Annotated in this window: 44 protein-coding genes, 8 tRNA genes, 1 other RNA gene and 1 pseudogene (1 of these 54 running past the window's edge); 18 read left to right on the top strand and 36 right to left on the bottom strand. The window is 65.6% G+C overall.

Translation table 11 applies throughout. From position 1 onward, the window contains the following. Both C265_RS23425 and C265_RS23430 read right to left on the bottom strand, forming a co-directional pair. Positions 1 to 1,432 (bottom strand): DNA polymerase III subunit gamma/tau (locus C265_RS23425; protein ID WP_037025182.1); only part of this gene is annotated, 1,432 nt, incomplete at its 3' end. Between the two features lie 120 nt (positions 1,433 to 1,552). Beyond that, positions 1,553 to 4,036 carry an adenosylcobalamin-dependent ribonucleoside-diphosphate reductase gene (locus tag C265_RS23430; RefSeq protein WP_010814261.1) on the bottom strand — a complete coding sequence of 828 codons (2,484 nt, stop codon included), beginning with the start codon at positions 4,034 to 4,036 and terminating at the stop codon, positions 1,553 to 1,555. A 167-nt stretch (positions 4,037 to 4,203) separates the two neighbouring features. Here C265_RS23430 and ffs point away from each other — a divergent pair. After that, positions 4,204 to 4,302, top strand: an RNA gene (gene ffs / locus C265_RS31820) — signal recognition particle sRNA small type. A gap of 160 nt (positions 4,303 to 4,462) precedes the next feature. On the opposite strand, the gene C265_RS23435 is transcribed toward ffs, so the two are convergent. From C265_RS23435 to C265_RS23445, 3 genes are all read right to left on the bottom strand, one after another. Then, positions 4,463 to 8,071 (bottom strand): exodeoxyribonuclease V subunit beta, encoded by a 3,609-nt coding sequence (locus C265_RS23435; protein ID WP_010814262.1) that lies wholly within the window; start codon positions 8,069 to 8,071, stop codon positions 4,463 to 4,465. Further along, a complete protein-coding gene (locus C265_RS23440) occupies positions 8,068 to 10,935 on the bottom strand; it encodes a PD-(D/E)XK nuclease family protein (protein ID WP_010814263.1) in 2,868 nt (955 codons plus the stop codon). The genes C265_RS23435 and C265_RS23440 overlap by 4 nt, the downstream gene beginning before the upstream one ends. A 138-nt stretch (positions 10,936 to 11,073) precedes the next feature. Beyond that, positions 11,074 to 11,352 (bottom strand): hypothetical protein, encoded by a 279-nt coding sequence (locus C265_RS23445; RefSeq protein ID WP_010814264.1) that lies wholly within the window; start codon positions 11,350 to 11,352, stop codon positions 11,074 to 11,076. 443 nt (positions 11,353 to 11,795) lie between these two features. Here C265_RS23445 and trxA point away from each other — a divergent pair, with 443 nt between their 5' ends. The 6 genes from trxA (at position 11,796) to C265_RS23475 (ending at position 18,502) form a co-directional block, all read left to right on the top strand. Continuing rightward, positions 11,796 to 12,122, top strand: a complete 327-nt coding sequence (gene trxA / locus C265_RS23450; RefSeq protein ID WP_010814265.1) for a thioredoxin TrxA — start codon at positions 11,796 to 11,798, stop codon at positions 12,120 to 12,122. 179 nt (positions 12,123 to 12,301) lie between these two features. Further along, entirely contained in the window at positions 12,302 to 13,564 is a 1,263-nt protein-coding gene (gene rho, locus C265_RS23455; RefSeq protein ID WP_010814266.1) for a transcription termination factor Rho, read from the top strand. Positions 13,565 to 13,689: 125 nt separating this feature from the next. Then, entirely contained in the window at positions 13,690 to 14,541 is an 852-nt protein-coding gene (locus C265_RS23460) for a M90 family metallopeptidase (protein WP_010814267.1), read from the top strand. 201 nt (positions 14,542 to 14,742) lie between these two features. Continuing rightward, entirely contained in the window at positions 14,743 to 15,003 is a 261-nt protein-coding gene (locus C265_RS23465; protein ID WP_010814268.1) for a type B 50S ribosomal protein L31, read from the top strand. 246 nt (positions 15,004 to 15,249) lie between these two features. Next, the gene (locus C265_RS23470) at positions 15,250 to 17,037 is read left to right on the top strand and encodes a glycosyltransferase family 39 protein (RefSeq protein ID WP_010814269.1); all 1,788 of its coding nucleotides are present in this window, start codon (positions 15,250 to 15,252) and stop codon (positions 17,035 to 17,037) included. A gap of 112 nt (positions 17,038 to 17,149) precedes the next feature. Continuing rightward, entirely contained in the window at positions 17,150 to 18,502 is a 1,353-nt protein-coding gene (locus C265_RS23475) for an MATE family efflux transporter (protein WP_010814270.1), read from the top strand. Between the two features lie 230 nt (positions 18,503 to 18,732). Here C265_RS23475 and C265_RS23480 read toward each other — a convergent pair. The 7 genes from C265_RS23480 to gltX all read right to left on the bottom strand — a co-directional run bounded on the left by C265_RS23480 (position 18,733) and on the right by gltX (position 21,359). Beyond that, positions 18,733 to 18,809 (bottom strand) — tRNA-Asp (locus C265_RS23480). A gap of 63 nt (positions 18,810 to 18,872) precedes the next feature. After that, positions 18,873 to 18,948, bottom strand: a tRNA-Glu gene (locus C265_RS23485). Between the two features lie 105 nt (positions 18,949 to 19,053). Next, a tRNA-Ala gene (locus tag C265_RS23490) sits at positions 19,054 to 19,129 on the bottom strand. Between the two features lie 198 nt (positions 19,130 to 19,327). Further along, a tRNA-Asp gene (locus C265_RS23495) sits at positions 19,328 to 19,404 on the bottom strand. Between the two features lie 63 nt (positions 19,405 to 19,467). Then, a tRNA-Glu gene (locus C265_RS23500) sits at positions 19,468 to 19,543 on the bottom strand. Between the two features lie 66 nt (positions 19,544 to 19,609). Beyond that, a tRNA-Ala gene (locus C265_RS23505) sits at positions 19,610 to 19,685 on the bottom strand. Positions 19,686 to 19,958: 273 nt separating this feature from the next. Beyond that, positions 19,959 to 21,359, bottom strand: coding sequence for a glutamate--tRNA ligase (gene gltX / locus C265_RS23510; RefSeq protein WP_010814271.1), 1,401 nt, complete (start codon positions 21,357 to 21,359; stop codon positions 19,959 to 19,961). Between the two features lie 246 nt (positions 21,360 to 21,605). Between gltX and C265_RS23515 the strand changes: the two genes are divergently transcribed. Then, positions 21,606 to 22,529: a patatin-like phospholipase family protein gene (locus C265_RS23515; protein ID WP_010814272.1), complete on the top strand. Its 924-nt coding sequence runs from the start codon at positions 21,606 to 21,608 to the stop codon at positions 22,527 to 22,529. Positions 22,530 to 22,602: 73 nt separating this feature from the next. On the opposite strand, the gene C265_RS23520 is transcribed toward C265_RS23515, so the two are convergent. The 5 genes from C265_RS23520 to C265_RS23540 form a co-directional block, all read right to left on the bottom strand. Continuing rightward, a complete protein-coding gene (locus C265_RS23520) occupies positions 22,603 to 23,283 on the bottom strand; it encodes a C40 family peptidase (RefSeq protein ID WP_010814273.1) in 681 nt (226 codons plus the stop codon). A 390-nt stretch (positions 23,284 to 23,673) separates the two neighbouring features. Beyond that, on the bottom strand, positions 23,674 to 25,335 hold the full coding sequence (locus C265_RS23525; RefSeq protein ID WP_010814274.1) for an ABC transporter ATP-binding protein: 1,662 nt from the start codon (positions 25,333 to 25,335) through the stop codon (positions 23,674 to 23,676). Further along, positions 25,332 to 26,468, bottom strand: coding sequence for an ABC transporter permease (locus tag C265_RS23530; protein WP_010814275.1), 1,137 nt, complete (start codon positions 26,466 to 26,468; stop codon positions 25,332 to 25,334). Before C265_RS23530 ends, C265_RS23525 begins: the two co-directional genes overlap by 4 nt. Further along, a complete protein-coding gene (locus tag C265_RS23535; RefSeq protein WP_010814276.1) occupies positions 26,465 to 27,514 on the bottom strand; it encodes a microcin C ABC transporter permease YejB in 1,050 nt (349 codons plus the stop codon). Before C265_RS23535 ends, C265_RS23530 begins: the two co-directional genes overlap by 4 nt. Positions 27,515 to 27,553: 39 nt before the next feature. Next, complete coding sequence (locus C265_RS23540) at positions 27,554 to 29,455, bottom strand: extracellular solute-binding protein (RefSeq protein WP_011615643.1); 1,902 nt, start codon at positions 29,453 to 29,455, stop codon at positions 27,554 to 27,556. A gap of 210 nt (positions 29,456 to 29,665) precedes the next feature. Here C265_RS23540 and fabI point away from each other — a divergent pair, with 210 nt between their 5' ends. Further along, positions 29,666 to 30,454, top strand: a complete 789-nt coding sequence (gene fabI / locus C265_RS23545) for an enoyl-ACP reductase FabI (RefSeq protein ID WP_010814278.1) — start codon at positions 29,666 to 29,668, stop codon at positions 30,452 to 30,454. A 103-nt stretch (positions 30,455 to 30,557) separates the two neighbouring features. Here fabI and C265_RS23550 read toward each other — a convergent pair whose 3' ends face one another. The 3 genes from C265_RS23550 to C265_RS33100 all read right to left on the bottom strand — a co-directional run bounded on the left by C265_RS23550 (position 30,558) and on the right by C265_RS33100 (position 32,270). After that, a complete protein-coding gene (locus C265_RS23550) occupies positions 30,558 to 31,808 on the bottom strand; it encodes an MFS transporter (RefSeq protein ID WP_010814279.1) in 1,251 nt (416 codons plus the stop codon). A 160-nt stretch (positions 31,809 to 31,968) separates the two neighbouring features. After that, a complete protein-coding gene (locus tag C265_RS32600) occupies positions 31,969 to 32,139 on the bottom strand; it encodes a hypothetical protein (RefSeq protein WP_010814280.1) in 171 nt (56 codons plus the stop codon). Beyond that, positions 32,136 to 32,270, bottom strand: a complete 135-nt coding sequence (locus tag C265_RS33100) for a hypothetical protein (protein WP_013957262.1) — start codon at positions 32,268 to 32,270, stop codon at positions 32,136 to 32,138. The genes C265_RS32600 and C265_RS33100 overlap by 4 nt, the downstream gene beginning before the upstream one ends. Before the next feature lie 225 nt (positions 32,271 to 32,495). Between C265_RS33100 and C265_RS23555 the strand changes: the two genes are divergently transcribed. Next, positions 32,496 to 32,747: a DUF1488 domain-containing protein gene (locus tag C265_RS23555; protein ID WP_010814281.1), complete on the top strand. Its 252-nt coding sequence runs from the start codon at positions 32,496 to 32,498 to the stop codon at positions 32,745 to 32,747. A gap of 271 nt (positions 32,748 to 33,018) precedes the next feature. Here C265_RS23555 and C265_RS23560 read toward each other — a convergent pair whose 3' ends face one another. The 5 genes from C265_RS23560 to C265_RS23580 are packed head-to-tail and all read right to left on the bottom strand — an operon-like array spanning position 33,019 to position 38,333. Further along, positions 33,019 to 33,468: a potassium channel family protein gene (locus C265_RS23560; protein WP_010814282.1), complete on the bottom strand. Its 450-nt coding sequence runs from the start codon at positions 33,466 to 33,468 to the stop codon at positions 33,019 to 33,021. Between the two features lie 11 nt (positions 33,469 to 33,479). After that, positions 33,480 to 34,529: a DUF2955 domain-containing protein gene (locus C265_RS23565; protein WP_010814283.1), complete on the bottom strand. Its 1,050-nt coding sequence runs from the start codon at positions 34,527 to 34,529 to the stop codon at positions 33,480 to 33,482. After that, positions 34,519 to 35,646, bottom strand: coding sequence for an HlyD family secretion protein (locus tag C265_RS23570; protein ID WP_037025169.1), 1,128 nt, complete (start codon positions 35,644 to 35,646; stop codon positions 34,519 to 34,521). Before C265_RS23570 ends, C265_RS23565 begins: the two co-directional genes overlap by 11 nt. 20 nt (positions 35,647 to 35,666) lie before the next feature. Continuing rightward, positions 35,667 to 37,211 carry an efflux transporter outer membrane subunit gene (locus C265_RS23575; RefSeq protein WP_010814285.1) on the bottom strand — a complete coding sequence of 515 codons (1,545 nt, stop codon included), beginning with the start codon at positions 37,209 to 37,211 and terminating at the stop codon, positions 35,667 to 35,669. A gap of 18 nt (positions 37,212 to 37,229) precedes the next feature. Further along, positions 37,230 to 38,333 carry an AI-2E family transporter gene (locus tag C265_RS23580; RefSeq protein ID WP_010814286.1) on the bottom strand — a complete coding sequence of 368 codons (1,104 nt, stop codon included), beginning with the start codon at positions 38,331 to 38,333 and terminating at the stop codon, positions 37,230 to 37,232. Between the two features lie 263 nt (positions 38,334 to 38,596). Between C265_RS23580 and C265_RS33010 the strand changes: the two genes are divergently transcribed. Then, on the top strand, positions 38,597 to 38,917 hold the full coding sequence (locus C265_RS33010) for a hypothetical protein (RefSeq protein WP_246840246.1): 321 nt from the start codon (positions 38,597 to 38,599) through the stop codon (positions 38,915 to 38,917). Positions 38,918 to 39,109: 192 nt separating this feature from the next. Here the strand turns inward: C265_RS33010 and C265_RS31070 are convergent, their stop codons facing one another. Both C265_RS31070 and C265_RS23590 read right to left on the bottom strand, forming a co-directional pair. Next, positions 39,110 to 41,149, bottom strand: a complete 2,040-nt coding sequence (locus C265_RS31070; protein WP_011615647.1) for a 4-oxalomesaconate tautomerase — start codon at positions 41,147 to 41,149, stop codon at positions 39,110 to 39,112. A 1-nt stretch (position 41,150) separates the two neighbouring features. Further along, positions 41,151 to 42,122, bottom strand: coding sequence for a tripartite tricarboxylate transporter substrate binding protein (locus C265_RS23590; RefSeq protein ID WP_011615648.1), 972 nt, complete (start codon positions 42,120 to 42,122; stop codon positions 41,151 to 41,153). 144 nt (positions 42,123 to 42,266) lie between these two features. Between C265_RS23590 and C265_RS23595 the strand changes: the two genes are divergently transcribed. Next, complete coding sequence (locus C265_RS23595) at positions 42,267 to 43,196, top strand: LysR family transcriptional regulator (protein ID WP_010814292.1); 930 nt, start codon at positions 42,267 to 42,269, stop codon at positions 43,194 to 43,196. 75 nt (positions 43,197 to 43,271) lie between these two features. Here C265_RS23595 and C265_RS23600 read toward each other — a convergent pair whose 3' ends face one another. The 4 genes from C265_RS23600 to C265_RS23615 all read right to left on the bottom strand — a co-directional run bounded on the left by C265_RS23600 (position 43,272) and on the right by C265_RS23615 (position 47,950). Then, complete coding sequence (locus C265_RS23600) at positions 43,272 to 44,618, bottom strand: adenylosuccinate lyase family protein (RefSeq protein WP_010814293.1); 1,347 nt, start codon at positions 44,616 to 44,618, stop codon at positions 43,272 to 43,274. A 47-nt stretch (positions 44,619 to 44,665) separates the two neighbouring features. Continuing rightward, positions 44,666 to 45,856: a CaiB/BaiF CoA-transferase family protein gene (locus C265_RS23605; protein WP_010814294.1), complete on the bottom strand. Its 1,191-nt coding sequence runs from the start codon at positions 45,854 to 45,856 to the stop codon at positions 44,666 to 44,668. Positions 45,857 to 45,878: 22 nt separating this feature from the next. Continuing rightward, positions 45,879 to 46,739 (bottom strand): MaoC family dehydratase N-terminal domain-containing protein, encoded by an 861-nt coding sequence (locus C265_RS23610; RefSeq protein ID WP_037025170.1) that lies wholly within the window; start codon positions 46,737 to 46,739, stop codon positions 45,879 to 45,881. Positions 46,740 to 46,876: 137 nt separating this feature from the next. Beyond that, complete coding sequence (locus C265_RS23615) at positions 46,877 to 47,950, bottom strand: porin (protein WP_010814296.1); 1,074 nt, start codon at positions 47,948 to 47,950, stop codon at positions 46,877 to 46,879. Positions 47,951 to 48,367: 417 nt separating this feature from the next. Here C265_RS23615 and C265_RS23620 point away from each other — a divergent pair. Continuing rightward, a pseudogene (locus tag C265_RS23620) lies at positions 48,368 to 48,694 on the top strand (gamma-glutamyltransferase); the annotation flags it as partial. 160 nt (positions 48,695 to 48,854) lie between these two features. Here C265_RS23620 and C265_RS23625 read toward each other — a convergent pair. Both C265_RS23625 and C265_RS23630 read right to left on the bottom strand, forming a co-directional pair. Next, a tRNA-Arg gene (locus C265_RS23625) sits at positions 48,855 to 48,931 on the bottom strand. Between the two features lie 50 nt (positions 48,932 to 48,981). Next, a complete protein-coding gene (locus C265_RS23630; protein WP_037025188.1) occupies positions 48,982 to 50,241 on the bottom strand; it encodes a GGDEF domain-containing protein in 1,260 nt (419 codons plus the stop codon). 408 nt (positions 50,242 to 50,649) lie between these two features. Between C265_RS23630 and C265_RS23635 the strand changes: the two genes are divergently transcribed. After that, positions 50,650 to 50,726, top strand: a tRNA-Pro gene (locus C265_RS23635). Positions 50,727 to 50,819: 93 nt separating this feature from the next. On the opposite strand, the gene C265_RS23640 is transcribed toward C265_RS23635, so the two are convergent. Then, positions 50,820 to 51,563, bottom strand: a complete 744-nt coding sequence (locus C265_RS23640) for a DNA polymerase III subunit epsilon (protein ID WP_010814299.1) — start codon at positions 51,561 to 51,563, stop codon at positions 50,820 to 50,822. 177 nt (positions 51,564 to 51,740) lie between these two features. Next, positions 51,741 to 52,259, bottom strand: a complete 519-nt coding sequence (locus C265_RS23645) for a hypothetical protein (protein ID WP_010814300.1) — start codon at positions 52,257 to 52,259, stop codon at positions 51,741 to 51,743. 612 nt (positions 52,260 to 52,871) lie between these two features. On the opposite strand from C265_RS23645, the gene infA reads away from it, so the two are divergent. From infA to C265_RS23665, 3 genes are all read left to right on the top strand, one after another. Next, a complete protein-coding gene (gene infA, locus C265_RS23655; protein ID WP_008641674.1) occupies positions 52,872 to 53,093 on the top strand; it encodes a translation initiation factor IF-1 in 222 nt (73 codons plus the stop codon). Positions 53,094 to 53,337: 244 nt separating this feature from the next. Beyond that, complete coding sequence (locus C265_RS23660) at positions 53,338 to 53,814, top strand: histidine phosphatase family protein (protein ID WP_010814302.1); 477 nt, start codon at positions 53,338 to 53,340, stop codon at positions 53,812 to 53,814. Positions 53,815 to 54,161: 347 nt separating this feature from the next. Next, positions 54,162 to 55,004, top strand: coding sequence for a GNAT family N-acetyltransferase (locus C265_RS23665; RefSeq protein WP_011615654.1), 843 nt, complete (start codon positions 54,162 to 54,164; stop codon positions 55,002 to 55,004). A gap of 57 nt (positions 55,005 to 55,061) precedes the next feature. Here C265_RS23665 and ppx read toward each other — a convergent pair whose 3' ends face one another. Continuing rightward, a complete protein-coding gene (gene ppx / locus C265_RS23670; protein WP_010814304.1) occupies positions 55,062 to 56,594 on the bottom strand; it encodes an exopolyphosphatase in 1,533 nt (510 codons plus the stop codon). A 154-nt stretch (positions 56,595 to 56,748) separates the two neighbouring features. On the opposite strand from ppx, the gene ppk1 reads away from it, so the two are divergent. Then, positions 56,749 to 57,671, top strand: the 5' portion of a protein-coding gene (ppk1, locus tag C265_RS23675) for a polyphosphate kinase 1 (protein WP_081225790.1). Its footprint extends 1,204 nt past the window's final position; 923 of the gene's 2,127 nt are visible here — the first part of the coding sequence; the start codon lies at positions 56,749 to 56,751; its stop codon lies off the right edge, out of view.

Below are 57,671 nucleotides of genomic sequence, written 5' to 3' on the forward strand. Positions count from 1 at the left end.
GGGCAGCGGAAGCCTGGCGGGCGGCCGCCAGCGCGGCGGCGGCGGGCGACATGGCCCCGTTGCCGGCGCCAGCGGCCGGCCGTGCCGGCGCAGCTTCAGGGGATGCAGGGACAGCGGCAGGTGCGGCAGCGGGTTCAGCCACTGCCACGGGCTGGACCGCCCGTGCGGGCATAGGGGCAGGGACCGGGCCCGCCGCAGCACCGGCCTTGGCCTGTTCGGCGGCATTGGCCACAGCCGTCGCATGGCGGGTATCAACGGTTTGCGCGGCTTCGGCACCACGCTGGCGCGCAGGCGCGGCACCACCGCCCTGCCCTTGCGCCGTAGTGGGTTCAGACGACGGCCGGAACGCCAGCATGCGCAGCAGCGTCATGGTGAAGCCGGCGTACTCGTCCGGCGCGAGCGCCAGCTCGCTGCGGCCGAGGTTGGCGATCTGGTAGAACAGCTGCACTTCCTGCGCGTCGAACACCCCGGCCAGGCGCCGCACCTCATCGGCTTCGGGCCATTCGTCCTGCACCGAGGCCGGCACGGCCTGCGCCAGCGCCACCTTGTGCAGCAGCGAGCCCAGGTCCTGCAGCGCGCCGGCAAACGACAGGCTGCGGTCGGCCATGGCATCGGCAATCGCCAGCATGGCGGCGCCGTCCTCGGCGGCCAGCGCATCGAGCAACTGCACCAGGTAGCCCTGGTCGATCGCGCCCAGCATGCCGCGCACCGCGTCTTCCGAGACCTGGCCCGCGCTGTAGGCGATGGCCTGGTCGGTCAGCGACAGCGCATCGCGCATCGAGCCGTGCGCGGCCTGGGCCAGCAGGCGCAGCGCATTGCCGTCGTGGCCGATGCCTTCCTGCGCCAGAATATGGTCCAGGTGCGAGACGATATGCCCCGGCGGCATCTGCTTGAGGTTGAACTGCAGGCAGCGCGACAGCACCGTGACCGGAATCTTCTGCGGATCGGTGGTGGCGAGAATGAACTTGACGTGCCCGGGCGGCTCTTCCAGCGTCTTCAGCATGGCGTTGAAGGCGTGGTTGGTGAGCATATGCACTTCGTCGATCATGTAGACCTTGAAGCGCCCGGAGGTCGGGGCGTAGACCGCCTTGTCCAGCAGCTGCGCCATCTCGTCGACGCCGCGGTTGGAGGCGGCGTCCATCTCGATGTAGTCGACGAAGCGGCCGCTGTCGATCTCCTGGCAGGCCTTGCACTGTCCGCACGGCTGGGCGGTGATGCCGCCGTTGCCGTCAGGGCCGGTGCAGTTCAGGGCCTTGGCCAGGATCCGCGACAGCGTGGTCTTGCCGACCCCGCGCGTGCCGGTGAACAGGTAGGCATGGTGCAGCCGCTGCTGTTCCAGCGCGTGCGTGAGCGCGCGGACCACGTGCTCCTGGCCGACCAGCGTGGTGAAATCCCTGGGGCGCCATTTGCGCGCTAGAACTTGATAACTCATGGCGGCGATTGTAGCAAAATGCAGCCCCCCTCCGGCCGCCGCCGCCCCGACCTCGCGGTCTTTATTCGCCACGCGCCGCGCGGGCTGGCTCCGGTGGCCGCAACCAGCCCGCGGCGTGGCTCAGCCGCACTCGCCCACGTAGCCGCAATTAGCGCATTTGGCGCATCCGTCGACCTTGTGCAGGGCGTGCGCGCCACACTCCGGACACGGCTTGCCGGTGCCGACACCGGGGGTGCCGGGGGCTCGGACCGGGCTGGCGAGATCCGCCCCGGCATCCGGCGCCTGCCCCCCGCCTTCGCGCTGGGCCAGCCTGGCCGCCAGCGCGGCTACCGGCACCTGGCCGCCCTCGGCATCCAGGAAGCCGCGCTTGATCAGGATGCGCTGCAGCGCGTAGCTGAGCGCGGCCACTTCGGAGTCATGGAAGCGCGGCACCTCGGTACCGTCCTGGCGCAGCAGCGTACCGTAGCGCACCGTGCCCTTGTCCCACACCACGTTGCGCATATCCGCCAATGCCTTGGCCACCGAGCCGCCAGAGCGCGCCACCATCGACAACAGCCGCATGGTCGAGGTGATCCACTGCTGGCCCTCGCTGCGCTGCCCCGCCGGCATGAAGAACTCCACCGGGCGCTCGATCTCCACCGGCTTGCCGTCGGCCACGCCGGCGACGCGCATGAAGTTGACGGTCAGGTAGACGGTCTTGTGGCCTTCGTAGGTCAGGTATTCGACCTTGGACGTCACCCCCTCCAGGTCGCCCACCGGCCGGCTGCCGAAGGGGCGCACCAACGGATTATCGTCGGCCACGGCAGCGGGCGCCACCGCCGGCGCCTCTACTGACAGCACGGCCCCCAGCACCGAATTGGGGCGATAGGTCGCCAGCCCCTTCAGGCCGGCCTTCCACGCCTCCAGGTACAGGTTGCGGAAGGCTTCGTACGGATAATCCTCCGGCACGTTGACGGTCTTGCTGATGCTGGTGTCGATATACGGCTGCACCGCTTCCAGCATCCGCATATGGTCCAGCGCCGACATCTGCAGCGCGGTGACGAAGGCATCCGGCAACTGGGCCATGTCGGCCCCCATGTGACGGTAAAGCCGCCAGGCATGATCCGCCACCTCGAAGCTGCGGTAGCTGTTGTCCGGCATCCGCTTCTTGCGGTTATAGGTCCACGAGAAGGCGGGCTCGATGCCATTGGACGCATTGTCGGCAAAGGCCAGCGTGATGGTGCCGGTGGGTGCGATCGACAGCAGGTGCGAATTGCGCAGCCCGTTGCGCGCAATGGCATCGCGCAAGCGTTCCGGCAGCCGGCCGGCAAACCCGCTCTGCAGGTAGGCATTGGCATCGAACAAGGGGAAGGCGCCCTTCTCCACCGCCAGTTCGGTCGACGCCAGGTAGGCATCGTCGCGCATGCGTTCCGAGATCCGCGCCGCCAGCTGCCGCGCCGGCTCGGTGTCATAGCGCAGGCCCAGCATCACCAGCGCGCTGCCCAGCCCCAGGAAGCCCAGCCCGACGCGGCGCTTGGCGTGGGCCTCGGCCTGTTGTTCGGGCAACGGCCAGAAGGTCACGTCGAGCACGTTGTCGAGCATGCGCGTGGCCACGCGCACCACTTCGGCAAAGGCATCGAAATCGAATTCGGCCTGCGGCGAGAACGGCTGGCGCACGAAGCGCGTCAGGTTGATCGAGCCCAGGCAGCAGCAGCCATAGGACGGCAGCGGCTGCTCGGCGCACGGGTTGGTGGCCTCGATGCGCTCGCAGTAATAAAGGTTGTTGTCGGCGTTGATCTGCGACAGGAACAGGATGCCCGGCTCGGCATGGTCGTAGGTGGCCTGCATGACCTGGTCCCACAGGTTGCGCGCCGGCACGCGCCGGTACACCCACTGGCCGTCGTCGCGGCGATAGGCGCCCGCGGCGATCATGTCGGCACCCGGCTCGGCCTCATGCACCAGTTCGACCTCGCCGTCGGCCTGCACGGCCTGCATGAAGGCATCAGTGACGCCGATGGAGATATTGAAGTTGCTGAGGTCGCCCTTGTCCTTGGCGTGGATAAAGCTCTCGATATCCGGATGGTCGCAGCGCAGCACGCCCATCTGCGCGCCGCGGCGCGCGCCGGCGGATTCCACGGTGGCGCACGATGCGTCGAACACCTTCATGAACGACACCGGCCCCGAGGCGCGCGAATGCGTGGCCCGCACCAGCGCGCCGGCCGGTCGGATCGCCGAGAAGTCATAGCCCACGCCGCCGCCGCGGCGCATGGTTTCGGCGGCCTGCGCCACCGCCGTGTAGATGCTGGGGCGGCCTTCGCGCGGCTCCGACACCGAATCGCCCACCGGCTGCACGAAACAGTTGATCAGCGTGGCCTGGATGCCGGTGCCCGCCGCCGAGTTGATGCGTCCGGCCGGCACGAAGCCGTTTTCCTGCGCCCACAGGAAGCGCGCGCTCCAGGCCTCGCGCTGGTCCTCGGGTTCGGCCTGGGCCAGCGCGCGCGCCACGCGTTGCCTGACATCGGCAATGCTGCGCTCTTCGCCCTTGGCGTATTTCTCGATCAGGACTTCGGTGGAGATTTCCTGCGGCGCCAGGGCGCCGCGAATGATCTGGTCGTTTGCGTTCATGTATTGGCTCACCACGGTCTGGGTCGGTGAATGGTCGGGCCGCCGCGGCCCGCGTTACCTGCGCCAGATCAAGCCGACGCATTTGCCGCGGGCAATGACCCACCACTGCAAAGGGCATTCAACGCAATTTCTCCGCGGTATCGCGGTCTGGGGTACAATGCCGCTCGGACGGGCCTCCTCGCATGGTGGCGCGGTCAACCTGGTCAGGTCGGGAACGAAGCAGCCACAGCCGTTTTCCGCCAGTGCCGAGGGTCAGGCTCGTCCACCTCACACCCCCTGCTGCCGTACCCCTCCCGCTATCTCCGCACGCACGAGTCGTTTGCAGCGCAGTCCCTGTCACTTTAGTACAGCCGGGCCACGAGCGCGCGCGCCGCACATCCCATTTTGCGCCGATTCTGGCACCCTGTCCGGGTGCCACGCCAGCCGTCAGAACAGCGAGCCCTGCTGCGGCATCGGCGGCGCCAGACGCTCGGCGGGAATCCATTCGCCGTCCGCGGTGGCCACGCCGGCCTCGATACGCTTGCCCGGGAACATCGGCGCAAGCGCGGCCGCATAGCGGCCCAGCTGCGCGCGGTAGGCTTCATGCTCCTGCGGCAGGAGCCGCAGCTTGTAGTCGACGATCACCACGCGGTCGTCGAACTCCACCAGCCGGTCGATACGCAGCAGCCTGCCGCGCGCGTCATAGAGTTCGACTTCATTGCGCACGCTGCGGGCGTCCCCCGCCCCCAGCAACGGCGCCAGTGCCGGCGCGCGCAGCATCGCAGCCACCGCCTCCAGCGCTTGCGCCACCTGTTGCCGCCACGCCTGCCGTGCCGCCCCGGTGTGCGCGCCCGTCAGCGGGAACCAGCGCAATACGGTGTCGATCCCCGGCACGCCGGCAAAGGCTTCGGGATAGCGCGTCAGGCGTTCCAGCAAGGCATGCACCAGCTCGCCGTGGCGGGCGGCCGCAGCGTTGAAGACGATGCCGTCGGACTCGTCTTCGGCTTCGGCCTCGCCCTCTTCTTCAAACCCGATCCCCTGCCGCGCATCCACCGCATCGCGATAGCGCAGCCGGAAGTCGGTAAAGCGCACCGGCTCGCTCAGGCGCGCGGGCATCGGAGCCTGGTCCTGCGCATCGGCCAGCTCGCCCGGATAGGCCGGCACCATCTCGCCGACGCCTGCGGCCTGCAGCCGCACATACCAACTGCCGGCGATCTCGGCATTGCCCTCGCCCGAACCGCTGCGGCTGGCACGGCCCTTGACCCCGCTGACCAGCAGGCCCTGCTGCGCGCGCGTCATGGCCACGTACAGCAGGTTCCAGTTCTCGCGCTCGCCCAGCGCCGCCTCCGCCTCGAACAACGGCGCCCGCGCCAGCCCGCGCTCGCTGCGCTTGCCGTAGGCCGAGAAATGCCGAGGCACCGGCGACGACGGCGGCCAGTCGACCAGGATGCCGCCCCGGTCCGCGGCCGGCTCACTGTGGTTGGCATCGAGCAGCACCACGAACGGCGCCTCCAGGCCCTTGGCCGCATGCACGGTCAGGATATGGACCGCGTCGAGGCCGGCAAACGCCGGATCGTCCTCGGCCGGCTCCACGTCTTCGGCGCTCTCGCCCATGCCGCCTTCATCGGGGCTTTCGCCCTCGTCGCCGCGGCGGATTTCCTGCAGCTCGTCGATAAATTTCGGCAGGCTCGGATAGCGCCCGCCGTCGAGGTCAAGCGACAGCTTCAGGAAGGCGTCGAGGTTGGCCAGCACCTGTTCGCGGATATCCGGCGGCGCGGCCTCGGCATAACGGCGCCGCACTTCGCCGCCGTGGAAGATCTGGTCAATCAGGTCATGCACCGGCCGGTGCGGCGCGACGCGCAACCACTGGCGCAAGCGCTGCACGCCTTCGCGCAGCGCATCGGATACGTGTTCGGGCAGGCCGCCTGACTCGATGCGTGCCCACCAGCCGCCCTCGCCTTCGATCCGGGCCAGCGCCAGCAGGTCGTCGTCTGTCGCTCCCACCAGCGGGCTCTTCAGCACGTGCGCGAGATCCAGGTCCGATTCCGGCGTCATCAGGAACGCCAGCAACGCCGACAGGTCCAGCGCCTCGAGCGTGGCCAGCAGGCCGCCGCGGCGCGGGCTCAGGCACGGGATGCCGGCCTCGCGCAGCGCGCGCTCATAGTCAGCCAGATGGGTCTTGCGGCGCACCAGCAGATGCATGTCGCTCCAGCGCGCGGGGCGCTGTTCGCCGCCCTCATGGACCGGCACGGTGTCGCGCACCAGGCGCAGCCACGCGGCCACGCGCCGGCCCTCTTCCAGCCGCAGCGAATCGCCGGCCTGCCGGCGTGGCTGCAGCAGCGTGTCGCGATGGGCGGAGGCGGCTTCGGCGGACTTGTCCTCTGCACCATCGTCAACGGCGTCTTCGGCCTTGTCCTCGGGCTCCACCAGCGGCAGCAGCCAGACCGGCCCGTTGCCTCCGGCCAGTGCCGTGGTCTGGGTCGCGTACAGCGGATAGCGGCCCTCGGCGCGTGCGGTGTCGAACACGGCGTTGACCCAGTCCAGCACTTCGGCACGGTTGCGCCGGGTGCGGTTGGTGCGCAGCACGGTGGCGCCGAACGTATCGCGCAGCATCTCGCCGGCCGCGCCGAACAGCCGTGCATCGGCGCGCCGGAAGCGGTAGATCGACTGCTTGGGATCGCCCACCAGGAACACCGTCGGCCGCTCGCCCAGGCCCGCATAGCCGGCCAGCCAGCCCTGCAGGATGCGCCACTGCAGCGGGTTGGTGTCCTGGAACTCGTCGAGCAGCAGATGGCGGTAACGCGCGTCCAGCCGCACCTGCAGGTACGTGGCGGTCTCTTCGTCCGACATCAGGCGCGCGGCCTGCCATTCCAGGTCGGCGAAGTCCATCGCGCGCCGCTCGTCCTTGTGCCGCTGGTAGCGCGTCAGCAAGGCATCGCCGATGCAGAACAGCGCGCGGTTGATCGCCAGCACCGCGGCTTCGCAACAACGCGCGCTGATGTCGTCAAGCATGGCGCAGATCGAGGCATGCTCGTCCAGCAACGCATCGACCATGCCTTCGCCGCCGGCGGCCTTGACCAGCGCCGCGGTGCGCCGCAGCGAACGCGGGCCGCCGGTGGTGGTGAAGAACGCGGCGCGCAACTGCGCGAACGCCCGTTCGGCGGGCTTGCCGGGCGCCGCGCCCGCTTCGCGCCACGCGGTGATCGCCATCAGCGCATCGGTGATGCGGGCGGCGTGGGTCTGCTCGGTCTTGCCGGCCGCGCCCAGGCGCAGCGCCAGCGACTCGCAGGCATCGCGCCAGCCTTCGTCGGACAGCGCCTGCAGCAGCACGTCGCCCCGGGCGTCTTCGCCCAGGCAGTCGGACAGCGCCTGCAGCGGGTCGCCGCCCTCCTGCATCGCCCACCATTCGCTGCGGGCATGGAACATCGCGTCCAGCAGCGCGCGTGCCTGGAAGTCGCCCACGGCATCGACCAGCGTTTCCCACGCGGCGCGCAAGTCGGTGTATTGCTCCGTGGCCAGCGCGCGCCAGACCGGGGCCCAGGCTTCGCGTTTCATGCGCAGCGCATCTTCGCGCAGCGCCGCGCCCGGCACGATGCCCGAGGCCAGCGGCGCGCCACGCAGCAGCGTGCCGAACCAGCCGTGGAAGGTATCGATGGCCATGCGCCCGGGCGCGGCCAGCACCTGCGCATGCAGGCGCCGCGCACGCGGCAGCGCCTCGCGCGCGGCGTCATGCGTCAGGCCGCGCTGCACCAGCGCTGCGACCACGTCTTCATCGCTGTCGCGCGACATCTGTGCCAGCACCTCCAGCAGGCGGTCGCGCATTTCTTCGGCGGCCTTGCGCGTGAAGGTGATGGCCAGGATCTCGTGCGGCGCGGCGCCGGCCAGCAGCAGGCGCACCAGCCGCGCCACCAGCAGCCAGGTCTTGCCGCTGCCGGCACAGGCCTCTACCACCACCGAGCGCGCGGGATCGCAGGCGGCGCGCGTGAACTCGGCCTCGGAAACGGGCTCGCCGTCGCGCTGGTAAGGCTGGACGTGGTGCGGATCGTGGGGCGTCATGATGTCAGCGCCGGCACGGCGGTGGATTCCCAGAAGCCCTTGCGGCACAGGCCGCGGGCGGTGCAATACAGGCAGGCGGAGGCATCGCCGAAGGCCGGCAGCCTGGCACCCTGGCGCAGGCGCATGACGTCGTCGCGCATCTGCCGTTCCAGCCAGATGACGGCGGCTTCAAAATCGGGCAGGCCGACTTCGCGCTGCGCCGCCGCTGCGCCCTCGCGCGCGCCTTCGAGCGATACCCAGCTGCCCGCTGCCGCATCGGCGCGCAGCAGGCCGTAGAACGGCAGCTGGCAGTCTTCCTCGACCTCGGCCAGCTTGCGCTTGAGGCGGGTGGCGCTCTGCGTCTTGTAGTCGAGCACGGCATGCGCCCCGCCCGGGCCCTGGTCAAGCCGGTCGATGCGCCCGGTCAGGCGCAGCGGCTGGCCGTCGGGCATCGGCAGGTCGATGCCGGCGTCGAGCTCGCCGCCGCGCCAGAACCAGCCCTCGGCCTCGCGCGCGGATTGCCAGGCGACATACGACGGCATCACCTCGCGCCAGCGCCGGTAGTAGGCAATGGCATTGCCGTCCTCGGCCATCAGCGCGCCGAACACGGCTTCGGAAATCTCGGCCAGGCGGGCCAGGCGCCGGTCTTCCGCCAGCGTCTCGCCACGCTCGCGGCGCGCCTGCAGGTCCTTGTGGTAGCGCAGCAGCACGTGGTGCAGGTGTTCGCCGATCTCGCGTTTCTCCAGCTCGTCGCTGACTGTCTCCAACCCGGCCAGGCCCAGCATGCGGCCGGCGAAGAACTGGTAGGGGCAGCGGCGCAGCATGTTGTAGGCCTGCGCGCTCCAGCGCACCGGCACCAGCGCGGGCTCCGCCGCCGGCGCCGGCATGCCCTGCGGATCGGCAAAGGTCTCGTGCGCCTGTGCTGCGGCGGAAGCTTCGATGCTGACGCCCGCGCGCGCGCAGCACGCCGCCAGGCGCTCGATCCAGCCCGACACATGATGCGGCTCGCCGCGGCTGCCGTAGCGTTGCCAGGTCAGCACCACGTCGTCGTTGTTCAGCAGCACCTCGGCCAGGTCGCGCGCCTGTTGCGCAAAGCGGGCCTCGCGGTCTTCCAGGTCCAGCTCGCGCCGCATCTGGTTGGAGAAGAACATCAGCTCGGCGGCGCTGGACGGCAGTTGCGCGTCATCGCAGCCGACGATCACCACGCCCTCGAAGCGGCGCATGCGCGCGCCGTTCAGCGGCAGGATGGTGATGCGCGCCGGGCCGCTGGCCGAGGGCTCCTTGTAGGCGACCGATTCCAGCAGCGCCGACAGCATCGCGCGGAACTCGCCCTGCGACAGCGTGGCATGGCCGCCGGTCTCGTCCAGCGGCAACTCCTGCAGCCGCGCCAGCGCATCGAGCAGCTGGCTGCCGGCATCGTCCGCGGCCAGCGCTGCGCGCATGCCGAGGCCGTCGAGCATGCCGTCGAGCCGTTCCAGCCAGGTTGCCAGCGGATGCTGCGCGAGGCCGCGCGGCCAGCGCGCCGCTTCGTCGGCGAGCACGGCGATGAGCGCGTGCGCGGCGTGGCGCGGCGCTTCGGCGGCATCCTCGTCTTCCGTGGCAGCTTGTTGCGCCGCGGTCGGTGCGTGGCCGAACAGCTGGCGCAGGCGCGCCCAGCCGCCGGTGATGCCCTCGCGCCGCACCTGGCGCTCCAGCAGCGCGATGGCCGCGCCGCGCCCGGCAACCTCCGGCAGGCAGAACGGGCTCTTGAGCAGGTCCAGCAGCGCAGCGGTGTCGCCGTCGCGCACCAACAGGTCGAACCAGCGCATCAGCGCGGCGGCCGCGCGCGTGGTGGAAAGCTTCCAGCCGGTCTCGTCGCGCACCGGTGCGCCGGCGCGCGCCAGCAGGGCACGGGCGCGCCGCGCCACCACGCGGTCGTGCGCGACCAGCGCCACCTGGCGGCGGCCTTCATTGAGCCACTGCACCAGCTGCGCGGCTGCCGCGGCGGCTTCATCCTCGAAGCGCGCGCTGCCGACCACGCGGATCGACGGACGCTGCGGCGGCAGCGCAGGCATGGCCGGCGCGGGGGCGACGGCTTCGGCATCATCGACGATCCTTGCTTCCGGCCATAGCGCCAGCAGGGTCTGGTACCAGTCGGCATCGCTCTCGCCCTGCCCGGTCCAGTCATAGCCGACCTGCAGCACCGGCACCAACTCGGCGGCATCGCGCAGGAACGCGGCTTCAAGCGGCGTGGGCGGGGTCGGGGCAATCCAGATCACCGGGCCGCGCAGCTGCTGCGACAGCTCGCGCAAGGCGCGGCGCCGCGCCGGCAGCGGATCGTCCGGGCCGGACAGCGCCTGCCAGAATGCCAGCACGATGCGCGCCTCTTCGCCGAGGAAGCGCTCGGACAGATGCGAATAGGTCCGTTCCAGCGCGCCCTGCAGCAGGCCGGCGCGATCGTCGCCGTCGATCTCGTCATCGTCGCGGATGGCGGCGTCTTCGAGCCAGCGCGCGTTAAGCTCGTCGCAGATCGACAGCAGCGTCTGCGACAGGCCCCATGCGGCGGTCTCGTTCTGGGCGCCGAAGGCGCGGCGCAGCCAATCCTGCCCGCGCACCGCCTGCTGCACGGCCAGCAGGCGTGCGGCCGGGCTGCGCACCGGGGCGCCCTCGGGCGGCAGGTCGAGCAGCCAGTGGCCCAGCGTCAGCACGCGCGGCAGCAGCCGCGGGCTGCCCGACGCGCGCGCGGCGGCGTCCAGTGCCTGGCGCACGCCCGGGATCTGCGCCGCGGTGGGCACGACCACGTGCGCGCCCGCCTCCGGCGCGCCGCAGCGGTCGAGGAAATACCAGGCAGCCGTGGCCGCCTGGTCGAGGAAATCAGGGCCAGGGCGGAAACGTAGCGACGTCATGGGCGCGTGGGGCGCAGCCCGGAATGGCTGCGCGAACTGCGTCGGTCGGCGAAAGCGTCAGGATGCAACGGAAACAATACGGGCGCCGCCGGCCTGGGCGGCTGGCGGCAAGTGTGATGCAGGGCAGGCGGAACCGGCTCAGTCCGAACCGCCTTCCAGCCGGGCGCGGATTTCGCGCGCGGTCTCGAGCAGGCCCTCATAGCCGGAGCGCGCATGCTCGGGCAGGTCCGGGTCGCCCACCAGGGTACCGAGGGTCTCGATGATGCTGTAGACCAGGCCGCGTGCGGCACCGCTGGCGATGCTGTTGGTCTCCACGGCGCTGCTGATATGGTCCAGCGCATCGCTCAGGTGGTCCACGTCCGGCGCCTGGCCGGGCTCGGGCTCGGGCTGCGAAGGCTTGCGGGGATCGGTGTTCATGTCGATGACCTAGTCAGTGGCGCAGGATGCAAGATTGGTCCGCTGGCGCCGCCTGCGGACCGCTTTCTATTCTACGCGCACGCCACACTCAATCGGCACCGCGCGGCGCGCACAAGTGCATTCTATGACACACCCTCCCGCACGCCGCAAGCGATTACCCGAATCTCTCGGCGCCATAGAAAATAAGCATTTCAATGAATCCTCCGATTGCAGCAGAATCATTTCCGTGCCGGCGCGCTTTCGAGTGTTTGCCAGGCCGGTCTTGAAAATCGGCAAACTGGTAACATATCGGCAGCACCGGGCGCGGCAGCGGCCCCCACAGCCTGTTTGCGGGCTGCGGAGGCAGCCCGACGGGTCCGCGCAATCTCGTGTAAGGTAACGGTTCGGCCCTCCGAAGTCTCCAGCCTTCAACATAAACAGAGCGAAACCAGAGGTTTTCCGCCATGAGCGAACAAATCAAGTATGTGAGCGACGCCTCCTTCGATGCTGACGTCCTCCAGTCCGACAAACCCGTCCTGCTCGACTTCTGGGCGGAATGGTGCGGCCCCTGCAAGATGATCGCGCCGATCCTGGACGAAGTCGCCAAGGACTATGGCGACAAGCTGCAGATCGCCAAGATCAATGTCGATGAAAACCAGCAGGTGCCGGCCAAGTTCGGCATCCGCGGCATCCCGACGCTGATCCTGTTCAAGAACGGCGCGGTCGCGGCCCAGAAGGTCGGCGCGCTGTCCAAGTCGCAACTGACCGCCTTCCTCGACGGCAACCTGTAAGCTGCGCGCCGGGACCTGACCCACGGTCCCGGTTTTGTCACGATCCGACGTGCGTGCGCCACATCCTGGCGGCCCGGTCGGATTGTGCTAAGATGCCACCAACAACTCCCCGAGCGTTCGCTCATTTCCCCCCTTCCCTTTAGGTCTCGCCCGTCCGGGCCCATCTGTACCCCTCGTCTATGCACCTGACAGAACTCAAATCGCTTCACGTGTCTGCGCTTCTCGAAATGGCGGCTACGCTCGAGATCGACAACGCACAACGGATGCGCAAACAGGAACTGATGTTTGCGATCCTGAAGAAGCGCGCCAAGATGGGCGAAACCATCTTTGGAGACGGCACGCTGGAGGTGCTGCCCGACGGCTTCGGCTTCCTGCGCTCGCCCGAAACCTCGTATCTGGCCAGCACGGATGACATCTACATCAGTCCGTCCCAGATCCGCCGCTTCAACCTGCACACCGGCGATTCGATCGAGGGTGAAGTGCGTACGCCCAAGGACGGCGAACGCTACTTTGCACTGGTCAAGGTGGACAAGGTCAACGGGCAGCCGCCCGAAGCGGTCAAGAACCGCATCATGTTCGAGAACCTGACGCCGCTGCACCCGAACCGGCCGCTCACGCTCGAACGCGATATCAAGGCTGAAGAGAACATCACCGGCCGCATCATCGACATGATCGCGCCGATCGGCCGCGGCCAGCGTGCGCTGCTGGTGGCGTCGCCCAAGTCCGGCAAGACCGTGATGCTGCAGCACATCGCCCACGCGATTGCCAACAACCATCCGGAAGCGGACCTGTTCGTGCTGCTGATCGACGAGCGCCCGGAAGAAGTGACCGAGATGATGCGTTCGGTGCGCGGCGAAGTGGTTGCGTCGACCTTCGACGAACCGGCCATCCGCCACGTTCAGGTTGCCGAAATGGTGATCGAGAAGGCCAAGCGCCTGGTCGAACTGAAGCGCGACGTCGTGATCCTGCTGGACTCGATCACCCGTCTGGCGCGTGCCTACAACACCGTGGTGCCGGCCTCGGGCAAAGTGCTGACCGGTGGTGTGGACGCCAACGCGCTGCAGCGCCCGAAGCGCTTCTTCGGTGCCGCGCGCAACCTGGAAGAAGGCGGTTCGCTGACCATCATCGCCACCGCGCTGATCGAAACCGGCAGCCGCATGGACGACGTGATCTATGAAGAGTTCAAGGGCACCGGCAATATGGAAGTGCACCTGGAACGCCGCCTGGCCGAGAAGCGCGTCTACCCGTCGATCAACCTGAACAAGTCGGGCACGCGCCGCGAAGAGCTGCTGATCAAGCCGGAAATCCTGCAGAAGATCTGGATCCTGCGCAAGTTCATCTCCGACATGGATGAAGTGCAGGCGATGGAATTCATCATGGACAAGATGAAGGCCACGAAGAACAACGCCGAGTTTTTCGATATGATGCGCAGAGGCGGCTGAGCCCTCGCTGCAGCGTCAACGCAGCATCGCCGCAAGGCGGACAGGAAGGCGTGCCACGGCACGCCTTTTTTGTTGCCCGACCTTTTTTGTTGCCGGACCATTTCACAGCGCACCGCGCTACGCCCATGCTCGGCAAACTGACCTCATTCCTGCGCACCCGCTCGCGGGCCCGCAAGCTGGAGCACTACGCCATCCCCGATGCGCTGTGGGCACGCACGGTCGCCACGCTGCCGTTCGTGCAGCGCTACGGCAGCGAAGACCTGGCGGCACTGCGCGAACTGGCCACGCTGTTCATCGCCGACAAGGAATACTCCACCGCGCACGACCTGCCGCTGGCCGACGACATGGTGGCCAGCGTTGCCGTGCAGGCCTGCGTGCCGATCCTGAAGCTGGGGCTGCCTTGGTACCGGGGCTGGCACGGCATCGTGCTCTACCCGGGCGAGTTCATCATCCGCCGGACCGTGCAGGACGAGATCGGCCTGGTGCACGGCGTGGTCGAGGAAGCCAGCGGCGAGGCCTGGGAGCACGGGCCGGTGATCCTGTCCTGGCCCGACGTGCACACCCCCGGGGCCGGCATCGACAGCGACCACGAACTGCCGGCCGATACCTACAACGTGGTCATCCACGAGTTCGCCCACAAGCTGGACATGCTCGACGGCGAGCCCGACGGCGTGCCGCCCTTCTCGCGCGTGCTGCACCCGGACATCGACGCGGAAGCCTGGGCCGAGACCTTCCTGACCGAGTACGACCGCTTTGCCGAGTCCTGGGAGGCACGCGACGAGGCCGACTGGGAGCACCCGGAGCGGCTGCCGCCGGCGCTGCGCATCATCGACCCATATGGGACCGAGGCGCCGAGCGAGTTCTTTGCCGTGACGTCAGAGGCATTTTTTGTCGAGCCGACCGGGCTGGCGCGGCACTGGCCGGTTGTATACCAGTCGCTGGCCGCCTTCTATCGCCAGGACCCGGCCTCCATGTGATGCTGTTGCCATATTCATGCGCAACACTTTCTGTGCCGCGCGTGGCGCAGCCTCTTCCCCAAGTATTTGTTTTTCTGCCATAATCCCGGTTTGCCCGTTACCGGCAAGTGGTTCGTTCGTCGCCGCGCCATGCACGCTCTCGCCCTCGGCGGAGAACAGCGGATTGCAACGGACTGGCTACCCAACCAGAAAGGACTCATCATGAAAGAAGGCATTCACCCGAATTACCGCGAAGTCGTGTTCCAGGACATGTCCAGCGACTTCAGCTTCATCACCCGCTCGACCATCCAGACCAAGGACAAGATCGTGAAGGACGGCAAGGAATACCCGCTGGCCAAGATCGAAGTCTCGTCGGAATCGCACCCGTTCTACACCGGCACCCAGAAGATCATGGACACGGCCGGCCGCGTGGAAAAGTTCCGCCAGAAGTTCGGCAACAAGCTGGGCAAGGCTGCGAAGTAAATCGCTTTCAGCGAACCCCGCTTCGCAAGGCCTGCGGACAGATGCTCCGGGGCCTGTGCGAAACAGCAAAGAGGCAGCATCGGCTGCCTCTTTGCTTTTGTGCCGGACCACGACCGGTACCGCCGCATTCATTGGATTTACCCCACACCCCGTGAGGCTTCCACGCCATGCCACGGCCCGCGCGGCCGCCGCATGCGCGATACTGTGGCCTTCGCGCCATTGCGCCACGGCCCGACCTGAGCATCGATGCGTCAAGCCAATACCTCCCCCGTCCAGTTGACCGCTGCCGCGACCGGCGCCCTGCCGCGCGCGCTGCTGCTGGCGATCTGCATCATCTATGGCCTGGTCGGCCTGTTCGGCCGCGACCCGTGGAAGAACGAGGACGCCGCCGGCTTTGGCGTGATGTGGCAGCTGGCCACCGGCAACCTGCACGACTGGCTGATGCCGAATATCGTCGGCCGCCCGTACAGCGAGGACGGCCCGCTGGTGTTCTGGATCGGCGCGCTGATGATCCGCGGCTTCGGCAGCTGGCTGGGCGCGGCCGACGCCGCGCGGCTGGCCACGGCGCTGTTCTTCTTCGCGACCTGCGCCTGCATCTGGTACACCACCTACCTGCTGGGCCGGCGCGACGAGGTCCAGCCATTTGCCTATGCCTTCGGCGGCCAGCCCAACGCGCGCGATTACGGCCGCACGCTGGCCGACGGCGCGCTGCTGATCTTCCTGGCCTGCGTGGGCCTGGCCATGCGCGGGCACGAGACCACGCCGCAGGTCGGCCAGGTCGCCTTTATCGCACTGGCCCTGTACGGCATGGTGCGCAGCCTCGACAAGCCCATCCAGGGCAGCCTGGTCTATGGTGCCGCGCTGGGCGGGCTGGCGCTGGCCAGCGGGCCCCTGCTGCCGCTGGCGCTGCTGGGTGGCAGCGCGGTCTGCGCACTGGTGTGCAAGCCGCTGCCGTGGCGGCGCCTGGCCGCCATCGGCATTCCGCTGGCGCTGCTGATGGTGTCGGCGTGGCTGGCGGCCGCCTACTTCGGCGCGGCCGACCGCAACGAGGCGGTGACCTTCATCCGCGAATGGTCGCGCTATGACCGCCGCAGCTACGGCTCGCCCAATGCGGCGACCTTCGGCTTCAACGTGCGCAACCTGTTCCTGTACACGTGGCCGGTCTGGCCGATCGCGGGCTGGGCCTGGATCGCGTGGACCGGCATGCGCCGCGCCCCCCATGTGGCGGCGCCGCTGGCGCTGCTGCTGCCGGTGCTGGTGCTGCTGTTCCTGCAGCGCAGTGCCGGCGACGTGCAGTTCATCCTGCTGCTGCCGCCGATGGCCGTGCTGGCCGCATTCGCGCTGCCCACGCTGGCGCGCGGCGTGATCAACGCGATCGACTGGTTCGCGCTGCTGTTCTTCACCATCTTCGGTGGCACGGTCTGGTTCATGTGGATCGCCAAGACCACCGGCTGGCCGCCGCGCATCGCACGCAACGTCTTCCGCCAGCTGCCCGGCTACCAGCATGAGTTCACCATTGCCGCGGTGGTGTTCGCGCTGGCGGCCACGGTCGCGTGGGTGCTGATCGTGCGCTGGCGGCTGTCGCGCGCGCCCAAGCAGATCTGGCGCCCGGTGGTGATTTCCGCCGCCGGCACCACCCTGATGTGGGTCATGGCAATGACGCTGTGGCTGCCCTCGATCAACTACGGCAAGACCTACCGCGACGTGGCCCAGGCCGCGGCGATGGCGCTGCCGCCTGCCTACCAGTGCGTCCAGCCGATCCGCATGGGCGATGCGCAGCTGGCGTCGTTCGCCTATTTCGGCCATATCCGCTTTGGCGGCCCCAACGACGGCTGCGACGTGCTGCTGCGCCATGACGCGGTCGACTATGGCGAGCCGGGCAATATCTCGCATTTCGAGTGGCGGCTGATCTGGGAAGGCCGCCGCCCCGCGGACCGCGACGAGCGCTTCCGCATGTACCGGCTGGTCGATACCGCGCGCGCCGTCCATCCGCGCCCCGACCTGCCGCGGCGCCGCCTGCCGCGCCAGCCCTGAGCCCTTTCCGGCGTCACCACCACCGCAGCGCCTGTCGCGCCATCGAACCATTCCGGCCGCAGGCGGCTGCGGGGCTGACCATCCAGCCCTGACCAAGCCTGCCGAGCCCTGAATGACCCTGTTCCAAGACCTTCGCCGTATCGCCAGCCTGGCCGGCCCGGTGCTGGCCGGCCAGCTTGCCGTTATCGCCTTTGGCGTCATCGATACCGTGATGGCCGGGCGCGCCTCGGCGACCGACCTGGCCGCCGTGGGCCTGGGCGGCTCGATCTACGTCACCATCTATATCAGCCTGATGGGCGTATTGCAGGCGCTGTCGCCCATCGCCGGGCAGCTCTATGGCGCCGGCCGCATCGAGGCGATCGGCGCCGAGGTCCGGCAGGCCGCATGGCTGGGCGCCGCACTGGCGATTCCGGGCGTGCTGCTGCTGGCCTTCCCGGCCCCGCTGCTCGCTTTCGCCAAGGCGCCGCCCGAACTGGTCGAGAAAGCCACCGCCTACCTGCATTTCGGTGCCTTCGGGCTGCCGGCGGCGCTGGCATTCCGCATCTACTCGGCGCTGAACAATGCGCTGTCGCGCCCGATCATGGTGACGGTGCTGCAGATCGGCGGGCTGGCGCTGAAGGTGCCGCTCAATGCCTGGTTCATCCACGGCGGCCTGGGCGTGCCGGCGATGGGCGGCCCCGGCTGCGGCCTGGCCTCGACGCTGATCAGCTGGGCCTGGTGCATCGCCGGGCTGCTGATCCTGCGCTACGGCAGCGCCTATCACCCGCTGCGGATCTTCAGTATGTGGAGCTGGCCGGCTGCCGCCCCGCTGCGCGCGCTGCTGCGGCTGGGCGTGCCGATGGGCCTGACCTACCTGATCGAGATCACCTCGTTCACCCTGATGTCGATCTTCATCACGCGCCTGGGCACGGTCACGCTGGCCGGGCACCAGATCATCGCCAACCTGGGCGCGGTGGCCTACATGCTGCCGCTGTCGCTGGGGATTGCCACCTCGACGCTGGTGGCACAGCATCTCGGCGCGCGCGACCTGGCCGGCGCCAGCCGCCTTGCCTGGCGAGGTATCCGCATGGCGGTGACGCTGGCGGTGCTGACCGGTGCCCTGCTGTGGCTGCTGCGCAAGCCGGTGCTGCATGCCTACGCGAGCGATCCCGCGGTGGTCGCGGCAGCGCTGCCGCTGGTGCTGTTCGTGGCGTTCTACCAGGCCTTCGACGCGGTGCAGGTGATGACGGCGTTTATCCTGCGCGCGTACAAGATCGCGCTGATTCCGACGCTGATCTATGCCGGCTCGCTGTGGGGCATCGGACTGGGCGGGGGTTATGTGCTGGGCTTCGGGCTGATCGAGGGCATGCCCGACTTCACACGCGGCGCCAGCGGCTTCTGGCTGGCCAACAGCATCAGCCTGGCGATTGCAGGCGTGCTGCTGGTGCGGTATTTCAGCCGGGTCAGCAAGGATCCGGAAAACTGACTCTGGCACTGGCCGCTCGCAAGGGCGGCGGCCGCATCTTCAGTAACCGGAAAAGAAAAACGCCCGCTTGCGCGGGCGTTCTAATTTGGCGGAGTGGACGGGACTCGCCCACATGCCGCGGGCCGCGGCTGCGCTTGCAAGCGCAGCCCTTCGAGCCCCGCCGGAAGCCGCGCAGGCGGCTTCCTCCACTCCGGAAAAGAAAAACGCCCGCTTACGCGGGCGTTCTAATTTGGCGGAGTGGACGGGACTCGAACCCGCGACCCCCGGCGTGACAGGCCGGTATTCTAACCGACTGAACTACCACTCCTTAGTCGGCGTCTTCCGAAGCTTCGCTTCAGTCGACTGGGCGTCTGATTACGCCCTGTTGTTATGGCGTCCCCTAGGGGATTCGAACCCCTGTACTCACCGTGAAAGGGTGATGTCCTAGGCCTCTAGACGAAGGGGACAGAAACTTGTTTTACAACGCGCTTTCTGTCTTGCGCTGGAAAGTCCGCCATCATAGCAGGCTTTTTCGCGCCTGGGAAGCTTCTTTTCAGACGCATCCCAAATTCTGGTGGAGCTAAGCGGGATCGAACCGCTGACCTCTTGCATGCCATGCAAGCGCTCTCCCAGCTGAGCTATAGCCCCGTATCCGATACTGCTGGACGGTTACTGCTGGAACCACCTTCGCTGTCTGCCGCTTACCGCAGCATTTGCAGCGAAGACAGGATTATATAGCGAATTTCGCAACGAATGCAACATTTTTTATTGCGTTTGCGGCGATTAACGACATAATGCCTCACCCAAAGAAAAACCCGCATGGCGCAAACCATGCGGGTTCAGTTTTGGCGGAGTGGACGGGACTCGAACCCGCGACCCCCGGCGTGACAGGCCGGTATTCTAACCGACTGAACTACCACTCCTTAGTCGGCGTCTTCCGAAGCTTCGCTTCAGTCGACTGGGCGTCTGATTACGCCCTGTTGTTATGGCGTCCCCTAGGGGATTCGAACCCCTGTACTCACCGTGAAAGGGTGATGTCCTAGGCCTCTAGACGAAGGGGACAGAAACTTGTCTTTCAACACGTTCCGTCTGGCACCACCCTAAACAACCTGGATGACACCTAAATCTTGGTGGAGCTAAGCGGGATCGAACCGCTGACCTCTTGCATGCCATGCAAGCGCTCTCCCAGCTGAGCTATAGCCCCATGGTACTGCTCTTTACTGCAACTTGCTGCGTTTTCGCCTGAATTAACTACCGTTTCAAGCGAAGCCAAGATTATATATCAACCATTAATCTTTGCAAGCTCCCGTTTCAGCTTTTTTCGCTTTCCCGTCACTTCAAAAATCAGTTCGGAGATTGCGAAGATCCTTGCGGATCCGCCAGCCCGCTTGGTCAGGGACCGCGCCGCAGGGAGAAAGAGATTATGCGCAAGTCCGGCCCGGAGCGCAAGCCCCCGGCGCGGACTTTTTGCGACTTTTTATGCAGCTGCCGCCAGGCGGCGCAGCACCGTGTCGCGACCGAACAGTTCCAGCACCGCATCGATGCCTGGCGTCTGCAGCTGGCCGGCCACCATCAGGCGCACCGGCATGGCCAGCTTGGGCATCTTCAGGCCGAACTCGGCCAGCACGGCCTTGAAGGTGGCGCTGATGGCTTCGCGCTTCCATTCCGGCAGCGCGGCCAGCTGGTTGGCCAGCGCCGCCAGCGCGGGCTGGATTTCCGGGGTCAGGTGCTCGGCCTTGAGCGCGGCATCCGCCTGCGGCTCGCCACGATAGAACAGCAGCGCCGCCTGCGCGACCTCCTTCAGCGTATTGGCGCGGTCCTTCACCAGCGCCACCACGCCGGCCAGGTCCGCCCCTTCCACCTTGCCGCCGAGCGCCTCGATAAACGGCTGCGTCAGCGTGGCCAGGCGCTGGTTGTCGCCGACCTTGATGTAGTGGTTGTTCAGCCAGGCCAGCTTCTCGGGGTTGTACTGGGCGGGCGACTTGCCCAGGTGCTCCAGGTCGAACCATTCAACGAACTGCTCGCGCGAGAAGATCTCGGCGTCGCCGTGGGCCCAGCCCAGGCGCGCCAGGTAGTTCAGCACGGCTTCGGGCAGATAGCCCTCGTCGCGGTAGCCGGTCACGGCCATGGCGCCATGGCGCTTGCTCATCTTCTCGCCCTGCTCGTTGAGCACGGTCGGCAGGTGGGCGTAGACCGGCGGCGTGCCGCCCAGCGCGCGGATGATGTTGATCTGACGCGGGGTGTTGTTGACGTGGTCGTCGCCGCGAATCACGTGGGTGATCTTCATATCGAGGTCGTCCACCACCACGCAGAAGTTGTACGTGGGGGTGCCGTCCGGGCGCGCGATCACCAGGTCGTCGAGTTCGTCGTTGGAGATCTCGATGCGGCCCTTGACCGCGTCATCCCACACCACGCTGCCGCCGATCGGATTCTTGAAGCGGATCACCGGATCGACCCCTGCCGGCGGCTCGGGCAGGACCTTGCCCGGCTCGGGACGCCAGAAGCCGTTGTAGCGCGGCTTCTCGCCGCGCTCGCGCTGGGCTTCGCGCAGGGCATCCAGCTCTTCGGTGCTCATGTAGCAGCGGTAGGCCAGGCCGGACTCAACCATCTGCGCGACCACTTCACGATAGCGGTCCATGCGCTGCATCTGGTAGAACGGACCTTCGTCGATATCCATCTCCAGCCAGGCCATGCTCTCGAGAATCACGTCGACCGCTTCCTGCGACGAACGCTCGACGTCGGTGTCTTCGATGCGCAGGATAAAGTCGCCCTTCATGCGGCGGGCGAAGGCCCAGGGATAGAGCGCGGAGCGGATATTGCCGAGGTGGATAAAACCGGTCGGGCTCGGCGCAAAGCGGGTGCGGACGCGTTGGGTCATGGTCAGGGGCAAAAACAAGAAAGCCCGCGCGCAGCGGCGCGCAGGCTGGTGTATGTGCAGATCTTACATTATACCAACGCGCATCCCTCGCCCCGCCCGGCGTGCCAGCGCCGTGCGGAATCATTTATGCTTGCGCCGGTCTGAGGTGATGCCGCTGATCCAGGCAATTCGATGCCAGCCCCATTGAGGAGCGCCCGCATCACATCCCTGTATCCGCCGGTCCCACCTGGCTACTGATCTCGCTTCATGCAACGACGTCATTTCCTCGGTATCTCCGCGGCCGCCCTGCTGGCGGGCTGCTCGTTCGGCCCGCGTCCCGCGCCGCCGCTCCTCGCCACCACCCCGCCCGCGCCGCGGCCCGTCAAGATCGGCCTGGCGCTGGGCGGCGGCGCGGCGCGCGGCTTTGCCCATATCGGCGTGATCAAGGCGCTCGAAGCGCAAGGCATCCATGCCGACCTGGTCACCGGCACCAGCGCCGGCGCGGTCGTGGCGGCGCTTTACGCCAGCGGACTGAATGGCTTCCAGCTGAACAAGCTGGCGCTGACCATGGACGAGGCTGCCATCGCCGACTGGGCCCTGCCCTTCGGCACCCGCTTCGGCGGCTGGCTCAAGGGCGAGGCGCTGCAGAACTACATCAACCGGCTGGTGCAGAACCGGACCATCGAGGCCATGAAGCTGCCGCTGGGCATTGTCGCCACCGATCTCAAGAGCGGCGAGAAAATCCTGTTCCGCCGCGGCAACACAGGCCAGGCCGTGCGCGCGTCGAGCAGCGTGCCCGGGGTGTTCCAGCCGGTGTCGATCCAGGGTCACGACTATGTCGACGGCGGCCTGGTCGAGCCCGTGCCGGTGGATTCCGCGCGCGGCATGGGCGCGGACTTTGTCATCGCGGTCAACATCTCGGCCGACCCGTCGGCGCAGAAGAACGCGGGCCAGAGCGGCGTGCTGCTGCAGACCACCGCGATCATGGGCCAGTCGATCAACAAGATGGCACTGGCGCGCGCCGACGTGGTGATCCGCCCCGAGCTGCCCGATATGGGCGGCAGCGACTTCAACGCCCGCAACCGGGCCATACTGGCCGGCGAACAGGCCACCACGGCGGTGATGGCAACGCTGCGGCAGCGGCTGGAACAGGCCCGCCTGGCACCGGCCGGAACGGTCGCAGTGCAATAGCCCGGGGAGCACGCCCCGCCAAAGAAAAAAGGACTGCCGCAGCAGTCCTTTTTTCTTGTAGCGCGCCGGAAACTCAGCCGCCGTACATCGATGCGCGGACAACCTTGGGGTCATAGCGCTTGAGCGTCTCGACCATGTCGCCGAGGCCATCGGCGCCGCCCTCCTTGCCATCCTCGATGCGGCGGGCGCCGTTGTAGCGGGTCACCCAGTAAGACGCACGCATGTCGTCGACTCGGATCTTGCTGCCCGTGGACGGGGCATGCACGAACTTGTTGTCGCCGATATAGATGCCGACGTGCGAGAAGGTCTGGCGCATGGTGTTGAAGAACACCAGGTCGCCCGGACGCAGGTCGGTGGCCGCCACGGTGGTGCCGACACGGCTGATTTCGACAGAGCGGCGCGGCAGCATGAAGCCGAAGGTGTCCTGGAACACGTAGCGGACGAAGCCGCTGCAGTCCAGGCCGGATTCGGGGCTGTTGCCGCCGAAGCGGTAACGCACGCCAATCAGGCCCAGCGCATTCATGACCAGGTCGCCAGCCTTGCTGGCAACGTTGCTGGTGGAATTCACCACCGACGACAGCAAGCCGCGCTTGCCTTCCGCATGCGAATCCGCGGCGTGGGCCGTGGCATCGATACGGGCGTCGGCATCCTTGAATACCGTATCCGCCAGCACTCCATTCGACACAGTCGCACCGCAGACAATGGCAATTCCGACGGCGGCACGCGCCAGGGAATGAAGTACCGATCGCTGCATTGGTTCTCCCGTTGATCGTTCCAAAGCAAGCCCCGGCACGAGTCCGGGGCAGCTGGTTATATGTGAAATTCGCGTGAACTTCGCGAGAAATTCATGTGAACCTGCGGGGTGAACCCTATGCAACATCCGCACCAGGCTTTCCGGGCCTGTCTTGCACCGCAAACGTGCTATGCACGATCCAATGCGTCGGACGGACCACCCCCCAAAACTAGTTCTCGCGGGATGGTAAAGGGTTGTCATTCACATGTCAAAGTTCGTTACAAATTCGCCGGATTTGACTGGCGAATCAAGGATATAGGCGGGAATTCGCACCTTGTTTATCGGATTGATCCGAACAACCGGATGCTAGCCAGGCGGGGCCGCGGCGTTGCTGCGCCGCACACCTCCGGGTCAGCCAGCGCCGACCTGCGCCGCCGCCATCAGCTTGCGCGTATAGGGGTGCTGGGGTGCGCCCAGCACCGCTTCGGTGTCGCCGGCCTCGACCACCTCCCCTGCCTTCATCACGAAAACCCGATGCGCCATGGCCCGGATCACCGCCAGGTCATGGCTGATGAACAGGTAGGTGAGGTTGTACTTGTGCTGCAGCTGGGACAGCAGCGCCAGCACCTGCTGCTGGATCGACACGTCCAGCGCCGAGGTGGGCTCGTCCAGCACCAGGATCTGCGGCTTGAGGATCAGCACCCGGGCAATGGCGATGCGCTGCCGCTGCCCGCCCGAGAATTCATGCGGATAGCGGCCCAGCGCGGTGCGGTCCAGGCCGACCTCGCGCAGGGCTTCGATCACGCGCTGGCGCGTGCCCTCGTGCGACAGCCCGGGCTGGTGCAGCGCCAGGCCTTCGCCGACGATCTGCTCGATGGTCATGCGCGGCGCCAGCGAGCCGAACGGGTCCTGGAACACCACCTGCATGCGCGCGCGCAACTGGCGGCGATCGTCGCGCGTGGCGGTGTCGAAGCTGCGGCCGAGGAAATGGATGGTGCCGCCGCTCTTGCGCTGCAGCGCCAGCACGGTATGCGCCAGCGTGGTCTTGCCCGAACCGGACTCGCCGACGATGCCGACGGTCTCGCCCTCGCGCAGCTGGAAGTCCACGTCCTTGACCGCCGCAAACTGGTCCTTGCCGAACCAGCCGGCCAGCCCGCGGCGCTTGCGCGCGTAGTTGACGCTCAGCTTGCGCGCTTCCAGCAGCACCGGCGCCAGCGGCACCAGCGGCAGCACCTCGCGCCTGGGGCGGCTGTCGATCAGCTTGCGGGTGTAGGGGTGCTGGGGGGCGGCAAACACCTGCGCGGTCTCGCCGGTCTCGACCAGCACGCCCTTCTCCATCACGCCCACGCGCTGGGCAAAGGAACGCACCAGGTTGAGGTCATGGGTGATCAGCATCACCGCCATGCCGAACTCGGCCTGCAGGTCACGCAGCAGGTCCATGATCTGGGCGCGGATGGTCACGTCCAGCGCCGTGGTCGGCTCGTCGGCGAGCAGCAGCTTGGGGCGGCAGGCCAGCGCCATGGCGATCATGGCGCGCTGGCGCTGGCCGCCCGAGAGCTGGTGCGGGAAGCTGTCGAAGCGGTGCGCGGCGTCGCTAATGCCGGTGCGCTCCAGCAGCGCGATGGCGCGCTCGCGCGCGGCGCGGCGGTCCAGGCCCTCGTGCAGCGCCAGCGTCTCGACGATCTGGTTGCCGATGGTGTACAGCGGGTTGAGCGCCGTCATCGGCTCCTGGAAAATCATCGCGATCTCGGCGCCGCGGATGCCGCGCATCTCGCGGTCCGACACCTCCAGCAGGTTCTTGCCCTCGAAGCGGATCGCGCCGTCGTAGTAGGCGTCTTCCACCAGCCGCAGCATCGCCAGCGCGGTCACGGTCTTGCCCGAGCCCGACTCGCCCACCAGCGCGTAGCGCTCGCCCGCGCGCAGGTCGAAGCTGACTTCACGCACGGCACGGGTGGCATGCTCGCCGTGGCCGAAGGTGACGGAAAGTTTGTCGACGCACATCAGCGTGGAACCGGGCGCCGGCGCCGCGGCCGGCGCCACGGCCGGCTGGATCACGGGAGACACCGCGGTCATGGCGTGGCCTCCGGTGCCGCCCCGGTCGGCGCGCCGGCCGGGATCTTGGGTTCGACCCGGCCGCGCAGCGCCGCCAGGCCCAGGCGGGTATCGAAGGCATCGCGCAGCGCGTCGCCCATGAAGGTCAGCAGCAGCAGCGTGACCACCAGCACCGCGAAGGTCGACAGCGAAATCCACCACGCATCCAGGTTGGCCTTGCCCTGCGCCAGCAGCTCGCCCAGGCTGGGCGTGGTCGGCGGCACGCCCATGCCGAGGAAGTCCAGGCTGGTCAGCGCCAGGATCGCGGCGCTCATGCGGAACGGCAGGAAGGTGATCACCGGGGTCAGGCTGTTGGGCAGGATATGGCGCCACATGATCTGCACGTTGGACAGGCCCAGCGCGCGCGCGGCCTTGACGTAGTCGAGCGAGCGGTTGCGGTAGAACTCGGCGCGCACGTAGTCGGACAGGCCCATCCAGCCGAACAGCGACAGCAGGATGATCAGCAGCGCCAGGCTGGGCTCGAAGATCGAGGCAAAGATGATCAGCAGGTACAGCTCCGGCATCGAGCTCCAGATCTCGATGGCACGCTGCGAGAACAGGTCGAAGCGCCCGCCGAAGAAGCCCATCAGCGCCCCGGTCAGCGTGCCCACCAGCACCCCGATCACGGTCAGCGCCAGGCTGAACAGCACCGACACGCGGAAGCCGTACAGCAGCCGGGCCAGGATGTCGCGGCCGCGGTCGTCGGTGCCCAGCCAGTTCTCTGCCGACGGCGGCGCCGGGTTGGGCTCCTTGGCAAAGTAGTTGAGCGAGTCGTACGAATAATGGTTCAGCGGGAACACCGCGAAGTTGCCGTTGGTGGTGATGCGGTCGCGGATATACGGATCGAGGTAGTCCGCGGGCGTGGCGAAATCGCCGTCGAAGGTGGTTTCCGGGTAGACCTTGACGATGGGGAAATACCATTCGCCCTTGTAGTGCACCACCAGCGGCCGGTTGCTGGACAGCAGCTCGGCGCCCAGGCTCAGCACGAAGATGACCACGAAGATCACCAGGCTCCAGTAGCCGCGCCGGTTGCGGCGAAAGCGCTGCCAGGCGCGCTGGCGCGGCGAAGGCGAATGCGGCAGCCCGTTGGGGGCCGCGTGCGTGAACAGTTTCATCGGTGCAAGCCCTCGAAATGGATGCGCGGGTCCACCAGCACGTAGCAGACATCGGAGATCAGGCGCGTGACCAGCCCGATCAGCGTGAACAGGTAGAGCGTGCCCAGCACCACCGGATAGTCGCGCCGCAGCACCGCCTCATAGGACAGCAGGCCCAGCCCGTCGAGCGAGAACAGCGTCTCGATCAGCAGCGAGCCGGTGAAGAAGGCGCCGATGAACGCGGCCGGGAATCCCGTCACCAGCGGGATCAGCGCGTTGCGGAACACGTGCTTCCACAGCACGCGGCGCTCGCCCAGGCCCTTGGCGCGCGCGGTCAGCACGTATTGCTTGCGGATTTCCTCAAGGAAGGCATTCTTGGTCAGCATGGTGACCACCGCGAAGCTGCCCACCACCGATGCCGTGATCGGCAGCACCAGGTGCCACAGGTAGTCCATCACCTTGCCCATCAGCGAGAGCTGCTCCCAGTTGTCGGAGGTCAGCCCGCGCAGCGGGAACCACTGCACGAAGGTGCCGCCGCCGAACAGCACCAGCAGCAGCACGCCCAGCACGAAGCCGGGGATGGCATAGCCCACCAGCACGATGATGCTGGTCACCACGTCAAAGCGGCTGCCCGCGCGGATGGCCTTGGAAATGCCCAGCGGCACCGATATCAGGTAGGTCAGGAAGAAGGTCCACAAACCCAGGCTGACCGACACCGGCAGCTTGGACTTGACCAGCTCCCACACGCTGCGGTGCTGGAAATAGCTCTGGCCCAGGTCGAACTGGGCAAAGCGCTTGAGCATCAGGAAGTAGCGCTCCAGCGGCGGTTTGTCAAAGCCATACAGGGCCTGGATCTCCTTGATCTTCTCGGGGTCGACGCCGCGCCGCCCGCGGTATTCGGCGCCACCGCCGCTGGCTTCGCCGGCACCGCCCCGCCCTTTCAGTTCCATCATCATCTGCTCGACCGGGCCACCCGGCACGAACTGGATCACCACGAAGGTCAGCGTGATGACCCCGATCAACGTCGGGATCATCAGCAGAATGCGCTTGAGCAGGTAGGCAAGCATCGGCCGGTCCTCTTCCTTGTCTTGTTCGCAGCGGGCGCGTCAGCGTGCCTGCGGCTGCAGGTCCGTGCGCCACCATTGGCTCAGGATCCAGCCTTCGGCCGTGTAGTAATAGGGAAGGCGCTCCGGGTAGGCCAGCGTCTTGCGGTAGGACACGCGGTGCGATGCGCTGTACCAGTTCGGCACGATGTAGTAGCCATGCATCAGCACCCGGTCCAGCGCCCGCCCGGCGGTGACCAGTTCCTGCCGGGTATGGGCGTGCAAGACGTTATCCACCAGCTTGTCGACCACGGGCGACTTCAGCCCGAACAGGTTGTCCGAGCCCGGCGTGCCGGCCGCCTCGCTGGAAAAGCGGTCGCGCAGCTCGTTGCCGGGGCTTTGCGAGTCGGGAAAGCGGATCGACACCATGTCGAAGTCGAAATCCTCCAGCCGCTTCTGGTACAGCGCAAAGTCCGTGGTGCGCTGGTTCACCTGGATACCAAGCTTCTCCAGGTTGCGCACATAGGTGGTGATGACGCGGCTCATGGCGCCGCCGTCGTCGAGGAACTCGAACACCAGCGTCTCGCCCTTGGCGTTGCGCAGCGCGCCATCCGTATAGGTCCAGCCGGCCTGGGCCAGCAGGCGCCGTGCCTGGCGCAGGTTGTCGCGCAGCGAACGCGGCGCCGCAGTGCTGGGCTGGACCACGTCCGGGCCGAACACCTCCGGCGGCAATTCCGCACGCAGCGGCTCAAGCAACGCCAGCTCGCCCGGGCTGGGCCGGCCATCGAAGGTGGCGCTGGCGGCCAGCTCGCTGTTGGAGAACCAGCTGTCCAGCCGCCTGTAGGCGCCGTAGAACAACTGCCGGTTCAGCCATTCGAAGTCCAGCGCAAGGATCAGGGCCTGGCGCACGCGCACGTCCTGGAACACCGGCTTGCGCATATTCATCACGAAGCCCTGCATGCCGGCACCGTTGCGGTGCGGGAACTCGGTCTTCAGCAGCTCGCCGTTGCGAAAGCGGGTGCCCTGGTAGCTCTTGGCCCAGTTCTTGGCCTTGTATTCGACGATGGCGTCGAACTCCCCTGCCTTGAATGCCTCGAGCTTGGCGGTCTCGTCCTTGTACAGGCGGTAGGCCACGCGCGCGAAATTGAAGGTGCCGCGGCGCACCGCGAGATCCTTGCCCCAGTACTTCGGGTCGCGCTGGAAGATGATGCCGCGGCCGGCGTCATAGCGCTCGATCAGGTAGGGGCCACTGGTGACCGGCGGCTCGAAGGTCAGCTTCTCGAACGGAACCTTGGCCGTCCATTTCTTCGAGAACACCGGCAGCGAGCCTACGATCAGCGGCAGCTCGCGGTTGCGCTGCTTGAATTCAAAGCGCACCGTGCGCTCGCCGGCGACGATCACCGCCTTCACATCGGTACACATGCTGCGATAGCCCGGGCTCGAGGCCTTGCTCATCAGCATGTCATAAGAATATTTGACATCCGACGCCAGCACCGGGTCGCCATTGGAGAAGCGCGCCTGGGGCCGGATGGTGAACGTGACCGACAGCTCGTCCGGCGCCACCGTGACATCCTCGGCGAGCAAGCCATAGGCGCTCGCGCTCTCGTCGGCGCTGCTGATCAGCAGCGACTCGAACATCAGCGCGTTCAGGCCGGGCGCCGACGTGCCCTTCAGCGTGAACGGATTGAACTTGTCGAAACTGGTGCGCCGGTCCGGATTGGCGAGTGTCAGCGTGCCGCCGGCGGGTGCATTGGGATTGGCATAGTCGAAATGCCGGAAATCCGCCTGGTACTTCAGGTCCCCGTGCAGCGCGAAGCCATGCGCCGCCAGCGCCGGATTTGAAAAGAGAGAGACCCCCGCCGCCAGCGCCATCGCCAGCCCGCTTGCGACCCAACCGCGCAGTACTGCATCCCGCCGGAAGCACTGCCATGCCGCCTGAAGCGGCCAACGTGCTTGAATAGGCATCCCGTTGGATTCCTCCACTATGACCTGTGGGGCCCGGCATTCTGCGGCCGGGCCAAGTATGAGACAATTTTACATGCGTCGGGGGTGGCGCCAGCCATCCGGACATTCCCTCTGCGCGGCGCAATAAAAACGGCCGCAAGACAGCAAAGCACGCGCACGGCCGCACGGCGGACGCACGAAGCGTGCCTGATACACCACCTTGGAGAACTTATGGGATTTCTGGCAGGTAAGCGGATCCTGATCACCGGCTTGCTCTCTAACCGGTCGATCGCCTATGGCATCGCGTCGGCGTGCAAACGCGAAGGCGCCGAACTGGCCTTCACCTATGTCGGCGAACGGTTCAAGGACCGGATCAGCGACTTTGCCAAGGAATTCGGCAGCGACCTGGTGTTCGAATGCGACGTCGGCAGCGACGAGCAGATCGCCGCGACCTTCGCCGCGCTGGGCCAGCGCTGGGATAAGTTCGACGGCCTGGTGCACTCGATCGGCTTCGCGCCGCGCGAGGCGATCGCCGGCGACTTCCTGGAAGGCCTGTCGCGCGAAGGTTTCCGCATCGCCCATGACATCTCCGCCTACAGCTTCCCGGCGCTGGCCAAGGCCGCGCTGCCGCTGCTGTCGGACAAGGCCTCGCTGCTGACGCTGACCTACCTGGGCGCAGAGCGCGTGGTTCCCAACTACAACACCATGGGCCTGGCCAAGGCCTCGCTGGAAGCCAGCGTGCGCTACCTGGCCTCGTCGGTCGGTCCGCGTGGCATCCGCGCCAACGGCATCTCCGCCGGCCCGATCAAGACCCTGGCCGCCTCGGGCATCAAGGGCTTCGGCAAGCTGCTCGGCCACTTCGAGCAGGCCGCGCCGCTGCGCCGCAACGTCACCATCGAAGAAGTCGGCAACGTGGCCGCCTTCCTGCTGTCCGACCTGGCCAGCGGCGTGACCGGTGAGATCACCTATGTCGACGGCGGCTTCAACGTGGTCGGCGCCAGCGTCGCGGACGCAGAGTAAGCCCGTCCCGCCAGCGGACCGCGGATGAAAAAGGGGTGCCCGATGAGGCACCCCTTTTTTGTTCCTTGCAGACCTGTGCGCGCACCCACCAGGTCCGCCTGCATCACGCCTGCGCCGCGACTGGCGCGCCCTGCCGGCCCATGCTCAGCATCGACCACGCATAGACCACCAGGCCGCCCAGCGCCAGCAGCAGGCCGACCCAGCCGGTGGACTCCCAGCCGTAGCCGGCGGCAATGGTCACCCCGCCCAGCCACGCGCCGAGCGCGTTGGCCATGTTGAAGGCCGAGTGGTTGAGGGCCGCGGCCAGCGTCTGCGCGTCGCCGGAGACATCCATCAGCCGGATCTGCAAGGCCGGGCCCAGTGCCACCGTGGTGCCCACCAGCAGCACATTGATGGCAGCCAGCCAGGGATGCGACGCGGTCAAGGCGAAGGCGCCCAGCACCAGCGCCGCCCACACCAGCACGCCGCCGATGGTCGGCATCAATGCCTTGTCGGCCAGCTTCGCGCCGGCAAGGTTGCCCGCCACCGTGCCGATGCCGAACAAGGCCAGCACCACCGGGATACCCGCCGCCGGCATATGCGCCAGCTCGAGCATGGTCGGCTTGATATAGCTGAACACCGAGAACATGCCGCCGAAGCCGATCGCACCGATACCGAGCGTCAGCCAGACCTGCTTGCGCTTGAGCGCCGACAGCTCGCGCAGCGGGCTGGCACGCCGGTCGGCCGGCACGAACGGGACCCACCGCCACACCAGCAGCGCCGTCAGTGCACCGAGGGCACCGACAATCACGAAGGCCGAGCGCCAGCCCAGCCAGGTGCCGACCGTGGCGGCGATCGGCACGCCCACCAGCGTGGCAGTGGTCAGGCCCAGCATCACCAGCCCCACCGCCTGCGCGCGCCGTTCGCGCGGGACCAGGCTGGCGGCCACCAGCGCCGCCACGCCAAAGTACGTGCCATGCGGAAAACCCGTGAGCAGGCGCGCCACCATCATCGACAGATAGGAAGGCGCCAGCGCGCTGGCGATATTGCCGGCGGCAAACACCGCCATCAGCGCGATCAGCAGGTTGCGCCGCGGCCAGCGCGCGCCCAGCACCGCCAGCAGCGGCGCGCCGATGACCACGCCCAGCGCATAGGCGCTGATCAGGTGGCCGGCTTGCGGGATGGAGATGGCGAGGTCGCTGGCGGCATCGGGCAGCAGGCCCATGATGACGAATTCGCCGGTGCCGATGCCGAAGCTGCCGACCCCGAGCGCCAGCAGCGGCAGGCGGCCGGATGGATTGCTATCGCGGAAAGAAACGGAAGTGTCTGCGCCGCGGACGGGATCCGCGGCGGAATGTGCATGTGGGGCGGCCATGTACAGGATTGCAGGATGTTCAACAAAATGCCGCCCGCTGACGGGCGAGGTCAGTGCCCTCGCCTCTGATCGATCCAGCGTGCTCCTGTGCGGCGCGCAGGCTGTATTGTGCGGCAAAACCGCAAATCTTGCCCGCGCCGGCCTGACTGGCCGGCGTTGCTTACTTGGTCACGTGGACCAGCCGGTGCCACCAGTACCGAAGCGAGTGCTTCGCTATGCCGAACACCGGCTTGTGGTGGATGCCCACCCGGATGATGTAGCCGTAGACCCCGACCAACGCGGCCAGGAACACAAGGGACCAGACGACCCCTGCACTGTCGGTCTCAGTCATTTCTTCTTCTTGGCGACCTCATCGTGCCCGCGAAACTGGACCGTGCTGAAGGGTGAGGCCGGCACGGATGGCTTTTTCGGTTGCTTGGGTTTCTTGGCTTCGCGGCTGCTGCGTAGTTGACTCTTGGCCATGATGGGCTCCTGAATGGCTTGCCTGGAGATAATGGCAATCCCAGCATACGCGCTAAATCGCCGGCGAAGGAAATATCTTTCGCGAAGAACGCGCCATGCGCTCCAGCAGGCCGCAGGGACACATGCCCAGCTTGCGGGAAACAGGCGCATACTGGGGGCGGCAGCACCGGCTGGCGCCAGCAAGCCCAACACGCACGGCGTACCGTGTCCGGACAGGAGTCTGCAATGGCACTGAATTTTCCCAATCCCAGCCGCAGCTACGATGCGGCGCGGCACTGCGTTTGCTTCTGGGGCTACGACAACGCGCGCGAAGTGGCCTTTCAGGTCACTGACGAAATCCTTCTGCGCCTGAGCCACCAGGGTGCCGCGGAAGAATCCGCCCTTCTCGCCACCTTCGACCATCATCGGGACCAGATCCTGCAACTGGCCAGGGACCTCTACAACCCCGGGGAACGTACCACCTACACGATTTCCTGACCGGGAAAACGCAGCGCGGCGGTGGGGCCAGGCCTGTGCCTGGCCCCACCGCCGCGCTGCTTTGTGGCGCCCGCTATGCTTGCTCGCCGTGCAATCATCAGAGTTTCCCTGGATCGTTGAATGGCGAGTGCAGCCGGCCGAAGAGTCGCCCGCGGCGGGCCAGCTTTCGCAGAGATCGGGATGCATCGATTGCCCGACCCCGCCCGCGATTCGGCATCCGATATTAGAACCGTCCCAGTCCCGGCCCGGACTGCGCCCGACGCCCCCATCCCTATGGCCCCTCGTCCTGCCGCAGCCTGGCCGGGTTGCGCTTGATCACGTCCAGCACCGCCGCGGTCATCACTGCGGTGGAGACGCCGAACATCAGGATGCCGTTGGCCGCCTCGAGCGGCCCCAGCAAGCGCCGGGCTTCGGACATGACGATATCGCCGTAGCCCAGCGTGGCGAAGTTCACGCCCGAGTGATAGAGCGCGGTGGCGAAATCGCCGAACTCGCCCAACAGCATGAACAAGACGGCCCAGATCGCCATCTGCACGAAGTTGCCGAGCAACATCAGCACCATCACGACCGACAACAGCAGGATGTCCTGCCCGAGCGATTCGCGGCCTTGCCGGACATGCTTGAAGCGCACGTAGTAGCGCAGGCAGATAGCCACGAAGACCGCCTGCAGCAGTAGGCAGAGCAGCATTACGGGAAGGCCGATCAGCAGGTTGCTCAGCATGACCGGCCTCTTCAGCGGGCATGCCGTCGTGCGCCGCGCGGCTGGTCGAGCAGCTCGATCATCAGCCAGGCATACAGCGTGACGCCGACAAACAGGCCCATGCGCACGGCGAAGGCGGTATAGACATCCTTCCCGGCCGCGCTGTCCTGCACGGACTGGCCCAGCAGGATGATCAGCGTCACGAGAGTGTTCACCCAGAAGCCTGGCGGGTACCGCGACGGGCTGAGGCCATACAGCTTGCGCGCCGCCAGCAGGCCAAACAGCAGCATCCACAGGAAGTACATCCACAAATGCACGAACAGGCTGAGTGCGCACCAGAACAGGATGGCCAGCACGCCACCGAACAAGGTCGAGCCAAGCAGTTCGCGCCCGGCGCCGCGTGCCGTGGTGGTGCAGCTTTGCCGGCCGAGGCTGACCGCTTTCATGATGATCGGGATGTACGCGGCCGGGTCGTTCAGCGCCAGCAGGAAGGCCGGCATCACCACCAGCGCCGCACGCAGCGCAATCCAGGCGGCCTGGTCATCCGGCAAGGCCTTGGCCGCAGGCCGCGCCTGCGCACCGGCCGGTTCGGGAAAGAGCCAGTGGCAAAGTGCCAGCACCACGACCGCGACGAGCAGCCCCTTGACCAGGGCACCGATGACCATGACCGCCAGCCCGAAATCGAAGGTGCCCGCCGCCGAGATCATGGTCAGGCCGATCACCAGGAAGGTGGAGACCAGGTTGTTGCCGCCGCGCAGTCCGTAGCGAAAGGCCAGGAACAGGCACAGGCCGATCATCAGCACGCCGCTGACGGGGTAGTAGCGCAGCATGGGGATCAGCAGCAGGCCAGTGCCGGTGGTCAGCATCACGACCAGCACCAGGCCCAGCCCGGCCTTGGGCGACACCGGCTGGTTGACGCTGGCCAGCAGGAACACGCCGAGCACCGGCGCGAGCATGGGGATCGGCAGGCCCAGGCCGAAGCTGGCCGCCAGGCACAGCGCGGTGCCGCTCGCCACGCGCAGCGAACGCTGGGCGCGTGGATCGCGCGCGGGCATCGGCAGCACCGGGCTGTCAGTAGACATAGGAAAGCCAGCTCATCAGGTACAGGAATACACGGCCGAGCGGATTGAGCGGGTTGCCCTGGGTGGGAAACGCCATGACCTCGGCCTGCCCGCCCACGCGAATGCCGCGCATCGAGGCGAGTTCGCCCTGGACAATCTCGACCACCACCGGGAAGCGTTGCGCCGGACGCAGCCAGTCTCGGCTGTTCTGCACCGTCGGCAAGCTGCCCGGCGGCGTGCTCGGGCCGACGGTGACGCCATAGCCGACACTGCGCACCCGGCCCTCAAAGATCCTGCCCGGCAGCGCATCCAGCACGATGGCAACCGGCGTGCCGGGCTCGACACGGCCCAGGTTGTTCTCGGTCATCTCCGCGCTGATCCACAGATCGTGGATCGCGATCAGCGTCATGACCGGATTGCCGGCCGCGGCAAACTGGCCGGCATCGGTGCGCAGGTCGGTGACCAGCCCGGCGGCGCGCGCCCGCACCTGCGTATTGGCGAGATCCAGTTCGGCCTTTTCCAGGGCAGTGGCGGCGCTGCGCAGCTTGGCGTTCTCTTCCTCGCTGCCCCCCTGCTGTTCGCGCGCACGCTGGACCTCGGCCTTGGCGGCGGCGACCTGGCTGACGGCCTGCTCGAGGCTGGCGCGCGCCACCTCCAGACGGCGCAGGGAAATGGTGCCGGGATCATCGCTGTACAGGCGCTCCAGGCGGTCCCTGTCCTGGCGCGCCTTGAGCTCGTTGGCGCGTGCTGCGCGCAGCGATGCCTGCGCCGATTCGATGCCCGCGGTGCTGGCGCCGATCTGCCGGCGTGTCGACTCCAGATCGGCGCGGGCGCGGTCCACGGCAATCTTGTAGTGCTGGGGATCCACCTCGAACAGGACAGTGCCTGCCGCGACGTCCTGGTTGTTGCGCACATGCACCTTGGTCACACGCCCGGACACTTCCGCCGCAACCGGCACCACGAAAGCCTGTACCCGCGCCTGCTGCGTGTACGGGGTCAACCGGTCGGCAAACAGGTACCAGGTCAGGCTGATGACGATCAGCAAGAGCACCCAGCGCACGCCCTTCCTTGCCGGGTCGGCGGCGGGCGGCGGTGCGCTGGGCGCTGGGGCTGCGGTGGGTTGCGGGGCATCGCTCATCGGCACTCGCTCAGGGAGATCTACCTCTGCTTCACTGGGAGGCTGGCACCGGCGGACGGCGGGCCCGGTTCATCCAGCAGGTTCCCCCAGTCGGTGCGTTGCTGCATCTGCTGACGGGTGGCCGGGTCCACCAGTGGCTGCTCGCTGTGCCAGCTGCCGCCGAGGGCCTTGTACAAGGCGATCAGGTTGCTGACGGCATTGCTGCGGTTGACCAGGTAGGCGTCCTGCTGGGTGGCCAGCGCACGCTGAGCATCCAGCACGCGCTGGAAGTCCGAGTAGCCTTCGCGGTAGAGCGCGTTGGCCAGCGTCAGCGAACGCCTGGCGGCCAGCGCGCTGTCGCGCAGGATCTGCTCGCGATCCAGCGCCTTGATCAGGGCACTGGCGGCATCGTCGGCCTCGCGCGCCGCCTGCCGCACGGCATCCTGGTAGGCGACGATCAGCTGCTGCAGGCGGGCGTCCTGCACGCGCACGGTGTTCTTGATGCGGCCGTAGTCGAACACGCTCCAGCGCAGGCTGGGGCCACCGATCAGGGCCAGGCTGTTGGGCGTGCCGGCCAGCGTGCTGGCGGACCAGACAATGCTGCCCAGCAACGTCAGCGACGGATAGAGATCGGCTTCGGCCACGCCGATCAGCGCCGATTGCGCGGCAATCTGCAGCTCGGCGGCGCGAATATCCGGACGACGCAACAACAGGCTGGCAGGCACATCCTGCAGTACTGCGCGATCGATCAGTGGAATCACCCCTTCCTTGCCCACCAGTTCCGGCAGCTCCGGCAACGGGCCTGGCGGGCGGCCCATCAGCACCGCCAGGGCATTGCGGGTGCGCATGATCTGGCTTTCAAATTCAGGAATGCTGCTCAGGGTGCCCAGGTACTGCGTCTTCGCTTGCTGCAGGTCGAGCTCGTCGGTCTCGCCACTCTTGAACAGCCGCTCGGTGATCTCAAGGCTGCGCTTTTGCAGCGCTGCGTTGTCGCGGGCGATGCGCAGCCGTGCCTCGGCCGTGCGCAGCGCAAAGTAGGTCTCAGCCACCTGGGCGCGCAGCAACACCAGCACATCGTCGCGGTTGGCTCGGGCGGCAAAATAGACAGCATCGGCAGATTCGATGGCGCGGCTGAAGCGGCCCCAGAAATCGAGTTCCCAGCCGATGTCGAAGCCCGCGCTGTATTGCCAGAAGCGGCTGTTCTGCGGGTTCAGGCCGCCGGCCTGCCGGCGGTCCGTGTACAGGGCATCGGCACTGGCCTGCTGCAGTTGCGGGAAGCGCCCGCTCTGGGCAATGCCCAGTTGGGCGCGCGCTTCCATCACGCGCAGGCCGGCAATCCGCAGGCTGGCATTGTGCGCGTCGGCTTCGGCGACCAGGCGTTCGAGCGTCGGGTCGGCAAAGACCTGCCACCACTCGCGGATGTCGGGCTGGGCCCGCTGCTCGGTCGCCTGCTCAAGCGCCGGGCTGTGCCACTGCTGCGTCCAGGGCGCATGCTGCGGCTGGAAATCCGGCCCCAGGCGCGCGCAGCCGCCAAGGCAACAGGCGCAGGCCAGCAATGCGCGCAGCGGATGATTCCAGCGCGACATGCGTGACCCCGGACCACTTCAGGTCTGTTGCTGGTTGCCGGGATCCGCTTGCGGCGGCGGGTCTTCCACCCATTGCCAGAACAGCTGATACCCGACCGCAAGCACCACCGGACCGATAAACAGGCCGATCACGCCGCCTGTCACCATGCCGCCCAGGGCACCGATCAATACCACCGGCATCGGCACATCGACGCCGCGCCCGAGCAGCAGTGGCTTGAGCACGTTGTCGGCCAGTCCCGCCACGAAGACATAGATGGCGAAGACGATAGTGGCAACGCTGGCACCTTCCGTGGCAAAGACATAGATGATCACCGGCACCGTGATCAGCGTTGCCGGCAACTGCGCGATGCCCAGCAGCAGCACGGCCATGGCCAGCACGCCCGCGGCAGGAACCCCCTTGATCACAAAACCTATGCCGATCAGCAGCATCTGGATGAAGGCGATGCCGACCACGCCCTGCGCCACAGCGCGGATGGTCGCGGTGCATAGCGTGGCGATGCGCTGGCCCCGCTCCAGGCCGAAAATGCGCGAGGCAATCTGCACGGTGCTGCGGTTGCCGGCCTCGCCGTAGGCCATGAAGATGCCCCCGATAATCAGCGCGAAGACGAAGATCAGCAGCCCCTTGCCGATGCCGGCGGCTGCGGCCAGCACGGCCAGGCTGATTTCCTTGATCTGAGGCGCCAGCGTCTGCACCACGCTGGCCAGGTCCGAGGCGGCTTGCAGCCAGAGGTCATACAGGCGCTGGCCAACCAGCGGCCAGCTGGCGACCGACTCATGCGGTGGCGGAATATGAATGCCTTCGCTCTTGACGATGGCGATCGCATTCTCCATCGAGTCGATCATGGCGGCGCCCAGCAGGTAGGCTGGCAGCGCAATGATGGCGATGGCGGCCAGCACGATCAGCGTGGCGGCGCGGCCGTCCTTGTTGCCCAGCCTGCGCCTGAGCCTGACCTGGAGCGGGTAGATGGTCACCGCCAGGATCACGGACCAGACAATGAGATCGAGGAAGGGGCGGAATATCCGGAAGCAGAAGATTGCCAGCACCGCGATCAGCCCGGCACGGATCAGCACATCGAGTAGTCCGCGGGACAGCGCTCTCTCTGAAGTGGGCGTGGGCAACATCGCTTGTCTCCCTGCAGATCACCGCAAAGGTACCGGATCGGCGGCCTCACCGCCGCGCATTCGCCAAGCCAGGTTAAGTACCGGTCTCTTGGGCAGGTGAAATCCAGTCTAGACGAGTGGCCGCGCCGGGACAACCTCAAAACGTATGCCAATCGCTACATTGGCCGACTAGTATTGGGGGAGTTGCAGCACGCCGACCCGCCCGGTCCGGTTCGTCCTGCAGTCGCCGCGGGGGACCTATTGCCAGATCGCCGACCTCAGCCTTGGCCGTCATTTCGATGCTGCTTCTGCTTGCCGCCTGCGCCTCCCGGCCAGTCAATCCGACGAGCGCGCACGCGGACCAGGGTGCCGGCTATCGCTTCTTCACGCGCCCCCAGTATTCGGCGGACAACGAAAACCTGGTCATCCTCGCCTTCTCAGGGGGCGGTACGCGCGCGGCGGCATTGCCCATATTGCGACGATCGAGTCAGTGCAAGGCCCCGCCACGTAATGCGGGGAGCCTGGCCGGAAATCCCTTCATCAACTCTTGCAGGTCTGCCGAAATCATTGCCGACTTCCTTCGAGCCGACACGGAACCCGGCTGATATGCAGTTGCAAGACTGTAGGCAGTCCTTGGCCGGCTCATCACAGCGATGGTCGAGCATGGCGGCCGTCCATAACCGGTTCTGTTGTCCCAAAGTATCTCCGTTTTCGCAGGCAGGCGAACCCCAACAATCGAGCGTGCGCCGGTTGCAGGCACCACATCGGTTACCGACCGCTACCTCTTACGAGGTAATTTAGCAGGGCTCCAGAAACTGTTGCACCGGGTCACCGTCGATCGACGACGGCGCAAGACCTGACACCCTAACAATGCGCTGCCAGCGCTCTAGTTCAGTCTCCACCCGTCTTGCGAGAAGTTCGGAACCGCCCGGCTCGGGGGCTGCGCCGTAGCTCTCGAAGCCCTCTTTGACCTCTGGATCCCGTAGGACTGCAGCCAAGGCGCCATTGAGCTGCTCCACCATCGTGGCAGCAGTTCCCGCCGGGGCAAACAGACCATACCACTGAGTCAATTCCATGCCCCTCACGCCCAACTCCGCAAGCGTCGGTACTTCTGGCAGCACTGGCAGACGTTTGGGTCCGGCGACTGCCAGCGCTCGCAACTGACCGGCACCCACCGGCCGATACGCTGTCAGCAGGCTCGCGAACATAACCTGTGTCCGTCCATCAATGGTCGACGCGATGGCAGGCGCTGCGCCCTCGAAGGTAGTACTGCGCATCGAAGTGCCAGTGGCCAGTTGGAAAAGCTCTGCGGCAAAGTGCGGCGGTGTACCGTCCCCTGCGGACGCGTAGCGAAACCTTCCAGGCTCGCGCTTCATGTGGGCGACCAGCGTACCCAGGTCAAGCGGCGTCTGCATTGGATTCGCCACCAACAATATCGGTGACGATCCTATAAGCCCGACCGGAGAAAAAGACGAAACCGGATCATACCCAACAGGTTGCAGGGCCGGATTCATTGAATGAGTTCCAATATAGCCGAGCAAGAGCGTCTGACCATCGGGTACTGCCCGCGCCACGTACTCGCAGGCGATGCCGCCGTTGGCACCGGGACGGTTATCGATGATGACGTCATGCCCCAGCAGTCGCCCAAGCCTGGGACCAATAAGATGCGCCACAAGATCGTTGCCGCCTCCGGCACGGGTTGGTACGATGATCCGCAATGAATGCCGAGCCGAGGCCTGCTTTACTCGGCTGCCTTCCGGCCGCGAGAAGACATATTCGGGCAGATGGAGCTGACCTTCTATGATCTTGCGTGCCGTTCGAACGAGAGCCGCTCTTGTTACAGTAGCCGCATCGCCCTCCCCCTCCAATTCCACCTCCACTTCGATCCGTCCCGCTGGGTGCAAGACGACAAGTGCGTGGCGGCCGGGCAATCGGGTCAATTGGCTAGCAACCGTCCCAGGTAAGGCGAATGCGCTGGCAACGCCGATGGCGCCGGTGACTGCATGCGACGCATGACATTTGCGGGGCGTAAAGTAGCGCGACGTAATGCTTTCCGGCGAATCGCCGGGGCTGACCAGGACTGGCTTTGGAATAACGCTGTCCGAGACGTCGCCCAGCCCCATCAACTGCCCAGCCTGCAAGCGCAGCGCTTCCAGACGCGCAAGCAGTATCGGATCATTGTCGAGCGTGGCCGGCGCCTCGCGTCCACTGACACCGAGGTCGCGTGCCCGGACGAGCATCAATGGCATCGCCGCATCGATACAAGTCACTTCGATGCCGTCAATCAGGTCAACGCGGTTGCCCGTCGGAAAGACCTTTCCGGTCACTGCGCCCCACGCATCGACGAAATCGAGCAAGATTGGTGACCCAGTGCCCGCAACGCCATCGATTCGAGTGTCGCCGTCATAGGTGACCCGCCCATTAGGCGTGCGGACCGTCACATCGATTCGCGACCCTGTATTGACGTTGTGAACGCGCACGCGGGTTGAGCCGAGTTGGGCTGCAACCAGGCCTTGCTCGATCGCAAAGGGTGCGACTCCGGAAAGCATATTGCCGCAGTTGGGCCGGGTGTCCACCGAGGAGTTACCCACTCCTACCTGTACGAACAGGTAGTCAAGGTCACAGCCGGGTTGCGTGGATCGCGAAACAATCGCCACCTTGCTGTTCAGCGTGCTACCGCCGCCCACCCCGTCCAGTTGAAGCGGGTCGGAGGCACCGATGGCACCGATCAACGCCTGGTCGCGAGCCTCTACGCTTTCGGGCAGCCACTCCCGCAGAAAGAACGGCCCGCGCGAGGTGCCGGCTCGCATCAGCACGCAAGGTATTGTCTTGCTCATCTCAGTCCGCCTTCAGTTTTGCCGCCTGAACTACTTTCTTCCACTTGACCTGTTCCTCCTGAATAAATGTTCGCATCTGGGCCGTGGACATGGTCGTAACCTCTGCGCCTTGTCCCTCCAAACGCTGGACAACGGCTTTATCCTTCAACGCCTGGTTTAATGCCTTGTTCAATGCTTCTACAACGGGGGCTGGTGTGTTCGCGGGGGCGAAGATGGCATACCACTGGGAAACATCAACGTCGTCGATCCCTTGTTCCTTCAGCGTGGGCAACTCTGGCATCAGCGAAGAGCGCTTGCTGCCTGCAATCCCGACCGCCTTCAGCTTGCCGTTCTTCAACTGGGGCATGGCGGTGAAAAGGCTCGGAAACATCACTTGTGTCTGCCCGGCAACTGTGTCGTTAATCGCCGGAGCTGACCCCTTATACGGCACATGAAGCATCTCGGTGCCGGTCGAGAGTTTGAACATCTCCGCGGCAAAATGCGGAGCGGTTCCATTGCCCGCCGACGCGTAACTGATCTTTCCTGGTGTTGCTTTGAGTAGCGTCACGACTCCCTTGGCATCGTTGGCCTTCAGGTTTGGATTGACGACCATCACGGTTGCCGAAGAACCCACCATGCCGACGGGCACAAAATCCTTAACGGGATCGTACCGAAGCTTCTGCAGCGCAGGGTTCATGGCATGTGTCGCCACGTAGCCGAGTAGCAACGTGTAGCCGTCCGGTGGGGCACGCATGACAAACTCACTGGCAATCGCGCCGTTCGCCCCCGCTTTGTTGTCGACCACGATTGTCTGATTGAGAATGGTCGACATTGCCTGGCCAACTACCCGCGCCATGGCGTCATTAGCGCCTCCCGCTGCGGTGGGCACTACCAGCGAAATTCTCTTGTCAGGGAACGCACCAAAGGCGCTGACGCTGCCAAGTGATACCGCGATCGCAATGCTGCAAAGTAAAAGTCGCTTCGATGATTGCATCTGTCTGCTCCGTATGATGTGGTTTTTTGGTCGGCCTACTGGAACCGTCTGGTCATGTTCGTGGTTTCCCTTCTTTTAGTGAATTGAATTTTTAGGATCAATTGATGCACAATGCGCATCAGTGATGACGCTCGGGAAAGTGCAATGACCATCAACTTCAACCTCAATGATTTGCAGGCGTTTCGTGCCGTTGCCGAACTGAATAGCTTCCGCAAGGCGGCTACCTCCCTGAACGTCTCACAGCCGGCCTTTAGCCGTCGCATAGACAAGCTTGAAGAGGCCTTGGGAGTGCGCTTACTCGACCGCACCACCCGCCGGGTTAGCCTTACGACCGTCGGCCGGGATTTCGACCGAAAGGTAAAGGAGATACTTGACGAACTGGATCAGGCACTGCTGGGCATACGCGGAGTGACAACGACGCGGATGGGGGAAGTGACTATTGCTTGCGTACCGTCGACGGTTTATTACTTCTTGCCGCAAGTCATCTCGCGTTACCACGCGCAGTATCCGAAGATTCGGGTAAAGATTCTGGATGCCAGCGCAAACGAGGTACTGTCAGCGGTGTCGCGCAGTGAAGCAGATTTCGGGATCGATTTCGTGGGAGGCCAAGAGCCAGACATTGAATTCAGGCCCTTGCTGGAGGAACGGTTCGTTGCGGCCTGCCGTCGCGATCATCCACTCGCGGAGCGACGGCAAGTGACCTGGGCAGACCTCGCCGAATATGACTACATCTCGGTCAGCAAAGCTTCCGGCAACCGGCTGCTCCTCGATCAGGCGCTTTCGAACGTGTCACGATTGCCGCAGAGTATCTACGAGACGCAGCACGTCACCACGACCTTGGGCTTGGTCGAAGCCGGGCTTGGCATCGCAGCGGTGCCATCCATCGCCATGCCAGGTCCAGATCATCCGCTTCTAGTTAGTGTCCCACTAACCGACCCGGTCGTGACGCGCAAAATTGGGTTAATACGCCGCAAGAGCCGATCCTTAACACCTGCCGCGCAGCAGCTCTATGACTTTCTTTGCGAAACACGACCAAGACGTGGCGCGCCCGCCGGCAAACGGCGTGGCAAATAATCGCCCCGCGGACCGACCTTGGCGCGCCGACGGCTCACGGACGGCAGGCCGGCATGCTCTTCTTGGCAGTGCGTCTTAGCGCCGGCTAGCCAGTACCCTGTCGACCATTACGCCGGCTTGGCCAAGATTGTTGCGTGGATCGCACATGGCCTCGAGTTGTGCGCGTGACACGTGGCTGCTTACTTCCGGATGTGCCGCGAGGATGTCGATCAAGGGTCGGTTGTTGGCAATGGCCTCGCGGCAAAGGTCATAGACCAGATCGTGCGCATACTCGCGCCCAATATATGGACCCAGGCCCATCATCACCGCCTCAGACATAACTAGCCCGTTTGTCATGTCGATATTCGCGCGCATGCGAGCCGCGTCCACTTCCAAGCCCTGCAACACGAACTTCGCCTGCTTCAGGGCACCGGAAATCAGGCAAAAGATCTCCGGTAGGGATACCCATTCGATCTCCCACGGGCCTGTTGAACGCTCGTGATCAGCCACCATCGCATCCATCAGGGCCGCCGCGTGCTGCCGTGCAACCGAGATGTTGGCGTGGATGTACAGGCACGAAATCGGGTTGCGCTTCTGCGGCATGGTCGATGAAGAGCCGCGCCCCGGCGCAAAGGGTTCGAACACCTCGGCAACTTCGGTCTGCATCATGAGCTTCACGTCCATGGCGATCTTGCCGAGCGAGCCGCCGACGAGTCCGAGAAACGCGCCCACTTCGGCAATCGTATCGCGCACCGTGTGCCAGGAGATCAGTGGCTGCGCCAGCCCAAGTTCCTTCATCAACGCAGCCTGTGTTTCCATGGCTCCCGTCTGCAACGAGGAAAGCGTACCGGATGCGCCGCCGAACTCACCCATTAGCACTCGCGGCTTCAACTGCCGCAGCCGCTCGCGGTGGCGCTCGATGCCGGCAAGGATGCTGGCCATCTTGTAGCCGAACGTAATAGGGGTGGCTTGCTGCAGGTTGGACCGACCGATCACCGGCGTGTCGCGGTACTGCTTCGCCAGCGTCGCAAGCGCGTCAGCGATGTCCTCGAGATCCGACTCGATCAGTGCCAGGCCCTCGCGCATCTGCAATACCGCCGCTGTGTCGGTAATGTCCTGGGTGGTGGCGCCCCAATGGCAGAATTCGCCAAGCCCATCCCGGCAGTTCGCGTTGATCTGGTTGACCACCGCGATAATCGGATATCCGATCTGTTCGGTCTTTGCCTTGAGCTTAACCCAGTCAATTTGGGAAAGTTCGCAATTCTTGACGATCTCGTCGGCCGCTTCCTGCGGGATGATGCCAAGCTCACCTTGCACTTTTGCCAATGCTCGCTCGATGTCCAGGTATTTAGCCGTGCGGTTTTCATCGGACCACACTTCGCGCATGCGCGCGTCGCTAAACATGTCGCCAAAAATGCGGGAATCAATGATGGTGGAAGCCATAGGTTACGTCTCCGTTAGGTCACATGTATGGTGCGCTAGGCCAGGCGTTACACAACGCTATCAGCGCGCATCACGGCGATTTCGTCGGAGGCGTATCCAAGCTCCGCGAGAATTGTGTCGGTGTGCTGACCAAGTGCCGGTATCGGATCCATACGCGGCCCTTCGTTCCAGGTTCCTGGGGGCAAGAGAGCCGGCAGCATGCCCTTGGGCGAGTCGACTTCAGTCCAGCGGCCGCGCGCCTTGAGTTGAGCATGCTCCCACACCCCCTGCATGTCATTGACACTGGCATTCGCGATCTGGGCCAACTCCAATCGCTGCACCACTTGGGCACCGGTTAGAGGCAAAAAGGCATCTACGATGATCTGCCTCAGTGCAGTGCGCTCGGCCACGCGTCTCGAGTTTGAGCTAAAGCGGGGATCTTCGATCAGTTCGGGCCGCTGGAGCACTGTGTTGCAGAAGTTTGCCCATTCCCGCTCGTTCTGCAACCCCAACATTACTGTCGCCCCATCGCCAGCCGGAAACGGTCCATAGGGGTAGATTGTGGCGTGGCTTGCGCCCGTGCGCTGCGGCGGCTGTGCCCCATCAAAAGCGTAGTAGAGAGGGTAACTATTCCATTCCGCCAGCGCCTCTAGCATGGAGATGTCAATACGTTGCCCTCGGCCCGTCTGATTGCGTTGTAACAGAGCGGCCAGAATGTTTGTGTAGGCATACATGCCGGCGGCAATATCGGCAATGGAAGGCCCAGCCTTGCAAGGCACGTCAGGCGTCCCCGTCACGGACAGAAATCCGGCTTCGCTCTGAACGAGAAGGTCATAGGCCTTCTTGTCGCGGTATGGTCCAGGATTCTTCGGGTCGTCGCCATAGCCCGAAATATCACACACAATGATTTGGGGCTTTACGGCGGAAAGCGTTTCGTAGCCCAGACCAAGCCGTGCTGCGGCGCCTGGTGCGAGGTTCTGAACCACCACGTCCGCCTTTTCCTCAATCAAACGCTGTAATACGCCAGCCGCGGCTGGGTGCTTGACATCGAGCGTCAGGCTTTCCTTCGAGCGGTTTGTCCAGACGAAATGCGAGGCCAGGCCACGGACGCGCTCATCGTAACCACGGGCGAAATCGCCGACCCCAGGCCGCTCGATCTTAATAACTCGTGCACCCAGATCGGCAAGCTGCCGCGTGGCAAAAGGCGCCGCAATCGCGTGTTCAAATGTGACAACCGTGATGTCTTTGAGGGGTTGCATCAGGATCTTCCGTAAAGCGAAATCAGCGAAGGACTGCCGTGGCGTCCATGGTCAGCCAGCCCTCGTGGTCGGATGCCCACAAGCGAACTGTTTTGCCGTCAGACTGCGGTTGACCGCTGACCCGGAAGGGATGCAGGTCGAAGGTCGGGCGCACCGCACGGAATCGAAAGCTGGCGACCTCGGCCTGCGGCAATTCACGCCGCAGCAGATCCAGTAGCAACGTAGCGATCAGCGGGCCGTGGACAATCAAGCCGGGGTAGCCTTCGACCTCTGTCACGTAGCGACGGTCATAGTGGATGCGATGCCCATTGAAAGTCAGGGCCGAATAGCGGAACAGCAAGACGTCGTCCGGAACAATTTGGCGCTGCCAAGCCGCTTCCGCGGGCGCCGCTTGGGGCATGACAGGCGCCTCGCCCGACTGCTGTGCCTCTCGGTAAACGATGTCGTGAAACTCCACTAACGCCGGTTCCGCAGTACCGATGGCGCGGATCTCATGACGCACTCTTACAAATACTAACTTTCCGGTCCGCCCCTCCTTGCTTGTAACATCGTCGATGACGGAGGTGCGCTGGATCTTGTCGCCCACCCGAAGTGGATGGCGAAACTCGAATTGGCCGCCTGCCCACATGCGGCGGGGCAATGGCACAGGGGGTAGAAAGCCGCCGCGCTTGGCATGGCCATCGTGCCCAATTTCGCTTTGACGATGCATGGGTAAGAAATAAAGCCAATGCCACAGTGGCGGCAAGGGAGTGCCTGCTGTCTGCGCTGCTGCGGGGTAATCCAACGTCGCACGCAGCGCTGCGATCGGCGCGGCAGTGACTGTGTCCTCCCACTGCTCGCTGCGTCCAATCCACGTCCTGGGGTCAACTGCCTGTTCGTCCACTGCTGGCTCCTTGCATTTGTGCTAGCCCGAATGCCGTTCACGCGCGGGACCAGCGGAGTTAGATCAATTCGAAGAATAGTTGGACACATTGAAGCGCCGACGCACCAGTTAGCCGCCTGCCAGAACAATGGACCGCTCTAGAAGCGATGTCGCAAGCCGATGCCACCGCCGACTTTGCTGCCTTTCACTCCCATGAAGGTGGGCAGCGCATAGGCACCGTTGATGCGATTGAAATCAATTTCGGCGTAAATGTCAGTGCGCTTTGAAAGGTTGTAGTCCGCGACGCCGGTCACCATAATGCGGCTGCCGGAGGCATTGCGCTGGCGGTCGTAGTGCGACGCAACGGATAGCGTGAGAGCAGAGGTAGCCGCCACAGCGAAGCCGCCACTGAATACATCGTTTCGCGTCGGGCTCACATCGAATCGATTGTTTAGATAGCCGAAGGTTAGCTTGACTATCCCCCATTGATAGTTGCCACCCACGCCCCAGACTTTCCTCGACTCGGGCGTGGTTAGCGCGTTGGCCTGCTGCCAGAAGCCACCGACGTCCACCGGTCCCTGCTTATAGCCGAGAGTTGCGCCGTAACTAGAGCTCGGCTTCATATGACCCGACACTTCGCCAAAGGTGTAATACGCTCCCGCAGATAGCGCTCCCCATTGTCCGACGTATTTCGCCATGTTGTCTTGGCGCGGTCCCGTATAGCCGTTAAAGATGGTGACTGCGTCCAGATTGGGGTGACCGTTAGGCTGAAAGCGGGCGGTCGCATCGTAGCCGGTGGTGAATTGCCGGCCGAACGTTAGCCTACCGAAGCGCTCGTGGTTCAATCCGACCCATGCCTGCCTTCCAAACAAACGCCCCTGACCGCCGGTACTCTGCTGTCCATAGTTTGCCGTTGTGGTGCCTTGCTGCGATACGCCGGTCGAGGGATCAAAGCCACTCTCCAAATTGAAGATGGCGGACAATCCGCCTCCGAGCGCCTCGTTGCCCCGCATGCCCCAGCGTGAGCCGTTGAAATAGCCGTCGGTTAACGCAGCCAACTTATTGTCGCCCTGGTTATTGTTTGAGTAGCGAATGGTGGTATCGATGATGCCGTACAGGCTTACTCCGGACGAACTCTGTGCCTGAACAGTAGTAGTGATCGCAATTCCAAGGACCGCCCCGGCCGCCAACTTCCCGTTTAACCGACTTTTCCGTTCTTGTTCGATGCCCATCCTGTCTCCCCATTTCGGCTTATTGTCGTCACCTCCCCCTGCCCCGCGAACGGGAAAGGCGAATTGATGCCAGTTTGCAGAGACAACTTGCAAAGGGGAATTGCAATGTTTCGATGAATTGATGCATTCCTCGCATCAAAACAGGAGGGATTGCTGCCACGTAGACGGCGCGAGAAGTTGCCGCCATTAATGGGCTGAAATGCGCGCAAAGCGGGGCGAGACGTGGCTAACAGTCACGACGGCCTCACATAAGCCTTTCGACGCACCCCCGGCGGTTTCCATCCAATCTCCGATTGCCAATCCGCATGTTTGGCATGCGTCGCCGACCGGCCAAAGGGCGGGTCACGTCGGGGCACTCGAAAACCTTCGCAAACGGGATGGGTCCTTTTGCGAGAGCTTCCCTGCAACACCGCCCCTATCGCACAGACCGCCGCCCCGCGCTATGCGCCTGTCATTGCAGAACCGGCCGTCTTGGCGCCGGCCACCACCGCGACAGCACAGGCCGCCAGCGCCGCCTACGACTTCGACATGGACGTGGACGTGTTCCACCCGGTGGTGGCGCGCAACGGCATGGTGGCGACGGAGCAGGAACCGGCCACGCGGATCGGCCTGGACATCCTGAAGGCTGGCGGCAACGCGGTGGACGCGGCGGTGGCGGTGGGCTTCGCGCACGCGGTAGCCCTACCCAATGCCGGCAATATCGGCGGAGGGGGCTTCATGGTGGTCCACGACGCGAAGAGAGGTCCGCCACGCTGGCGGTGTCGCGCAGCCGATAAAGTCGGCCACTGACCGTTCTGAGCTCCATGGCACTCGCATCGAAGGCCAGAAATGCCCGCAGATTGCCCACTGACGTGGGGCGCGCTTCGGCCTGCGCGGGCGACACCCCGCAAACCCTTGATTTCACTGGCGCGTCCTAGAGGATTCGAACCTCTGACCGCTCGCTTAGAAGGCGAGTGCTCTATCCAACTGAGCTAAGGACGCGAAGGCGGCATTCTACCGCAGCACCGCTGCGCAGTGACAAGCGGCGCAGGTCAGGATGCGGCGCGCGGCTGTCCGCGCGTGATGTAGTGGCCATCGACCGCGCCGCCATCGGTGCCCGCCTCGCTGCCTGCCGGATGCAGGGACACGCAGTTGCGCCCTTTCAGCTTGGCGTCGTATAGCGCACGGTCGGCACGGCGCATCAGCGCATCGGCGCCTTCGCCCGGCTGCCGCGCCGCCAGGCCGATGCTGACGGTATAGGCGATCGGATCGGGCTCGGACGGGCATGGCGTGGCGCGCACCGCCGTGGCCAGCCGCAGGCAGGCCAGCCGGCCCTGCTCCAGCGCCGTATCCGGCATCAGGATGGCAAATTCCTCGCCGCCCAGGCGCCCCGTCACCTCGAGCTGGCCAAAATTCTTGCGCAGCTGCCCGGCGAAATGCCGCAGCACGCTGTCGCCCGCCAGGTGGCCGTAGACATCATTGATTGCCTTGAAGTGATCGAGGTCGACAAAGGCCACCGTCAGGGGCTTGCGCTGCCGCTCGGCGCGCAGGCAGGCTGCCTCCAGCTCTTCCCAGAACGCGCCGCGCAGCAGCACATCGGTCAGGTCGTCATGGCGCGCGCGCCGCTCCAGCATACGCCGCAGCCGGTCGTGTGCCATCAGCGCAAAGCTGACCGACACGCCCACCAGTGCAAAGATATTGAGCATGGCGAGCTCGCCGTCCCACGGCATCGGCCGCGGCCAGGCGCCGCCCTGCATGACTGCCGCCAGCGGCAGCGCCACGGTCCATGCGTTGATGGCCGCCGCGGCGATGACGATCAATACCAGCGACAACGCTGCCAGCCGGCCGGTGCCGCGCGTGGCCGGCACCGACGGCCACGCGCTGCGGGCCAGGTCCAGCAGCAGTGCGATGTGGCACATCGTCAGCAGCGGTGCCATCTCCGGCATCAGCGGCGGCACGGCAAGATATTGAGGCGCCAGGTCGTGCCAGGCCACCGCCGCCGCGGCTGCCAGGTTCAGCGCCAGCAACGGCGCGGCGCGGCCGGGCCGGCCCGCGAAATGCCGCGCGCCCACTGCCATGACCGAGAGCGCCGCCAGCAGTGCCAGGTCGCTCGATTCCAGTACCAGCCACAGCGGGCGCAGTTCCTGCACCGCTGCCAGGGCCGCTGCCATTGCGGCCAGCACGCTTCCCAGCGCCCACGACGTCAGGCCGCTGCGATCCATGCCCGCCGAGCGGCGCAACACCACGCAAACCACAGCCATCTGCAGGGCGAACAACCCCGCGATGAGCACAACTATGTGCGACTGAAACATCTTCATTCCCGTCCAAGGCGACAAGCGGTGCGCCGCATGGCGCCGCTGTTACCTGCTCTTTACCGGTCCTGTGTCGGACCGTTGTTATCAAAGCCGCATACCCGGTTTCAGAACGCCTGGCGCCGCCGGCCGGCAGACGCAAACACGTCGAGGCGCCCGCCGCGGGCGGGAGCGCCGTTATTGTTGTGGTGATCAGGTCAGTCCGGAAGGAATAGGCAAACCGGGCGTTCCCAAAAGCACGCCGGTCGGACTGGTGCGGTGTGCGGATTATCCCAGCGCGCAAACCCAAGTCAAGCCAAAGCGTCCCCGCCAGAAGGGGGAGCAGGCCGGCAAGGCTGAGTGCGCCAGAGCGGGCATCATCACATTAGATTGACCGCGATCGCGGGGCCCGGCTACAATGGCGGGCTTCGGAGCGTAGCGCAGCCTGGTAGCGCATCTGATTTGGGATCAGAGGGTCGTAGGTTCGAATCCTATCGCTCCGACCAGAAATACCCAGTGGAAACAACGGCCTGGATCGAAAGATCCAGGCCGTTTTTCTTTTCAGCCAAGCGGCCTCCAAGCGCCGTACAGGTCTGTTCTCACCACTGCAGCAAGTCCGGCCAGATCAGCGCCCCCGCGAACAGCATCAGCATCACCGCGACGATGACCAGCCCCCGGCTTGGGCCAGCATGGCTGGTCTCAACCTTTGGCATCCATGACTGGCCGGCGTCGGCCGGGACCGCAGGTAACGGCGGCGGCGCCGATGGCACAGGCACGCTGATCGCAATACGCGGCACGAAGTCGGACTCGGCCAGCAGGAAGCCCATGGGCGTGGCTTGGTCGGCTGCACCCATGTGCTGGAACAGCAACCTGGACAGCGCCAGGCAATCATCCAGCGCAACCTGCGGCCGGGGCCGGAAGATGCGCAGGTGCTCGCACAGCGTATCGAGCTTGTGGTTGGGGGCATGGAAGTACTGGGACCAGCGGACCTGGCGCACCGAGCAGCGCCAGCGCTTGTGCTGGATGTCGGGAAGCACTTTTCCCAGCATCCGCGCGTGGAATTCGGCGCCGTGGGCGACCAGCACATCCGCGTCGTCGACGATGGCGCGGATGGCATCGACGTCAAAGCGCCGCCCGCGCAGCATCTCCGCGGTCAACCCGTGCGTGCCGGTGGCAGCTTCACCGATCGGCACGGTGGGCTCCTGCGAACCGTAATAGTCAGTGATCTCCCGCAACAGCGTGCCAGCCCGCGGCGCCACTTCGACAAGCAACAGGCCGATGCTGACAGGCTCGTCCGCTGGCGTGAGCCCGGTGGTTTCGGTACTGACGATTGCAACCCGCATGGGCTCGGTACTCCGGTGTAGCCGCCCGCGGGCATGGTTGGCGGCGGCCGCTCTGATCGTTTGCCTCTAGGTTAGTGCGAGCGCGTTAAACGTCATATCAACCAGATGGGCTAGCTGAAAGAGCGCCAGCCGGGAGGATGCCGGCTGCTACCCCCTCCCCCATCTCCATCTCCTGGTTCAGGCAGGCTGCTGCCCCGTTTCGCCACGCCGTCGCTCGAGATTGCAATAGACGTCGGCCGCCACCAACCCGAAGAGCGCGTGGGCGAACAGGCTTTCCCAGCCGCGGGCCTCGTCGAACCAGTTGAAGTAGGTCCCCAGCAGATAGAAATTGACCAGGTAGACCACCACGCCAAACACGATCCCGACCACCGAGGCCAGCCACAGGCTGGAATCGAAGCGGAATGACGACAGAATCATCGCCAGTACCGCCGCCAGGATGATCGACAGCGCGAAGTGCACCGTCCCCGCCGAAAGCACGACTGTCCAGTTGAAGGCATCAGCAGACAGGGCTTCACGCCCGAGGATGATGGCCGCGACCATCTTCACGGTGCCCCAGGCGCCCTGGTACAGCAGGAAGCGCGCCGTGAGCAGTTCCAGCACCATGTAGACCGCGCCGGCAATCAGCCCCGCCACCACGGCGGCCCGCCAGTCCGGCCGGCAGCGAACGTAGCGGTGCGATTCCAGATGGAGTTCCATGGCAGTCTCCTTGCGAGATCCGGCCCGGCAAGGCCGTACGAGTTAGTTCTAGCTCATATGGAGCAAATACCAAGCCGGCCAGACCGCAAGACGCGCCTTCCAAGGCACATGAATTGCCGACTTTGGCGGCACGGTGCAACCGCCGCGGCCGGCCATCTGCCGCAACGTGCCGGCCATGCTGCAACTGCGTACGTGATACAATGTCAAAGTAGCCCCCGGGGTGTCCGTGCATCCCTGTAACCGGGCGTTCTCACCAGCGCGCTCTTCGCGAGCGAACAGCAGCCGCCGGCGCGGGCCTTCCGCGACGACACCAAACTGGCGAACCACCGGGTACAACCTGCCCGCCTGCTCCGCAAAGCACACGGCCTCCCCGGCCGTCAGCGGCCAGGCCGTCGCCCAAGCCATCCGCGCCCGTTGGGCGATACCGCTGACAGGACCGAGCATCAGGCGCCGCGCGCCGCAGTCCGCGTGAGCTTGCCCCGAACAACCCAAGGCGCGCTTCGCCGCAATCGGCGAAACATGCCGCGGTTCCGCGCCGTACCGGGCGAACCGAACAGGATTTTTGAAATCGCAACCACGCAGCCTTCACGGGCTGCCGAAAAGGAAGACAGATTGGCTAAGGAAGAACTCATTGAATTTGGCGGCGTGGTGTCGGAAGCCCTGCCTGACAACCGCTATCGGGTCACGCTGGAAAACGGCGTCGAAATCTGGGCATACGCTTCGGGCAAGATGCAGAAGCACCGCATCCGCATCCTGGCCGGCGACCGTGTCACCCTGGAAATGTCGCCCTATGACCTGACCAAGGGACGCATCAACTTCCGCCACAAGTCCTGAGTTTCTGCACGGCCCCGGCGATACCGCATGCGCGGCTGTCGCCCGCGCCGCGGCCGTTGTGCGCCGACGCGCTGTCACGCCGCTGACACCGCGCCTGGACACACTTGCGGGCTGCCCGACAGGCAGCCTGCTTCCGTTTACGCGCCGCGTGCAGCCTGGCCTGCGCACCGGCGCGGGCCAGCTGGCGCTTGCACCGGTCGGGCCGCTTCACCATACTCGAAGCTCGCTCATTGCCCCGTCCGACATGAACCTGATCCTGTGGCGCCACGCCGAAGCCGAAGACCTCCCCGACGCGCTCAGCCTGAGCCGCCATGCCGACCTGCAGCGGCCACTGACACGCCGCGGCCGCAAGCAGGCGGAGGTATCCGCCAAATGGCTGCGCGCACATCTGCCGGCCGACACCCGCGTCCTTTGCAGCCCTGCGCTGCGCACCCGCGAAACGGCGGCCGCGCTGTCTGCCGAGGCGGAGATCAGTGACGCCCTTGCGCCCGGCGCCGACGTCAGCGCAGTGCTTGCAGCAGTCGAGTGGCCGGAACGCCCCGAGCACGTGGTGGTAGTCGGGCACCAGCCCTGGATCGGCCGCGTCGCCAGCCTGCTGCTGGCCGGCTCGGAAATGAACTGGAGCGTGCGCAAGAGCGGCATCTGGTGGCTGACCGGCCGCACCCGCGAAAGCGAGGCGCAGACCGTGCTGCGCGCCGTCATCAACCCAGAATTCCTCTGAGCCCCGCCCCACCCCGTATGCCAGGTGCCGCCTGACGGCACCTGGCCCATTTTGTCCCGCCAAAATCAGAAATAGCTGATGGCGGGCGGAATCTCCCGTAAGTAGAGTGGCCTTGGCGCCTCTTCCGGTGCCGATAGCAGGTGTCACGGAGATTCCCCATGAATGGCCCGGCCGATCGTTATATTGACGTCGAGGATCGCGACTCACACCCTGACCCATCGCCCGAAAGCGCCCGACCGTCCGCCCTGGCAGGTGACGTCACGGAACCGTCATCCCCGGGTCACGGCAATGTCACCCACTCTCACTACATTGCATCGCAACAGTTTCGTCACCAAAAGGACATACTGATGCGAGATCTGCCGACGCCCACCCAGCCGCTTTTCGACTCTCTGCCCAATGGCCTTGGTGGCCAGACGGCGCGGAGCCGTCTTCATCGCCAATCAGATACACCGGCACATGAATCGCCTGTTCTCAGCGTGGCGTGGGCGCGCCACCAGGACGAAGTAGTCGAAGCCCAGCGCCTGCGCTACAAGGTTTTTGCCGAGGAAATGGGCGCGCGCCTGACCTCTTCGGTGCCGGAGCTGGACATCGACATGTTCGATGCCTACTGCGACCACCTGATCGTGCGCGACATGGCCACGCTGCGCGTGGTGGGCACGTACCGCGTGCTGCCGCCGCACCAGGCCAAGCGCCTGGGCTGCCTGTACGCGGAATCTGAATTCGACCTGGTACGCCTGGGCCACCTGCGCCCCAAGATGCTGGAACTGGGCCGCTCCTGTGTGCACCGCGACTACCGTTCGGGCAGCGTCATCATGGCGCTGTGGGGCGGCCTGGGCGAGTACCTGCAGCGTTGGGGCATCGAATCGATGCTCGGCTGCGCCAGCGTGCCGATGAACGACGGCGGCCACTACGCGGCCAGCCTGCACCGGCTGTTCAGCGAGCGCTCGCTGGCGCCAATCGAATACCACGCCTTCCCGCGCGTGCCGCTGCCGGTCGAGGACCTGAACCAGCAGCTGGACGTCGAGCCGCCCGCGCTGATCAAGGGCTACCTGCGCCTGGGCGCAAAGATCTGCGGCCAGCCGGCCTGGGATCCGGACTTCAACGTGGCTGACTTCCTGACGCTGCTGCGCGTGAACGACATGAACCCGCGCTACGCCCGTCACTTCCTCGGCCTGAACAACGCCGCCTGAGCGGCGCCAGCTGCCTGTCAGCGGCCGCCGCCCCGGCGGCCGCCCTCCGCACTGCGCTCAGTCATAGATGACCTTGTAGCGCTTGCCGATCCGCTGCCATTCATCAGCCTCCTGCGCCAGGCTGTATTCGATCAGCGGATTGGCCTCGATCCACGCCTTCGGCAAGCGCACGGTGAAGCCTTCGTCCAGCGCCTCGGCCAACTGGCTCACGCGGATATCGGGCAAGGCCACATCCGAGCGGCGGCGGCACAGCACAAAGGCCAGGCGCAGGCTGAACAGCATGCGCCAGTCGACGAACCTGCCGCTGCCCGACAGCTTGCCGAGCTTGCCCGCATGGCCCAGCAGCAGCGTCGCCAGCCGCGCCTGGTCGGTCTTGGAAAAGCCCGGCATATCGGCATGGGTGGCGATATAGGCCGAATGCTTGTGGTAGCCGCTGTGCGAGATCGACATGCCGGTCTCATGCAGGCTGGCGGCCCAGCCCAGCAGCGCCAGGTTGTCCTCGCGCCGTTCGTTGGCCGGCTCCGGGAACTGTGACAGCAGCGTCTGCGCGGCACGGCGCACGCGGCCGGACTGGGCCCGGTCCACGCCATAGCGGCGCATGAACTGGTCCACCGTGACGGTGCGCATGTCCTCGTGGTGGCTGCGTCCGAGCAGGTCGTACAGCACACCTAGCCGCAGCGCGCCGTCGGTGACATCCATGCGCTCGATATCGAGTTCGGCAAACACGCCCAGCATGATCGACAAGCCGCCCGGCAGCACCGGGATGCGGTCCGCCTTGAGGCCGGTCAGCTTGACGCGGTTGGTGTTCTCGGCCTTGATCAGCGCGCGCTTGAGGCGCTCCAGCCCTTCGCGCGTGATACCGTGCTCGGCGGTGCTGTCGTTCATGCCATTGAGTTCGATCAGCTCGGCCAGCGCGCGCGCCGTGCCCGACGAGCCGACCGCCTGCTCCCAGCCCGTGGCCCGGTACTGGCGCACCAGCACCTGGATCTCGCGGCGCGCGGCCAGCTCGGCCTGCTTCATCGCGTATTCATCGACGTTGCCGCTGGGGAAGAACTGGCGGCTGTGCGACACGCAGCCGATATACAGGCTTTCCATCAGCTTGGACTGGTAGCCGTTGCCGATGATGAACTCGGTCGAGCCGCCGCCGATATCGACCACCAGGCGGTTGCCCTGGCAGGCCGGGGCGTCGTGCGAGGCCCCGAGGTAGATCAGCCGCGCTTCCTCGCGCCCGGCGATCACTTCGATCGGGAAGCCCAGCGCGCTTTCGGCCTCGATCAGGAACTCGGACGCGTTCTTGGCCACGCGCAATGTGTTGGTGGCAACGGCGCGCACCTGGTTGGGCGCGAACTCGCGCAGCCGGTCGCCGAAGCGCCGCAGCGCATCGATACCGCGGCGCCGCGCGGGCTGGTCCAGGTATTTGTCGGGCGTCAGGCCGGCGGCCAGGCGGACCGGCTCGCGCAGCGCGTCAACCTGGAAGATCTGGCTGGCCGGGCCATTGGCCGTGGGGGTCTCGTCCACCCGCCCGATCATCAGGCGGAAGCTGTTCGAACCCATATCGACGGCAGCCAGCAGGCGTGGGGTGTTATTCATCGTGTGCTAGGAGGGCTGGTTCGCGTTGGCGTTGCGTGGCGCGGCAGGTGCGCTCTGGTGCCTTGGCCTGCCGGCGTTCGCGCCCGGGAAAAATATGTCCTGATCATGTCTGCATCATGACAAAATCAAACTGTCATAAAAGTGACACGTTTTTATGAAAAAGTCGCCACATTACCAAAAGAAGGTCATGCTCATGTCGACGACTCCGTCCAGTACGCTGCTCAACCGCGAACTGGGCATCCTGGAATTCAATGCCCGCGTGCTGGCGCAAGCGGCGGACCCGAAGGTCCCGCTGCTGGAGCGGCTGAAATTCATCTGCATCGTGTCCAGCAACCTGGACGAGTTCTTTGAAATCCGCATGGCGGGCCTGAAGGAACAGATGCGCGACAACGCTTCGGGGCTGACGCCGGACGGCCTGTCATTCCAGCAGACCTACCAGCTCGTCACCGAGCGCACGCAACGGCTTGTGGCTTCGCAGTATGACATGCTGCAGAACACCATTTTTCCACTACTTGAAAAAGAGGGGGTCTTTTTCCACCTGACCACCACCTGGACCGACGCCCAGCGCGAATGGGCGCGCGAGTTCTTCCAGCGCGAACTGGGGCCGGTGCTGACCCCGATTGCACTGGATCCCGCCCACCCCTTTCCCCGCGTGCTCAACAAGAGCCTGAACTTCGTGGTGGAATTGTCCGGCAAGGACGCCTTCGGCCGCGAGGCCGACCTGGCCATCGTGCAGGCGCCGCGCGCGCTGCCGCGCGTGGTAAAGATGCCGGAGAAGCTGTCGGGCTACCCGTATGGCTTTGTGATGCTGTCGTCCTTCATGCAGGGCTTCGTGCATGAGCTGTTCCCGGCGATTGCCGTGCACGGCTGCTACCAGTTCCGCGTCACGCGCAACTCCGACCTGTTCGTCTCGGAAGACGAGATCACCGACCTGCGCGAGGCGCTGCAGGGCGAGCTGCCCACGCGCCATTTCGGCGACACGGTGCGCCTGGAAGTCTCGTCGGACACGCCGGCACCGCTGGCACGCCGGCTGCTGCTGGAATCGGGCCTCGCCGAGCAGGACCTGTATCGTGTTTC

The sequence above is a fragment of the Cupriavidus sp. GA3-3 genome (assembly GCF_000389805.1).
Taxonomy (GTDB): domain Bacteria; phylum Pseudomonadota; class Gammaproteobacteria; order Burkholderiales; family Burkholderiaceae; genus Cupriavidus; species Cupriavidus necator_D.

Coding starts and splice junctions, on each gene's coding strand:
- C265_RS23430 (WP_010814261.1), bottom strand. CDS start 4,036: ATGAACGCAAACGACCAGATCATTCGCGGCGCCCTGGCGCCGCAGGAA.
- C265_RS23435 (WP_010814262.1), bottom strand. CDS start 8,071: ATGACGCCCCACGATCCGCACCACGTCCAGCCTTACCAGCGCGACGGC.
- C265_RS23440 (WP_010814263.1), bottom strand. CDS start 10,935: ATGACGTCGCTACGTTTCCGCCCTGGCCCTGATTTCCTCGACCAGGCG.
- C265_RS23445 (WP_010814264.1), bottom strand. CDS start 11,352: ATGAACACCGATCCCCGCAAGCCTTCGCAGCCCGAGCCCGAGCCCGGC.
- trxA (WP_010814265.1), top strand. CDS start 11,796: ATGAGCGAACAAATCAAGTATGTGAGCGACGCCTCCTTCGATGCTGAC.
- rho (WP_010814266.1), top strand. CDS start 12,302: ATGCACCTGACAGAACTCAAATCGCTTCACGTGTCTGCGCTTCTCGAA.
- C265_RS23460 (WP_010814267.1), top strand. CDS start 13,690: ATGCTCGGCAAACTGACCTCATTCCTGCGCACCCGCTCGCGGGCCCGC.
- C265_RS23465 (WP_010814268.1), top strand. CDS start 14,743: ATGAAAGAAGGCATTCACCCGAATTACCGCGAAGTCGTGTTCCAGGAC.
- C265_RS23470 (WP_010814269.1), top strand. CDS start 15,250: ATGCGTCAAGCCAATACCTCCCCCGTCCAGTTGACCGCTGCCGCGACC.
- C265_RS23475 (WP_010814270.1), top strand. CDS start 17,150: ATGACCCTGTTCCAAGACCTTCGCCGTATCGCCAGCCTGGCCGGCCCG.
- gltX (WP_010814271.1), bottom strand. CDS start 21,359: ATGACCCAACGCGTCCGCACCCGCTTTGCGCCGAGCCCGACCGGTTTT.
- C265_RS23515 (WP_010814272.1), top strand. CDS start 21,606: ATGCAACGACGTCATTTCCTCGGTATCTCCGCGGCCGCCCTGCTGGCG.
- C265_RS23520 (WP_010814273.1), bottom strand. CDS start 23,283: ATGCAGCGATCGGTACTTCATTCCCTGGCGCGTGCCGCCGTCGGAATT.
- C265_RS23525 (WP_010814274.1), bottom strand. CDS start 25,335: ATGACCGCGGTGTCTCCCGTGATCCAGCCGGCCGTGGCGCCGGCCGCG.
- C265_RS23530 (WP_010814275.1), bottom strand. CDS start 26,468: ATGAAACTGTTCACGCACGCGGCCCCCAACGGGCTGCCGCATTCGCCT.
- C265_RS23535 (WP_010814276.1), bottom strand. CDS start 27,514: ATGCTTGCCTACCTGCTCAAGCGCATTCTGCTGATGATCCCGACGTTG.
- C265_RS23540 (WP_011615643.1), bottom strand. CDS start 29,455: ATGCCTATTCAAGCACGTTGGCCGCTTCAGGCGGCATGGCAGTGCTTC.
- fabI (WP_010814278.1), top strand. CDS start 29,666: ATGGGATTTCTGGCAGGTAAGCGGATCCTGATCACCGGCTTGCTCTCT.
- C265_RS23550 (WP_010814279.1), bottom strand. CDS start 31,808: ATGGCCGCCCCACATGCACATTCCGCCGCGGATCCCGTCCGCGGCGCA.
- C265_RS32600 (WP_010814280.1), bottom strand. CDS start 32,139: ATGACTGAGACCGACAGTGCAGGGGTCGTCTGGTCCCTTGTGTTCCTG.
- C265_RS33100 (WP_013957262.1), bottom strand. CDS start 32,270: ATGGCCAAGAGTCAACTACGCAGCAGCCGCGAAGCCAAGAAACCCAAG.
- C265_RS23555 (WP_010814281.1), top strand. CDS start 32,496: ATGGCACTGAATTTTCCCAATCCCAGCCGCAGCTACGATGCGGCGCGG.
- C265_RS23560 (WP_010814282.1), bottom strand. CDS start 33,468: ATGCTGAGCAACCTGCTGATCGGCCTTCCCGTAATGCTGCTCTGCCTA.
- C265_RS23565 (WP_010814283.1), bottom strand. CDS start 34,529: ATGTCTACTGACAGCCCGGTGCTGCCGATGCCCGCGCGCGATCCACGC.
- C265_RS23570 (WP_037025169.1), bottom strand. CDS start 35,646: ATGAGCGATGCCCCGCAACCCACCGCAGCCCCAGCGCCCAGCGCACCG.
- C265_RS23575 (WP_010814285.1), bottom strand. CDS start 37,211: ATGTCGCGCTGGAATCATCCGCTGCGCGCATTGCTGGCCTGCGCCTGT.
- C265_RS23580 (WP_010814286.1), bottom strand. CDS start 38,333: ATGTTGCCCACGCCCACTTCAGAGAGAGCGCTGTCCCGCGGACTACTC.
- C265_RS31070 (WP_011615647.1), bottom strand. CDS start 41,149: ATGAGCAAGACAATACCTTGCGTGCTGATGCGAGCCGGCACCTCGCGC.
- C265_RS23590 (WP_011615648.1), bottom strand. CDS start 42,122: ATGCAATCATCGAAGCGACTTTTACTTTGCAGCATTGCGATCGCGGTA.
- C265_RS23595 (WP_010814292.1), top strand. CDS start 42,267: ATGACCATCAACTTCAACCTCAATGATTTGCAGGCGTTTCGTGCCGTT.
- C265_RS23600 (WP_010814293.1), bottom strand. CDS start 44,618: ATGGCTTCCACCATCATTGATTCCCGCATTTTTGGCGACATGTTTAGC.
- C265_RS23605 (WP_010814294.1), bottom strand. CDS start 45,856: ATGCAACCCCTCAAAGACATCACGGTTGTCACATTTGAACACGCGATT.
- C265_RS23615 (WP_010814296.1), bottom strand. CDS start 47,950: ATGGGCATCGAACAAGAACGGAAAAGTCGGTTAAACGGGAAGTTGGCG.
- C265_RS23630 (WP_037025188.1), bottom strand. CDS start 50,241: ATGTTTCAGTCGCACATAGTTGTGCTCATCGCGGGGTTGTTCGCCCTG.
- C265_RS23640 (WP_010814299.1), bottom strand. CDS start 51,563: ATGCGGGTTGCAATCGTCAGTACCGAAACCACCGGGCTCACGCCAGCG.
- C265_RS23645 (WP_010814300.1), bottom strand. CDS start 52,259: ATGGAACTCCATCTGGAATCGCACCGCTACGTTCGCTGCCGGCCGGAC.
- C265_RS23660 (WP_010814302.1), top strand. CDS start 53,338: ATGAACCTGATCCTGTGGCGCCACGCCGAAGCCGAAGACCTCCCCGAC.
- C265_RS23665 (WP_011615654.1), top strand. CDS start 54,162: ATGCGAGATCTGCCGACGCCCACCCAGCCGCTTTTCGACTCTCTGCCC.
- ppx (WP_010814304.1), bottom strand. CDS start 56,594: ATGAATAACACCCCACGCCTGCTGGCTGCCGTCGATATGGGTTCGAAC.